Source organism: Pseudomonas sp. AF32 (assembly GCF_022342325.2).
Taxonomy (GTDB): Bacteria; Pseudomonadota; Gammaproteobacteria; order Pseudomonadales; family Pseudomonadaceae; genus Aquipseudomonas; species Aquipseudomonas uvaldensis.
Genome location: NZ_RQJK02000023.1, coordinates 56,922 through 105,209 on the forward strand (window position 1 = coordinate 56,922; position 48,288 = coordinate 105,209).

Genomic DNA, 48,288 nt, shown 5'->3' on the forward strand with positions numbered 1-48,288 from the left:
CGCATGATCTACCTGCGCAACCTGCTGGCCTCCTACGAAATCCACGTGGCCGACTACTACCTGACCCGTCAGGCCTATGTCGCTGCCGCCAACCGTGGCCGCTACGTGGTGGAAAACTTCCAGGAAACCCCATCGGTCGGCGACGGCCTGGCGGTAATGACCGAAGCCTACCAGCGCCTGCACCTGGACGACCTGGCGGCCTCCAGCCTGGAAACCCTCAAGCTGAACTACCCCGATCACCCATCCCTGGTCGATGGCCAGTTCACCCCACGGGTCGACGAAGCCGACAACCGGTCGTGGCTGAGCAAGGCAACCCTGGGCCTGATCGAATCCCGTCCACCTCTGCCGCCGGGCGAAACCCGCGCCAACCAGGACGTGCAGCGCCAGTTCCAGGACGCCAAGGAAGCCATCCCGAACGAACTCAAGCCCAAGGACGAGAATGGCGATGTGATCGAGGAGGAAGCCCCCGAGAAGGAATCCGGCGACCGTTCCTGGTTCAGCTACATGACCTTTGGCCTGTTCGACTGAAGCCAAGGCATGCATCAAAAGGGAGACCCGCCGGTCTCCCTTTTTTATGCCTGCCTTTTATTGCGCTGTGCGCCGTTCCGGTCCTTGGCTAAACTGCCGCATCATCAGCCGAAAAGCCGCCCATCATGCTTCGTTTACTGTTCTGGATCGCCTTGATTGCCGCCGCGATATGGTTCTGGCGCAAATTAAAGGCCGCCTCCTCCGCACCGAACGCCCCCCGGGAGCAAGACGCACCGCCCATGGTTCGTTGCGCCCATTGCGGCGTACACCTGCCCCGTGACCGGGCGCTGGCACTTGAGCAACAGTGGTATTGCAGCCAGGCTCACCTCGAGCAAGGCCCGGGCCCTCGTGATCGCTGAGGCTTCGAGCCCTCGCGTCAAGCAGACGCAGCGCCTGCTGCGCCTGTATCACCTGTACCGCCTGAGCATCGGCATCACCCTCGTACTGTTGATCTCCAGCAACATGGACAACCGTCTGCTGGAGTACGCCAACGACGACCTGTTACGAAGCGGTAGCTGGTTGTATCTGGTACTCAACATCCTGCTGGTGGTGTTTCTGGAAAATACCCGCCGCCCAGCACGGCGGTTCGGCCTGGCACTGACCGACGTATTACTGCTGTCGTGGCTGTTCTTCGCCGCGGGCGGTGCCCCTAGCGCCATTGGTAACCTGCTCATTGTCTCGGTGGCCATCGGCAACACCCTGCTGCGGGACCGAATCGGCCTGTTGATCGCGGCCGTCGCTACCCTCGGCATCGTCAGCTCGACCTTTTTCCTGGGTCTCAGCGACTCGAACCGTCCCAGCAGCTATTTGCAGGCCGGCACCCTTGGGGCCTTGTGCTTTGCCGCCGCCCTGTTGGTGCAGGGCCTGACCCGGCGCCTGGAGGCCAGCGAAACACTGGCCGAACAGCGCGCCAGCGAGGTGGTCGGACTCGAAGCGCTGAACGCGTTGATCCTGCAGCGCATGCGCACCGGGATCCTGGTCCTCGACCGCCAGCGACGGGTGCAGTTGGCCAACGAAAGCGCGTTGAATCTGCTGGGCATGCATGACCTGGTCGGCCAGCCGATCGACGACTACTCCAACGATCTGGTCGAGTGTCTGAAACTGTGGCTGAACAATCCCAGCCTGCGCCCGCCGAGCCTGACCATCACCGGTACGGGTCTGACCCTGCAACCGAGCTTCATCGCCCTGGGTCACAACGAACAGCACCAGATCCTGGTGTTCCTCGAAGACCTGGCCCAAGTGGCCCAGCAAGCCCAGCAATTGAAACTCGCCTCCCTCGGGCGCCTGACCGCCGGTATTGCCCACGAAATTCGCAACCCCTTGGGGGCGATCAGCCACGCGGCGCAATTGCTGCGCGAATCCGAGGAACTGAACGACGCGGATCGGCGTCTGACGCAGATTATTCAAGATCACTCCCAACGAATGAACCGCGTCATTGAAAATGTCCTGCAGCTGTCCCGCCGCCAGCAAACCACTCCCCAGCGCCTCGACCTGCGAGCCTGGCTCGGCCATTTCGTCCAGCAGGCCCGCGAAAACGCGACCGGGCACCAGCAGTTGCACCTGAGCATCGACCCGGGCGACTACGCCACGCTCATGGACCCCGATCAGTTGACCCAGGTGTTGGACAATCTGCTGCGCAACGCCTGGCGCCACAGTGCGCAGGTCCATGAGCAAGCCGAGGCCTGGCTGAAGCTCTTCATCGATCCCCATAGTCATCTGCCCACGCTGGACATCATCGACAACGGCCCCGGCGTGACACCGGACCAGCAGGCACACCTGTTCGAGCCTTTCTTCACCACCAGCAGCCAGGGCACCGGCCTTGGTCTCTATCTGTCCCGAGAGCTGTGCGAAAGCAACCAGGCCCGCCTAGACTTTAAACCACGCCAAGGCGGCGGCTGCTTTCGCATCACCTTTGCTCACGGACGGAAACAGATTTGAATACACGCTCACGGCAACGAATCCTGATCGTCGACGACGAGCCGGACATCCGCGAACTCCTGGACATCACCCTGGGACGGATGAAACTCGACACCCGCAGCGCCAAGAACCTTGCCGAAGCCCAGGCCCTGCTGGCCGACGAAGCGTTCGATCTGTGCCTGACCGACATGCGCCTGCCCGACGGCACCGGCCTGGAGCTGGTGCAACACATCCAGCAACGTTTTCCCCAACTGCCCGTGGCGATGATTACCGCCTACGGCAGCCTGGAAACCGCTATCGATGCCCTGAAGGCCGGGGCTTTTGATTTCCTGACCAAGCCGGTCGACCTGGGACGACTGCGGGAGCTGGTCAGCAGCGCCCTGCGCTTACCGTCGGTCGCCGTCCCGACCACCACCATCGAGCGTTGCCTGCTGGGCGACTCCCCACCGATGCGCAATGTGCGCAAACAGATCGAGAAACTCGCCCGTAGCCAGGCACCGGTGTATATCAGCGGGGAATCAGGCTGCGGCAAGGAACTGGTGGCGCGGCTGATCCATGAACAGGGCCCTCGTTCCAACCAGGGATTCGTGCCGGTCAACTGTGGGGCGATTCCGACGGAACTGATGGAAAGCGAGTTTTTCGGCCACCGAAAGGGCAGTTTCAGCGGCGCCATCGAGGACAAGCCCGGCCTGTTCCAGGCCGCTCACGGCGGGACGCTGTTCCTTGACGAAGTGGCCGACCTGCCCCTGGCGATGCAAGTCAAACTGTTGCGAGCGATCCAGGAAAAGGCCGTACGCGCCGTTGGCGGCCAGCAGGAGGAAGTGGTGGATGTACGAATCCTCTGCGCCACTCACAAGGACCTGAGCGCCGAAGTCGCCGCCGGACGCTTCCGCCAGGACCTTTATTACCGCCTGAACGTTATCGAACTGCGTGTCCCGCCCCTGCGCGAACGCCGCGAAGACATTGAACCATTGGCCAACCACATGCTCCAGCGCCTGGCCGCCAACACCGGCAATCCCCCCGCCAAGCTTCACCCCAATGCCGTGGCAGCCCTTAAGGACTATCGTTTCCCCGGCAATGTGCGAGAGCTGGAAAACATGCTCGAACGCGCCTATACCCTCTGCGAACACCAACAGATCGAAGCCGGCGACCTGCGCCTGTCCGAAGGCACCAGCCCCACCGAAGCCGCCAGCCCCGACCTGACACGGGTCGACAACCTGGAAGACTACCTGGAAGACGTTGAGCGCAAGCTCATCCTCCAGGCCCTGGAAGAAACCCGCTGGAACCGCACAGCGGCGGCGCAGCGGTTGAAACTGTCGTTTCGGTCGATGCGGTATCGGTTGAAGAAGCTGGGGTTGGATTGAGGAAAGTCAGAGTCAGCATGACCAATGGCTGGGCTCACACACCCCCTGTGGCGAGGGGATTTATCCCCGCTGGGCTGCGAAAGCAGCCCCAAGACAGTCAATACAATCTCCTGACACACCGAGGTGTAAGGATTCGGGGCCGCTTCGCAGCCCAGCGGGAATAAATCCCCTCGCCACATATCCTATCTGACCCGCCAACTCCGTTGACCGGTATCTAATCCGCCGTCACCGGCACCCGTTCATCCAACACCCGATTGGCCAGCAACTCGCTCAACTCGATCAACTGCTGCACACCCAGGGCAACATGCGGCGTGAACCATCAAGCTCGAAAGCCAGGTCGCAGAGCGTTGCGTTGGCGGATGCCAGGGTTTCGCTCAGGTTGGCGAGGAGACATTCGGCGTCTATACCCTCCACGACGGTGAACAATTGGTTTGAGGCTGGCTTCTTCTTGGCTTCAGGCTTAGGGGTTAAGTAAAAGTCGAGGGCGCGCTTGGCGGCTTCATCGAGCCTGGAGTCCAGGCCGGGGTGGAGAGAAGCGTTATTGGTTTCTGGAGATGATGGAGGTTTGTCACACATTGCGGCACTCCAAAAAGGAAAATGGATTACCAAGGTATAAGCGGGCCGCGACGCCCGGACGCTGAATTGGCAGCGACCGAGGAAGGTTAGCGATAGCTCTTCCCACCCGGCAACCGCCGGAGTTCGTCGGAAAAAATCTTCTTGAACTGAAATCCTGTCTGACCATTCGTACCAATCGGTGGTGGCTGTCAGACCATCATCGCGAGCAAGCTCGCTCCCACAATGGCTCTGTGTATACCTTTGAAAGCCGTGTCGAGCTATAAGCCGCGCCGCGGCTTTTGATCTTCCGCCCCTTCGGGAGGCCGTACGCTGGGGCGAGCGTTCTTTGCTTACTTTCTTTGGCGTTTGAAAGAAAGTAAGTCGCCGTCAGGGCGAAACCATCAGTAGCCGTTACCGAAGCAACGGATATATACCGGTCAACAAATCCCGGACATCGCCATCACGAGCAAGCTTTGCTCCCACTGGGGGAGGTCTGAGAGGACCATTTCATTAGTGAACTGCCCCCCAGAAAAACAGCCCAGAGGACACCCAGATCAGAGCCTACAACCGCCCGGCAAGCGCATACGGCGCAGGATTGATCACCGGTTCACGCCCCAACATCAAATCAGCAAACAAACGACACGACGCCGGCGCCAGCACCAACCCATTGCGGTAATGCCCGCAGTTGAGCCACAGCCCCGCAACCCCCGGCACTTCACCGATATAAGGGATACCCTCCGGCGAACCGGGTCGCAGCCCCGCCCAATGCCCAACCACCTCAGCATCGGCCAGGGCCGGGATCAATTGCTGCGCAGAAGCCTTCAGACTTTCCAGCGCGGTATCGGTCGGCGTCTTGTCAAAACCTTCGCGCTCCAGGGTGCTGCCCACCAGGATATGTCCGTCGCGACGCGGAATCGCATAGCGGCCCTTGGCCAGGACCATACTCGACAGGAAATCCGACGCGCACTTGTACAGGATCATCTGCCCCTTGACCGGCTCGACCGGCAACTTCAGCCCTAACGTCTTGAGCAACTCGCCGCTCCAGGCGCCTGCGGCCAGTACCACCTGATCGCCACGAATCGGCCCGGCCGAACTCTCCACCCCGACAACCCGCCCACCGTCGCGGATGAACCCGCCGACCTCACAGTGCTCATGAAGCGTGACATTGGACAGCGCCAGCAAGGCAGCCTTGAGGGACTTCACCAACCGGGGGTTGCGCACGTTGGCAACGTCGGCCATGTAAATCGCTCGGGAAAAACCCGCCCCCAGCACCGGCACCGCATCATGGACAGCAGAGATATCCACAGCCTTCAACGGACGCCCTTCCCGGCTGGCCCAGGCCAGCGCTTCGTCCTGATCGTCCAGGTCCAGCCAATAGAGGCCGGTAACATGCACTTGCGGGTCGACCCCGGTGGCCGCGAGCAGACGTTGCCCCAGCTGTGGATAAAAATCCTGCGACCAATGCGCCAGTGCCGTGACAGCCGGGCTATAGCGCCAGGGGTACAGCGGCGACACGATACCGCCACCCGCCCAGGACGACTCCTGGCCGACACTGGAACGGTCCAGCAGAACCACGCGTTGGCCTTCCGAGGCCAGATTGAACGCCGTCAGCAGGCCGATGACTCCGCCGCCGACAATCACCACTTGCTGTTGCCTGGTCATGTTCTGATTCGACTCATAAGACAGGGGCGCAAAACGGCGCCCGAATGAAAAACTCAGCGACCCCAGCAATCCTTGGCGGTCAAACCGGCAGCGGCGTTGAGCATGCTTCGCGCGCCAGTGTTGTTGATCGTGAAATCGCCGCACTTGTCCGTCGCCATGGACGAACCGCTTTTGCGTACGGCAGTCAAGGTAAAGCTCTGGTCCGCCAGCGTCTGTGTAATGGTGTAGAAATCATTGCCACTGCTCAGCCCGGTGGCATTGCTGTACACGTTGTTCTTCGAGTAGTAGCGCTCGAGAATCTGGGCCTGCTCCGATAGCAGACTGGCTATTTCGGTACGGCGGCCTTTTTTCATGTACTCGGTCAGGCTCGGGTAGCCGACGGTGATCACGATACCAATGATGGCAATCACGATCATGATTTCAATCAAGGTGAAACCCCGGTTGGATTTGCGCATACCTACCTCTTACTGTATTTGCCGCCACATGATGCGACGGCTGCCGCCTACGGCTTTCCCCAGCAGGTCGGTAATACCGCCTCCGGAATCGTTCACGACCATGTTGGTGGCACCGTTGGCACTGACGACTGCACTCAGGGTCGGGATACCACCGGTGAAAACCACCCCGGCGGAGATCGTGTCGAGGCTGCTGAGTGCGCCGTCCCCGTTGGTATCGAGCACCGCATAGTTGAGCATCTTACCGTTGAAAGCATCCACTTCGATCAGTTTGCCAGTACCGAAGCTGGCACAGGGATCGGTGGTGTCCACCGCTGCGGTGGTGAAGACCACCCGTCCGAGCACCAGGTTGGCCGGGTTGATGACCCGTTCCCCGGTCAATGCATTGTTGTACACCAGGGGCAAATACCAGCCTTTCTTCGCGGGGTAAGTCACGTCGGTCTGGCTGGTGGTCACGAACTGCCCCGTGCTGCCTGAAAACACGCCGGTGATCGACTGAGCCTGCAGGCTCGACACCGTGATCGCCCCGGCGCCACCGACGGCATCCCAGATCGAATAGAACGCTTGCAAGTCCTTGTTGAGCTTGTCGGCTGTTTCATTGAATTTGCCGGTGCCGAAGAAAACCTGGACCCCGCCCTGGGGATTGTCCGCCAACAAAGGCTGCACGGTGATCGGCTGGGTCGCACCGCCCGGCGCGGTGAACAAGGGTTGGCCGGCAAATGCCACGCCCCAGGTATTCGGGGAGGTGGCGCTGAGGTCGAACTTCCACATCCGTCCCTTCAAGTCGCCACCATAGGCTGCCTGGACCACGTTCTGGGAGTTGACCCGAAGCTTGACCGAGGACAAGCCATTATCGGTCTCGCTGCTGTTGATGACGATTTTCTTGATCAACGATCCGTCGCGGATATCCACCACGTACAACGCCGCCACGCCGGAGTTGCTGCCATAGCCATTGGAAATGAACGCAGCCCAGCGACCGTCCGCCAGACGGGCAACCTCGGGCCGCGCGTAGGCATAACCCAGGTCATTGAAGGCGTTCGTGGCATTGGCAATGGCCGGCGCGCTGATTTCCCACAACGCCCGGATCGTATTCCCTGCCGTTGCGTCGTATAGCTGAACGGCAAAGAATGATTTGCCCCCGGCCCCTGTTCCCCCCACGGCAACGGTCTTCCAGGCGCTGCCCGATTGCGTATCGAACACCCCGATCTGCCCGTCCACCAGAAACTTGTGGCTGACACCGTTGATGTAGTTGACGTCGGCAATGGACTGCAGCGAAGGCAGTACGCTCGACGGCATGTAGGCGTAGCGGCGCGTGCCATTGGCGCTGTTGATGACATTGAAGAAACCGTCGTTGGCGTTCACCACCAGGCTGCTGTTCATGCTTGCGGCCTTGGTCGTCAGGTACGTGCTGTAACTGGTGTCGTTCACCAGGTCCGAGGCAGTCTGGTCATTGGGCGAGGCCAGCACCAGGGGTGAGTTGATGATGTCCCCCAGCAATAGGCTGCGCACCTTCAGGCCGGTTTTGTTGGTGCCCTTGCTCCACTCCACCAGATCGTTGCCGGTGATCCCCGTAGGCAGGTTCTGGCTGAGACTGGCTTGCTGGGCGGGCGAAAAGTTGGCGTAGGCCAACGTTACCGGCACGTTGGTCGCGGTGTTCCATGACTGATAAATCGGCGCCGTGGCGCCGGGTACGATGGTGGTGTTGGTGGTCCACTGCACCGCCGCCGTGTTGACTGTGCCTGTCGAGTTGAAGCCGAACGCGCGGATGGTGCCGTGCCAGTCCTTGGGGTCGTAGGTGGTCTGGTAGAAACTGGATGTGCTGGAGAGCGTGGCGCTGTTGGCGGTGCCGCCGCCCCCCGACCCGGCCTTGGATGTGATGTCGCTCAGGGCCGATGACAGGGCCGAGTTCAGGCCTTCGCTGTCCGTCGCCGGATAATACCGGCCAGCACCGTAACGGGCAGCATCGGACAGCATCTGGTTGTTGACAGCGAAACCGACGGTGTAGGTGTTGAGGTACTGTCGGGGAAAGTCCGTCGAGTTCCAACTCTTGCCAGTAGCATCGGTGCCGGTGGAACGCATGTCGATGTCGAAGGCGAATTTGGCGATGTCGTCCAGGTAAAGCGTGTCTCCCTCGGCATCGCCACTGAGGTTGTCGCCATCGTTGGTGCCGATGCCATCCCAGTTCGGCAAGCGTGGACCGCCCGTCGAGGTTGCCTGCGGGTCGTTAGTGGGAAATGTCCGGTCGAAAGTGGGCAGGCCATCGGTGATCACCACACCGAAGTTCTTTTGGCACCGATACTGGATCGGGCTGGTGTAGGTGCTGGGAGTGCCGTTGTAATACGGTGCCATGCCCCTGAAGTAGCGGGTGACTTCATAGTAACTTTCGGCCAGTGGCGTGTTCGCAACGGCGCCCAAGCCATTGATGGCATTGATCAGCGCTGTGTAGTTGGAGTTGGCCTGGGTCTGGGTGACACTGCCGCTGACGGGCGAGAGGTCGCTGATGGCCCGGGCAATGTACCCACCCGGGCCGGAGTTGCTGCTGTTGGGCGGGTTGAAGGTGGCCAGGCCAATGCGCAAGGCGCGGTTGCTGGCGACCAGATCGTTGGAGACATCCCGGGCCACATTGATTCGGTAATCATTGGGGATCGTGCCTGTGGTGAAGTCCCGGCTCGAACCGTTGGCCAAGGTTACGAGATAGGCCAGGTACCTGGCGGTATAACGGGTATTACCGCCGCCCACGGGATCTGGAAGTCGAAGACAGACCCGGCCAATGCTGGAGCGATAGAAACCGTACCAGCCAGACGAACAGCCACCACGCAACAGGCTCAACAACAGGATATTCGAGTCGTCCAGGTCCAACTCATACCTGTCGTTGCAATTGTTGCTGGCGCTGCATGCATATGTGCGCGTTTGCGCTGCCGTCGGATCAAACCCCGCCGCCCAGATGATGTTATTCATACTCCCCGAGTCATCGATCAACAGCATCACGTTCGGCGTTACCGCAGCTGCACTCAGCAATGGCGAGTCCGATGGCGTGAAGGCATGGACCGGAGCTGTCAGATAAAGGCTGAGCAGTACGCCCCACAGCACCTGCCTCCAGCCACGAAGAGCCTCAATATTTCGCATAGATGCTCTCCACAACACTGCGCTGGTTATTCCCCACCACCGCCACCGCCGTGATCCGGTACAGGGTCGCCGATGTATTGCTGGGCACGTTGACCGCCGTGAGCGTGGTGCCAATGTTCTGCACCCCATAGAACCCGCCAGGAACGGCAATCCAGTTGACCCCGGAGGTGGAATTGCGCCCCGCCGCCGTCAGGGTCGCCGACTCGGCCGGCGGCGCACATTGGATCGCGGTGGTACAAACCGGCAATGAATAGGTCTCCACCTGCACGGCGCTTTCGCCCATCCTCAACGCCGCCTCGGCCAACTGGAACGACTGGTTACGCAGCATGGTGCTACTGGTCATCTTTTCCTGGAGGGTGGCGCTCTGCATCGACGACAGGCCGATGAGCGTCAGGAGCAGCAGAAAGACGAGACTCACCAGCAAGGCCATGCCACGCTGGTTGTGTCGAGTGGGCATCGGCTTCATGGTCGCCCCTCACAACAACCGGTTGCGCAGAGCGGCAACCACGTTGTAGGTCTGATCGCGCACCGCGTTCCTGGGGTCGAAGAGCGTCAGTGTCAGGCGTACGCTACGGATCAGTGCCGGGTCGGTCGGGTTGCTGCTGTAGCTGGACGCCGCAATGTCCGTGGCACTGCTGGCCACGCCGAACGTCACGGTGAAGGCCCGCACGTTATCCACCAGCACCGCCATGGTCGGGTTACCGGGCCCGGAGCCCATCAACAACTGATTATTGCTGAAGCCGTAGATCAACCGTCTTATCGGGAATGCCATCTGCCCCGCCGCTGGCGCCCGCACACCGGTATAGGCAGTGGCCGAGGTGCGGCAATCGGAGACCACGGTCCAGGCCGGCACACCGCCACTGCTGCCTACATCTGCGGTCACCAGGGTCAGCCTCAGGTTGGCGTTGTCCCAGCGAATGGGCGTGACCTGGCTGGCATTGAAATCCCCTGCCTGGGACGCATCGGTGATGCTTCCCAGGCAGCCGAACATGCCCACCATGCGAAGCTCCTGAAGCATCTTGCTCAGCGCGAAGCGAGCGTCTTCCTGCATCACCGCGGCGGCGTCTTGACTGATATAGGTGTTCTTCGCGGCGATGAAGATCCGCACCACACCCAGCACCACCACCAGGCTGAGCACCAGCGCGATCACCAATTCAATCAGACCGAAGCCCCGACAGCGTCTGTTCATGGCGTCGCCACCGGGTCGACGGCAACGCGGCTGGTCAGCACGAAGCTGCGTCGCGCCTCGGCCGCATTGCTCGTATTGGCGGCTCGCGCATCGTCCCAGGCAATGGTGATGGTGTAGACCCGCTGATTCAGTGCAACAGTGCCGGTGGCGGTGGCACCGCCGAAGGCGATGATGTTGGTTTTGAAATCGTAAAGGTCCTGGTCCCTCGCCACGTTGAGGTTCGGCGAGCTGGGTGGCGTGACGGTGTAGTCCGCACCGGAATTGGCGCGAATGCGGTCCAGTAGGTCATAGGCGATGAAACTGGCCTGGCTGGTCATGCGTGAACTGTCGGTGTACTTGAGCGCATTGAGCTGGATCATTGCCGCCCCCAGCAAGCCCACGCCGAGGATCAGCATCGCCACCAGCACCTCGATCAGCGTCATGCCCTCCTGTGTCCTTTTACTGCAATCCGTCATCCGCAACTTCCACCCAATACGATTCGTCCGTTAAGGCAAACACTCAGCGACCTGCTCTGCGCCCCTCGCACATAATTGAAGGTCACCGGCGTGGTCGATGCCGACAACCCTCCGAGGTTGTTGAAATCAATGCTGGTCACCTCTGAGGTTAGCGTCAGAGTCGCACCGCTGCTCATCGCTGGAACAACCCGCAATACATTGGCCGGCGTGCCCGTGCTGTCATATACCGTCAATTCGCCGCTCCAGGCGCTGCCCAGCACCGTAGGGCGAATGCGTATCGTGGCGCCACGATCGATCGCGGTCATGCGGGCAAAATTCAGCGCCCGACGCAGATCGCCGATCTCGGTATCGGCCTTGGTGCGCTGCATCGACCCGGTGAACGCAGGCACCGCCATCGTGATGAGGACCAGCAACACGCCGAGGGCGACCAGCACCTCGATCAGCGTGAAACCTTTTGTACGAAGATCCATCGATGCCCTCCGCCGACGTCGGCTATACCTGCCTCTACACGCTAGAACAAACCATTGCCACAACAAGCCCTGTTCCACAATTGATTGCTCTATAACGCCGTTCCACGCTCTCCAGGGAGGAGACGTCATGCACCAACAGGGCTTCAGCCTGATCGAACTGCTCATGGGACTGGCAATTGCCGCGATTGTTCTGCCATGGGCTGGATCCGGCTACAAAGCGCTCATCGAGTCCATCGAGCGCAAGGAGGCCGCCCGCTTGCTGGCCAGCGGCTTGCGGACCGCACGAAGCGAAGCCATCACACGCAACCAAACGGTGGCGCTCACAGGGATAGACAACGATTGGAGCCGAGGGTGGCAAATCATCCAGGACGGTGATGACCAGGCGTTGCTGATGCAGCACAGCAGCGGTGCTCGCATCATCGGCAACTGGGCAGTGAAGCATTCGGTGAGGTTCGCCGGTCATGGGCAGGCGCTGCTGCCCAGTGGCGCTTTTCAAGCGGGAACTCTACACATATGCGCGAAGCACCAGCCGGTCAGCCACCACCAGGTGGTGCTGTCGCGTACCGGACGCGTCAGCCTGCGCAGCAAAGAGGCCGAGCAGGCGCTATGCGAGTTAAAGGAGGGAGCGGACCCGTAGTTCCTTGGGCATGGAAAAGGTGATGTTTTCCTCGCGGCCGGCCAGTTCGTCGGCCCCGGTGGCGCCCCACGCCTGCAACTGCTGGATCACGCCACGCACCAACACCTCCGGCGCTGAAGCACCGGCGGTGATACCGATGTGCTCGACGCCCTCGAACCAGCTGCGTTGCATGTCCTCGGCACCGTCGATCAGGTACGCCGGCGTCCCCATGCGCTCGGCCAGCTCACGCAGGCGGTTGGAGTTGGAACTGTTCGGGCTACCGACCACCAGCACGACATCGCACTCGTCGGCCAATTGCTTGACCGCATCCTGACGGTTCTGGGTGGCGTAGCAGATATCATCCTTGCGCGGCCCGCCAATCGCCGGGAAGCGCGTACGCAGGGCGTCGATCACGCGGCTGGTGTCATCCATCGACAAGGTGGTCTGGGTGACGAAGGCCAGTTTTTCCGGATTACGCACCTGCAAGGCCGCCACGTCTTCCTCATCCTCGACCAGGTAGATCGCGCCACCATTGCTGGCGTCGTACTGCCCCATGGTGCCTTCGACTTCCGGGTGCCCTTCGTGGCCAATCAGGATGCATTCACGACCGTCGCGGCTGTAGCGGGCCACTTCGATATGCACCTTGGTCACCAGCGGGCAGGTCGCGTCGAACACCTTCAGGCCACGGCCAGCGGCTTCGGTCCGCACAGCCTGGGAAACCCCATGGGCACTGAAGATCACGATGACGTCATCCGGCACCTGGTCCAGCTCCTCGACGAAAATGGCCCCGCGACTGCGCAGGTCTTCGACGACGAATTTGTTGTGGACCACTTCATGGCGCACATAGATGGGCGGCCCGAAGACTTCCAGGGCGCGGTTGACGATTTCGATCGCCCGGTCCACACCGGCGCAGAAGCCACGGGGGTTGGCGAGTTTGATTTGCATGCTGTGCCTCGTGTCTGTGGGAGCGAGCCTGCTCGCGATGCGGTGGATCAGTCACGTTGACGGTGGCTGGGACTCAGCTATCGCGAGCAGGCTCGCTCCCACAGGAATGGTGGAGAGCAATAACTGCCCGTTAACGCTTAAACCGCCTTGACGTCGAGGATTTCCACTTCGAAGTTCAAGGTCTTGCCCGCCAGCGGGTGGTTGAAGTCCACGGTCACCTGGGCGTCGTCAAATGCCTTCACCACGCCCGGCAGTTCGGTGTTGGCGGCGTCGTTGAAGATCACCAGCAGGCCTTCGGACAGCTCCATGTCCTGGAACTGGGAGCGTGGCATGGTCTGCACGTTTTGCGGGTTGGGCTGACCAAAGGCGTTTTCCGGCGCAACGACTACGGTGCGCTTGTCACCGGCCTTGAAACCGAAAATCGCCGCTTCGAAGCCGGGCAGCAGGTTGCCGTCACCGACCTTGAACACGGCCGGGGCCTTGTCGAAGGTGCTGTCGACGGTGTCGCCGTTTTCCAGGTGCAGGGCGAAGTGAAGTTTCACTTCAGTGTTTTGAGCGATACGCTGCTCAGTCATGGACGGCTTCTCCGGTTTTCTTGCTCTTGAACATGTCCAGCGCGAGCATCACAGCGCCCACGGTGATGGCGCTGTCGGCAAAGTTGAACGCCGGGAAATACCAGCGGTTCTGCCAATGCACCAGGACGAAATCGATCACGTGGCCCAAGGCTATGCGGTCGTAGAGATTGCCCAGCGCGCCACCCAGCACCAGGGCAAGCGCCACGGCCAGCCAGGTTTCGTTGCGACCCAGCCGCTTGAGCCAGACCACCAGCACGCCGCTGACCGCAACCGCGATCAGAGCAAAGAGCCAGCGCTGCCAGCCCGAACTGTCGGCCAGGAAGCTGAAGGCCGCGCCAGTGTTATAGGCCAGCGTCCAGCTGAAGTAGTCGGGAATGACCACGATCTGCTGGTACAGGGTCAGCGAGCTTTCGAAGTAGAACTTGCTGGCCTGGTCGATGACCAGTACCAGCACGCTCAACCAGAGCCAGCCCAGCCGTCCAAAACGGCCCGCTGTATTAGGCATAGTGGCGAACCTCACCGCTGCCGCTGATGTTATCGACGCAACGACCGCAGATCTCCGGATGCTCCGGGTTCACGCCGACGTCTTCGCGGCAGTGCCAGCAACGGGCGCACTTGACGAAGCTGGACTTGACCACCTTGAGTTTCAGGCCGGCCACTTCAGTGACCACCGCGTCGGCCGGTGCCTGCACCAACGGGGCGACACTGGCGGTGGAGGTGATCAATACGAAGCGCAGCTCGTTACCCAACTTGGCCAGGTCGGTGCCCAGGGCCTCTTCGGCATAGAGGGTCACTTCAGCCTGCAAGCTACCACCAACGGCCTTGGCCGCACGCTGGATTTCCATCTCCTTGTTGACCGCGGCCTTGATCGCCATGATCCGGTCCCAATAGGCACGGTCCAGCTCGAAACCTTGTGGCAGCTCGGTCAGGCCTTCGTACCAGGTATTGAGCATCACCGACTCGTTGCGCTCGCCCGGCAGGTATTCCCACAGCTCATCAGCGGTGAACGCCAGGATCGGCGCGATCCAGCGCACCAGCGCCTCGCTGATATGGAACAGCGCGGTCTGGCACGAGCGGCGCGCCTTGCTGTTGGCACCGGTGGTGTACTGGCGATCCTTGATGATGTCGAGGTAGAAACCGCCCAGCTCCTGCACGCAGAAGTTGTGGATCTTGGAGTAGACGTTCCAGAAGCGGTATTCGCCGTAGTGCTCCTGCAACTCGCGTTGCAGCAGCAGGGTACGATCCACGGCCCAGCGGTCCAGGGCGAGCATGTCCTCGGCCGGCAGCAGGTCGGTGGCCGGGTTGAAACCGGTCAGGTTCGAAAGCAGGAAGCGCGCGGTATTGCGGATACGCCGGTAGGCGTCGGCACTGCGCTGCAGGATCTGCTCGGAAACCGCCATCTCGCCCGAATAGTCGGTGGACGCGACCCACAGGCGCATGATGTCGGCACCCAGGGTGTCGTTGACTTTCTGCGGCGCAATCACGTTGCCCAAGGACTTGGACATCTTGCGGCCGGCCTCGTCCACGGTGAAACCATGGGTCAGCAGTTCGCGGTACGGCGCGTGGTTGTCGATGGCGCAACCGGTCAGCAAGGACGAATGGAACCAACCGCGATGCTGGTCCGAACCTTCCAGGTACAGGTCGGCACGCGGGCCGGCCTCGTGGCCCATCGGGTGCGAGCCACGCAGCACGTGCCAATGGGTGGTGCCGGAGTCGAACCAGACGTCCAGGGTGTCACTGATCTTGTCGTACAGCGGCGCTTCATCGCCCAACAGCTCGGCGGCGTCCAGCTTGAACCAGGCCTCGATGCCCTCGGCTTCGACGCGCTTGGCCACTTCCTCCATCAGCTCGACGGTGCGCGGGTGCAGCTCGCCGCTTTCCTTGTTCAGGAAGAACGGGATCGGCACGCCCCAGTTGCGCTGGCGGGAGATGCACCAGTCCGGACGGTTGGCGATCATCGAGTGCAGGCGCGCCTGGCCCCAGGCCGGAACGAACCTGGTGTCTTCGATGGCCTTGAGCGAGCGCTGGCGCAGGGTGTCGCCGCTGGTGGGCTGCTTGTCCATGCCGATGAACCACTGCGCGGTGGCGCGGTAGATCAACGGAGTCTTGTGGCGCCAGCAGTGCATGTAGCTGTGTTCGATGACAGTGGTGTGCAGCAGCGCGCCGACTTCGGTCAGCTTGTCGACGATGGCCGGGTTGGCTTTCCAGATGAACTGACCACCGAAGAACTCCAGCGACGGCACGTATACGCCATTGCTTTGAACCGGGTTGAGGATGTCGTCGTTGACCATGCCGTACTTCTTGCAGGTCACGAAGTCGTCCACACCATAGGCCGGGGCGGAGTGAACCACACCCGTGCCCGCGCCCAGCTCTACGTAGTCGGCCAGGTACACCGGCGACAGGCGGTCGTAGAACGGGTGACGGAAATTGATCAGTTCCAGGGCCGAACCCGGCGCGGTGGCCAGCACCGAGCCTTCCAGGCCATAGCGGGTCAGGCAGGATTCGACCAGTTCCTCGGCCAGCACCAGCAGCTTGTCGCCCACGTCAACCAAGGCATAGTTGAACTCCGGATGGACGTTCAGCGCCTGGTTGGCCGGAATGGTCCACGGGGTGGTGGTCCAGATCACGATGGCGGCCGGCTTGCTCAGCTTGCCCAGGCCGAAAGCACTGGCGAGCTTGTCTTCGTCGGCGATCGGGAACGCCACGTCGATGGTCGACGACTTCTTGTTTTCGTATTCGACTTCGGCCTCGGCCAGGGCCGAACCGCAATCGAAGCACCAGTTCACCGGCTTGAGGCCCTTGAACACGAAGCCGCCCTCGACGATTTTCGCCAGGGCACGGATTTCGCCGGCTTCGTTCTTGAAACTCATGGTCTTGTACGGGTTGGCGAAGTCGCCCAGCACGCCGAGGCGGATGAATTCGGACTTCTGCCCTTCGATCTGCTCGGTGGCGTAGGCACGGCACAGCTCGCGGGTCTTGTCCGCGCCCAGGTTCTTGCCATGGGTCACTTCCACCTTGTGCTCGATCGGCAGGCCGTGGCAATCCCAGCCCGGGACATACGGCGCGTCAAAACCCGACAGGGTCTTGGAGCGGATGATCATGTCCTTGAGAATCTTGTTCAGCGCGTGACCGATGTGAATGGTGCCGTTGGCGTACGGAGGGCCGTCGTGCAGGACGAACTTCGGACGATCCTTGCCAATCTCGCGCAACTTTCCGTACAGGCCAATGCTGTCCCAACGCTGCAGAATCTGTGGTTCGCGCTGAGGCAGGCCGGCCTTCATTGGGAAGGCGGTGTCCGGAAGGTTTAGCGTGGCTTTATAGTCGGTCATTTAAGGCTCTTCATTAGCGATTGGCGCTGGTTGCGACAAGGGCACGGGCGGCGGCGATATCTGCATGGATCGCCGTCTTGAGCGCCTCCAGAGAGGCAAAACGCTGCTCTTCACGCAGCTTATGGTGGAAAACCACCGTCAAACGCCGGTCATACAGATCGCCGGCAAAATCCAGAACATGTACTTCGAGATGGGCCTTGCCATCTCCCTGGACCGTGGGGCGTACGCCGATATTGGCGACACCGGGCCAGGCCTTGCCGTCGATCTCGACACTCACCAGGTACACACCGGTCAATGGCACGCGACGGCGCTTGAGTTGCACGTTGGCGGTCGGCGTCCCCAATTGGCGCGCCAGCTTCTGCCCGTGCAGGATCCGTCCCGCAATCCGGTACGGCCGCCCGAGCAAGCGTTCGGCCAATGCGAAATCGGCGGCCGCCAGGGCGTTGCGAACCTGGGTGCTGCTGACTCGCAAGCCATCCATCTCGACGGTCTGCGCCGCTTCGACAGTGAAGCCATGGGCGATACCGGCCTGCTGCAAGTACGTGAAATCCCCTGCCCGGTCGCAACCGAAACGGAAGTCGTCACCGACCTCCAGGTGCTTGATGCCAAGGCCGTCCACCAGGATGGTCTCGACAAAGTCGGCCGCACTGAGCTGGCTCAGCCGTTGGTTGAAGGCCAGGCACAGGACCCGGTCGATGCCTTCGGCAGCCAGCAACTGCAATTTGTCCCGCAACCGGGCCAGGCGGGCCGGCGCGGTGTCCGGGGCAAAGAATTCCCGGGGCTGCGGCTCGAAGATCACCACGCAGCTGGGCAGGCCCAACTCCAGCGCACGCTCACGCAGCCGCGCCAGGATAGCCTGGTGGCCACGGTGAACACCGTCGAAGTTGCCAATGGTGGCGACACAGCCCCGATGCCGGGGACGCAGGTTGTGGAGGCCTCGAACCAGCTGCATAACGCGCTTCTTGCTCATAAAGTGGCCGATTATAACCACACCCGGCGGCCAACGACAGGCAACACCGTAACCCAAAGTGATCGAACCGACAAAACCGCTACCCGCCCGCGGCCCGTCGTCAGCTCAAGGCCTTGCGATTGAAGTCCCGCAGACGGAACCCCAGCAGCAGCAACATGCCGAAATACGCGACTACACCGGCCACGACCAGCAGGCCCAGGCGCAGGAAACGCTCCAGCATCTGCCCCCCACCCCAGGCCGGCATGAAATACATTCCCGCGAGCAGGACCGCCGACATCACCCCCACGGCCACCAGCAGCTTGAGACCGAATTTGCCCCAGCCCGGTTGCGGCTGATACATCTTCTGTCTGCGCAGCTGGTAAAACAGCAAACCGGCGTTGAGGCAGGCACCGATGCTGATTGCCAGGGCCAAGCCGGCATGAGCCAGCGGACCGATCAGCAACAGGTTGAACAGTTGGGTCATCACCAAGGTGAAAATGGCGATCTTCACCGGCGTGCGGATGTTCTGCTGGGCATAGAAGCCTGGCGCCAACACCTTGATCAGGATGATCCCGAGCAGCCCCACCGAATAAGCGATCAGGGCCCGCTGGGTCATGGCGGCATCGAACGCATTGAACTGGCCATACTGGAACAGTGACACGGTCAGGGGCTCGGCCAGGATCCCGAGCGCCAGGGCACACGGCAGCACCAGCACGAAACACAGCCGCAGCCCCCAATCGAGAATGCGCGAGTATTCCTGGCGATCCTGGCTGGCGTAGGTCTTGGCCAGGGTCGGCAGCAGGATCGTGCCGAGCGCCACGCCCAGCACCCCGGACGGCAACTCCATCAGGCGGTCGGCGTAATACATCCACGACACCGAGCCGGCCACCAGGAACGAGGCGAAAATCGTGTTGATGATCAGGGAAATCTGGCTTACCGAAACGCCGAGGATCGCCGGCAACATCTGCTTAAGCACCCGCCAGACGCCGCTGTCGCGCAGATTCAACCGTGGCAGCACCAGCATGCCGATCTTTTTCAGGTAAGGCAGTTGATACAGCAGTTGCGCCAACCCGCCCACCAGCACCGCCCACCCCAGGGCCATCACCGGCGGATTGAAATACGGCGTCAGGAACACCGCAAACACGATCATGCTGACGTTGAGCAGAGTCGGCACGAAGGCCGGCACCGAGAAACGGTTCCAGGTATTGAGGATCGCGCCGGCCAGGGATGACAGGGAGATCAGCAATATATAAGGAAAGGTCACCCGCAACAGGTCACTGGTGAGTTGGAATTTTTCCGGGGTGTCAGTGAACCCCGGCGCCGTCGCCCAGATCACCCAGGGCGCGGCGAGCATGCCGGCCGCCGTGACAAACGCCAGTACCAGGGTCAGCAAACCGCTGACGTAGGCAATGAATGTGCGAGTCGCCTCGTCGCCCTTCTGGCTTTTGTATTCCGCCAGGATCGGCACGAATGCCTGGGAAAAGGCTCCTTCGGCGAAGATCCGGCGCAGCAGGTTGGGCAACTTGAAGGCGATGAAGAAGGCGTCAGTGGCCATCCCGGCACCGAAGATCCGTGCGATCAACGTATCGCGAACGAACCCCAGGACACGGGAAAGCATCGTGATAGAGCTGACGGCGGCCAACGATTTGAGCAGATTCATGAAAAGAGTTCTTGCCTGTCGATAAACAGCAGGCGAACTACGCGCCCACTTGTGCGATACTCCGCGCCGCCAACAGCACAGCGCCAAAGCCCGCGAGTTTACAGGTCGCACGCCGGAAAGAAATCATCCGGTGCGCCGTACCTGCCATTCAGCGGAACGCGTCACCCGCCCTTGACAAGACCTCAACTCATCGGCATGATTCGCGGCCTATTTTGTTTGCTATTTCCCAAAAAGTCTTTCGAGGAGCTCGACGGTGGCCAACTCACCTTCCGCCAAAAAACGTGCAAAACAGGCTGAGAAGCGTCGCAGCCACAACGCCAGCCTGCGTTCCATGGTTCGTACCTACATCAAAAACGTAGTCAAGGCCATCGACGCAAAAGACGCTGCAAAAGCCCAAGCTGCTTACGTTCTGGCTGTGCCTGTTATCGACCGCATGGCCGATAAAGGCATCATCCACAAGAACAAGGCTGCTCGCCATAAGAGCCGCCTGAATGGCCACGTAAAGGCCCTGAACGTTGCCGCTGCTGCCTAAGCGACGCGCTCGTTAAAAAACCGACCTCAGGGTCGGTTTTTTATTGCCTGCAATTTTGCAAACACACCGCAATATAAAATGTGGGAGCGAGCCCGCTCGCGACAGCGGAGTGTCAGACGACTTGCCGCTACTGTTACACCGCTATCGCGAGTAGGCTCACTCCCACAGGGGTTGCGCGCGAACTTATTGAGGACGAGACCACGGCAGGATCGGAATCGCCGTGACCGCATTCTGCGGACTGCCTTCGATCACCCGGTCGCTGTAGACCAGATAAACCAGCGTATTGCGTTTCTTGTCGAGAAAACGCACTACCTGCATGGTCTTGAACACCAGCGATGTGCGCTCTCTGAACACTTCCTCACCATCCTTGAGCTCACCCTTGAAGCTGATTGGTCCTACCTGACGACAAGCGATGGACGCCTCGGCACGGTCTTCGGCCAGACCCAGACCACCCTTTACGCCGCCGGTCTTGGCCCGCGACAGGTAGCAAGTCACACCCTCGACCTTGGGGTCGTCGAATGCCTCGACCACGATCCGGTCGTTCGGGCCGACGAATTTAAATACTGTGGACACCTGACCGATTTCCTCGGCCGAGGCCAGCAGCGGCAACGCCAGCAGCAAGCCAATCAATCCTTTTGCCACACCCATGAGTTTTCCTTAGACGAGAATCAGGTTGTCACGATGAACCAGTTCCGGCTCAGCCATGTAGCCCAACAGGCCCACAATCGCATCTGACGACTGGCCGATGATTTTCTGCGCCTCCAGAGCACTGTAGTTGGCCAGGCCACGGGCGATCTCACGACCATCCGGCGCCACGCAAACCACCATTTCGCCACGACGGAAGCTACCCTGGACCAGTTTCACCCCCACCGGCAGCAGGCTTTTATTGCCTTGCGACAGCGCCGACACGGCACCAGCGTCCAACACCAACGTGCCACGGGTTTGCAGATGCCCCGCCAACCACTGCTTGCGAGCGGCGAGCATGCCACGCTCAGGCGACAGCAACGTACCGATGCGCTCGCCCGCTTTCAGGCGATCCAGCACCCGCTCCAGACGCCCGCCGACAATAATGGTGTGCGCCCCGGAACGTGCCGCCAGCCGCGCTGCACGCAGCTTGGTCTGCATACCGCCACGCCCCAAGGCACCACCGGTACCGCCAGCCACCGCATCCAGCGCCGGGTCGTCAGCGCGGGCTTCGTAGATCAGATTGGCGTCGGGATTGGTACGCGGATCGGCGTCGAACATGCCATCGCGATCCGTGAGGATCACCAGCAAATCCGCCTCCACCAGGTTCGCCACCAGCGCAGCCAGGGTATCGTTATCGCCGAAACGGATTTCGTCGGTGACCACGGTGTCGTTCTCGTTGATCACCGGAATGACCTTCAACTCCACCAACGCACGCAAGGTGCTGCGGGCATTGAGGTAACGCTTGCGGTCGGACAGGTCGTCATGGGTCAGAAGGATCTGCGCCGTATGGCGATCATGCTCGGCAAAGCTGGACTCCCAGGCCTGTACCAGCCCCATCTGGCCAATGGCAGCAGCAGCCTGCAATTCGTGCATCGCGCTGGGTCGCGACGTCCAGCCCAGGCGACTCATGCCAGCCGCCACCGCCCCCGAAGAGACCAACACCAGCTCGACGCCAGCCTCATGCAAGGCCACCATCTGCTCGACCCATACCGCCATTGCCTTGCGGTCCAGCCCCTTGCCATCCGCCGTCAGCAGTGCGCTGCCGATCTTCACGACCCAACGCCGCGCACCCGTCACCTTGCTCCGCATTTTCTTCAACCTTTGCCAGCGAACGGCGCGACCCAGCGCCGCCCATGGGATTATTCGTATTTGCGTTCTACAGATACCAAAACGCCGCTCGAATGAGCGGCGCCTGGGAACCGGCTGACTGCGATGATAACACCGCGCCTCGCCAGATATACCGTCATCGCAGACAAGCCTCGCCCCCACGGGAGCCAGGCACGCCTTGGATGTCAGTCGCGTACGTAAATGATTTCCGGACCGTCCTCGTCATCCACGTCTTCTTCATCCCAATCATCATCACCGATGTCATGAACCGACTTCACGCCACTGCGACGCAAGGCACGCTGGTCATCCAGCGCCTGCAACTGCGCACGCGCTTCGTCTTCGATACGCTGGTCGAGCTCAGCCAATTCTTCCTTGTAGACAGGATCATTGGCCAGCCGGTCGGCGCGATCTTCCAGATAACGCATGATGTCGTGACACAGGCGCTCGGTACCCTCTTTGGCGATAGCCGAGATCACGTAGACCGGACCTTCCCATTCCAGCCGATCGACGATTTCCTTGACCCGCTCCTCGTGCTCTTCCTCAAGGATCTGGTCACACTTGTTCAGCACCAGCCAACGGTCACGCTCGACCAGGGCCGGACTGAATTTGGCCAGCTCGCTGACGATCACTTCGGCGGCGTCGGCAGGATTGCTTTCATCCAGAGGCGCCATGTCCACGAGGTGCAGCAACAGGCGAGTGCGGGACAAATGCTTGAGGAAGCGAATCCCCAGACCCGCACCATCGGAAGCACCTTCGATCAGACCCGGAATATCCGCGATCACGAAGCTTTTCCAACGATCGACACTAACCACGCCCAGGTTTGGCACCAGGGTGGTGAACGGGTAGTCGGCGACCTTGGGCTTGGCAGCCGAAACCGAGCGAATGAACGTACTCTTGCCGGCGTTCGGCAGCCCCAACAGCCCTACGTCGGCCAGCACTTTCATTTCCAGCTTCAGGTCACGCTGCTCGCCCGGCTTGCCCGGCGTGGTCTGGCGTGGCGCACGGTTGGTACTGGACTTGAAACGGGTGTTACCCAGGCCATGCCAACCACCCTGGGCCACCAGCAAGCGCTGGCCCGGCTTGGTCAGATCACCAATGACCTCCTGGGTGGCGGAGTCGATCACCGTGGTGCCCACTGGCACGCGCAGAATCAGATCCTCGCCCTTTTTGCCGGTGCAGTCGGTGCTGCCGCCGTTGGAACCACGCTCGGCATCGAAGTGCCGGGTGTAACGGTAATCCACCAGGGTATTGAGGTTTTCGTCGGCGACCATGAAGATCGAGCCGCCGTCGCCGCCATCACCGCCGTTCGGACCACCGTTTTCAATGAATTTTTCCCGACGGAAACTCATGCAGCCATTGCCGCCGTCGCCCGCCTTTACTCGAATCGATACTTCATCAACAAATTTCATGACACACGCCTCTCGTCATATGGACGAGCCGAAAAAACAAGACATAAGACTCTTGCAAAAATGAGCGCAGCGGCCTGATTCACGCCCCAATTGCAGCGCCGACAGCCCATACAAACAGCTTTGCAAGAGACTCACCCCACAAACGAAAAAGCCCCGTCGCAAGACAGGGCTTTTCCAGCGAGCTCGCAATTAAGCTGCGATAACGCTTACGTAACGACGACCGAAGGCGCCTTTTACTTCGAACTTGATCACGCCTTCGATTTTAGCGAAGAGGGTGTGATCCTTGCCCATGCCCACGCCGTAGCCAGCGTGGAATTGGGTGCCGCGCTGACGCACGATGATGTTGCCTGCTTTGATAGCCTGGCCGCCATACATCTTCACGCCAAGGCGTTTGGCTTCTGAGTCGCGACCGTTACGGGTACTACCACCAGCTTTTTTGTGTGCCATGAGTTCAATTCTCCTAGTGAGGAATTAGGCTGAAATTAAGCCTGAATACCGGTGATTTTGATCTCGGTGTACCACTGGCGGTGGCCCATACGCTTCATGTGGTGCTTACGACGACGGAACTTGATGATGCGGACTTTATCGTGACGACCTTGGGAGATCACTTCAGCCACAACGGTAGCGCCAGCAACGACTGGAGCGCCGATATTCACGTCGTCACCATTGGCGACCAACAGAACACGATCAAAAGTCACGGATTCGCCGGTGGCGACTTCCAGTTTTTCGATCTTCAGGTATTCACCTGGGGCGACCTTGTATTGCTTGCCACCAGTAACGATTACTGCGTACGACATGGTATTTCTCCGATAATCCTGCTCACCCAGCGCTTTATAGAAAAAGGTATTGGCTGGCATGGCTGCATGGGCTGGAAGGCCCGGGATGCAATTGCGTAAGGCAGGTGCTGCCCAGGAAGTTCAGGGTGCGCGATTGTACGCAAGCCAACGGAGCCTTGCAAGTAGCCGTCCATCGCGCCTTGACAGCCCCGGACATGGGTCCTAGCATGCCGCGCAACCCTTCTGGAGCGCCTGTCGCTGATGCAACCCCAAGCTTTCTACCGCGCAGTGGCGGACGATTTTAGTGCCGTTGACGGCATCATCAAGAAGCAGCTGACTTCCCGAGTGCCGCTGGTCTCGAAGATTGGCGACTATATCACCTCGGCTGGCGGCAAGCGCCTGCGTCCTTTATTGGTGCTTTTGTGCGGCAAGGCCCTGGGCCGTGAAGGCGACGACCTGCGCCTGCTGGCCGCCACCATCGAGTTCCTGCACACCGCGACTCTACTGCACGATGACGTGGTCGACATGTCCGGCATGCGCCGTGGCCGCTCGACCGCCAATGCCATGTGGGGCAACGCACCGAGCGTCCTGGTGGGCGACTTCCTGTACTCGCGCTCGTTCGAAATGATGGTCGAACTGGGCTCGATGCCGGTCATGAAGATTCTGTCCCAGGCGACCCGCATCATTGCCGAAGGCGAAGTCCTTCAGCTGTCCAAGGTGCGCGACGCCAGCACCACGGAAGAAACCTACATGGAGGTCATCCGCGGCAAGACCGCGATGCTCTTCGAAGCCTCGACCCACAGCGCGGCCGCCCTGGCCGGCGCCACAGCCGAACAGAGCGAAGCGCTGCGCACCTTTGGCGATCACCTGGGCGTGGCCTTCCAACTGGTGGACGACCTGCTGGATTACAAGGGTGATGCCGAAACCCTGGGCAAGAACGTCGGCGACGACCTGGCCGAAGGCAAGCCGACCCTGCCGCTGATCTACACCATGCGCGAAGGCACGCCTGAACAGGCGGCGCTGGTGCGCCAGGCCATCCAGAAAGGCGGGATCGAAGACCTGGAAAGCATTCGTGTAGCGGTCGAAGCGTCCGGCTCGCTGGAATACACCGCGAAACTCGCTCGGGACTATGTTGCCCGCGCCATCAAATGCCTCGACGCCCTGCCGGCCAGCGAATACCGTGATGCACTGGTTGAGCTGAGCGAGTTTGCGGTGGCTCGTACCCACTGATCGACCAACTGCATGAAAGACCTGCTCGCGATAACGGTGTAACCGTCAACTCAGATGTTGAATGCAAGTACGCCATCGCGAGCAGGCTCGCTCCCACATTAGGATCAAACCTGCCCTTCCTGCTGTAAAACCTTATATAATGTGCGCCCTTTTGCCCTCCTGACACCCAAGGAACCTTAGTGAGCACGCTGCCTCCCTGCCCGAAATGCAATTCCGAATACACCTACGAAGACGGCACCCAGCTGGTCTGCCCGGAGTGTGCCCACGAATGGTCCGCCAGTGACGAAGCTGAAACGGCGTCCGAGGACACCGTGAAAAAGGATTCGGTCGGCAACGTCCTGCAGGACGGTGACACCATCACCGTGATCAAGGACCTCAAGGTCAAGGGCACGTCGCTGGTGGTCAAGGTGGGCACCAAGGTCAAGAACATCCGCCTGTGCGATGGCGACCATGACATCGACTGCAAGATCGATGGCATCGGTCCGATGAAGCTCAAATCCGAGTTCGTCAGAAAAGTCTGATTCATCTGTGATTCCATCCCGCGCCCGACGTGGGATGGCGCCACCCCCTCCTCGTTTCAGCCCGTGTTTCCGCGCCCTCGACCAATGTCTGCGATTTGAGCAGCCACAACCCATCGTCCGAAAAAAATTCGGAATACAAATAGAGCCTTGCTATTTAGCGAATAAGAATTATTCTCATCGAACCCATCAAGGAGATGAGCACCATGACTTATTTGATCGATGCCTGGCTGGACCGCCCACATCCCTATCTCAGGATTCTGCATCGGGAAACCGGGGAAGTCTGCGCGGTGATAGAAGAAGACGCCCTGAACGAACTACAGGACCAGGGAGATCTGGACCTCACCAGCCTCAATTCCAGCGAGCCGACGGTGCTCAAGGAATTGGTGCGCAACCTGTTCCTGTTCTGCTATGCCCGGGCGTTGCGCCCGACGAGTGATTTCAGCGGCAGGTTCCACGGATGAACGCAGAGGTCATGTGGGAGCAAGACTGCTCCCACATATTTGCCCGGCGTTAAGACAGAATCTTACAGAACGTCCAGCAGCTCGACGTCGAACACCAGAACGCTGTGCGGCGGAATGCTGCCAACGCCTTGAGCGCCGTAAGCCAGCTCGCTCGGCACGTACAGGCGCCATTTGCTGCCGGTGTTCATCAATTGCAGCGCTTCGGTCCAGCCCGGGATCACGCCGCCAACCGGGAATTCAGCTGGCTGGCCACGATCGTAGGAGCTGTCGAACACGGTGCCGTCGATCAGCGTGCCGTGGTAGTGGGTACGCACCTGGTCTTCACGGGTCGGCTTGGCGCCTTCACCCTGGGTCAGCACTTCGAATTGCAGACCCGAAGCCAAGGTGGTGATGCCTTCGCGCTTGGCGTTTTCAGCCAGGAAAGCACGACCGGCGCCAGCAGCGGCTTCAGCCTTGGCGGCGGCTTCGGCCTGCATGATTTCGCGGATGACCTTGAAACTGGCGGACATTTCTTCCTGGCCCACACGGCTCGGCTTGCCGGCGAAAGCGTCGGTCAGGCCAGCCAGAATCGCGTCCAGGCTGACGCCCGGTGGCGGGTTGTCGCGCAGTTGGTCGCCCAACTGACGGCCAATGCCGTAGCTGACGCGGGTTTCGTCGGTGGACAGGTTAACTTCGGACATGGTACTGCTCCGCTGTGGGGACGGCTCGGGATAAGGCTGTGCGTGACACACCGCCTCCCGGAGCGCCCGGAACCAAAAGGGCGAGCAGACTAGCACAGATGCCGCGACGGATGAGCGCTCGTTCATCAAAGCGCTCCGCCGGAAACGACAACGCCCGCCTGCGGCCAGGCAGGCGGGCGTCGTATGGACCTCAGTGCTTGGTCAGCTTGTCCAGGTAACCCATGGCGAAGGCCGACACCACGAAGGTCATGTGGATGATCACATACCACATCAGGTGCTCCGGATCGACATTCTTGGCATCCATGAAGATACGCAACAGATGGATGGACGAGATCGCCACAATGGAGGCCGCGACCTTCATTTTCAGCGAAGAAGAGTCCATGGTGCCCAGCCAATTGAGCTTTTCCTTGTCGGAAGCGATGTCCAGTTGCGAGACGAAGTTTTCGTAGCCGGAAATCATCACCATCACCAGCAGGCCGCCCACCAGCGCCATGTCGATCAGCGACAACAGCACCAGGATCATCTCGGACTCGGCCATGGAAAACACGTTGGGAATGACGTGAAAGACTTCCTGGAAAAATTTCAGCGCCAACGCCAGCAAACCCAGGGACAGCCCGAAATAGATCGGCGCCAGCAGCCAGCGGGAGGCATACATTGCATTTTCGATAAAGCGTTCCATTGAATCTCACACCAGGGCTTAAATGGCGGCGAGTATATCAGCCGCCCTGGCCCTCACAAACGCCCGCACCCTCCCTGGTCCACGCTTTCATATCAATGCTCTGCCCTCCCGTTGGGGGTCATCAATGGGGCGGCCGAAACTCGAAGCTTCCGCCGCTGCGGCTGCGCCCACCATTGATTTCACGCAACTGGGCTTGCATGTGCAGGCACCAGATTTGCGGGTCATCGGCCAGCTCATAGCCGTGCAACGTCAGGCTTTGAACGATGGTGTCGAGGATGGATTCAGCGGCGTTCGGACCGGGAAAAGGGCCTTGGGCCTTGAGGGCGGAAGGTTGTTCGCCGGCCATACCGGCGGCGAAGAGCAAGGTCCACATACCGTTATCGCCCGCCAGCGGGCGCACAGCGCATTCGATACGGGTGACCAGGCCCAGGCATTGACGGGTGAGGCAAAGGTTGCGCGACATGGCGGCGCCCCTCAGTGATACCGTATTCAGCCTGCAAAGGCTGTTTCGATCCGATGATGGCTCTCGTTATCCTTGAACTGAGAATAGAAGAAAAGTTCCGCTCGCAAGCGCACCGAGACCAGAATGCGCCGAATGGTCATAGTGTGGATATTGACGCCAAAGTGGCGTCACTTCCAGCCACGATCGCTGCACAATTTCAAAAATGAAAAACCACTGTGGGAGCGAGCCTGCTCGCGACAGCGGTGTAGCGGTCGACACCTTTATCGACTGTTTGACCGTCATCGCGAGCAGGGCTCGCTCCCACAGGGGATTGCATGGCCTGGAAAAAGATCAGGCAGGCTTGGCCTCCGCCAGCGCTTGTTGCGCCAGTTCCTTTTCCGCCTCCTTGATGTCCTCCTCGCTGACCATTTCGGCAATCACTCGCAGCCGCTCCACGACACGGGCATTGACACTGCCTTCAGGAAATTCACCGTTTTCATCCGGCTCACCGGCGGGCTCACCCACCAGCAGGCTCAGGGCCTCGTCCGCCTGGCGCACCGCGTAAACGTGGAACTGCCCTGCCCGCACGGCGGCCAGTACTTTTTCATCGAGCATCAGGGTGGCGACGTTGGCCTGGGGAATGATCGCACCTTGCTCGCCGGTCAGCCCGCGGGCCTCGCAGAGGCGGAAGAAGCCCTCGATCTTCTCGTTGACCCCACCCACGGCCTGCACCTCACCAAACTGGTTGATCGAACCAGTGATGGCGAAGCACTGTTTCAGCGGCGTCTTCGACAAGGCGGAGATCAGGGTGCAAGCCTCGCCCAGGGAAGCGCTGTCGCCATCGACATAGCCGTAGGACTGTTCCAAAGCGATGCTGGCCGAAATCGCCAGCGGGAATTCCTGGGCGTAGCGGCTGCCCAGGTAGCCCGTGAGGATCATCACGCCTTTGGAGTGGATCGGCTGGCCGAGGTTGACCTCGCGCTCGATGTCGACGATACCGCTGCCGCCCGGATACACCGTCGCGGAAATCCGTGCCGGCACGCCAAACGCCGAATCCCCCACTTCCAGTACCGTCAGCCCGTTGCATTTGCCCACGGCGGCGCCATCGGTGTCGATCAGGATGATCCCCGCCAGCATGTCGTCGAGGATTCGCGCCGAGACACGCCCGGTGCGGGTGGCCTTGGCCTTGAGGGCACGCTCGATATGGCCGGCGTCGGTCATCTCGTCGCCGGCCAACTGGCGGATGAAGTCCGCCTCGCTGACCAGTTGGAACAGATCGCCAATGCGCGCCGACAGGCGTCCCTGGTGTTCGGCCAGGCGCGCACTGTAGGTCGCCAGGCGTGCCACAGCATCAGCGGTCAGCGGCGCCATACCCTCTTCCGAGGTACGGGTCTTGAGCAACTGGGCGAACTGCTCCAGGCTCTCGTCGCCCATGGGAATGTCTTCGTCGAAGTCCACCAGCACGCGAAACATTTCCTGGAAATCCGAATCCAGGTCCTGCAGGGCGTAATAGAGCTGGCGAGCGCCGATGATCACCACCTTGACCTGCAGTGGAATGTGCTGCGGCGTCAGGGTCACCGTCGCCAGTCGTCCCAGCTCACCCAGGGGCGACTCCATTTTCAACTTGCGCGATTGCAGGGCGCGCTTGAGCGCGTCCCACACAAACGGCTCGCCCAGCATCTTTTCCGCTTCCAGGATCAGGAAGCCGCCGTTGGCCCGGTGCAAGGCGCCGGGACGCAACTGCCGGTAGGTGGTGTAGAGCGCGCCCTGGTCCGTGCTGTATTCGATGCGCCCGAACAGATTGTCATAGGTGGGGTGCGGCTCGAACACCACCGGAGCCCCGCCACTGGCCGGATGCCCGACCACCAGGCTTGGCGCGTATTGCTCCTCCAGCAACTTGCGGGCGACGGCGTCGCTCTTGCTGTCGTCCACCAGTTGCTCGACCACCGTCCTGAGCAGATTGACCTGCATCGCCTGCAGATAACCGCAGACCGCCGCGTTCTCCGCATATTTTTCAGACAGTGGCGCCAGCAACGGCTGCAGGGCCAGGGTAATGGTTTCTTCGTTGAGCTGGCGCAGTTGGTTGTTGGACTCGCGTTTCCACTGCGGCAGGCTGGCGAGCTCTTCGTTCAAGCGCTCTTCCAGACCGGAGATGTCATCATGAAAACGTTCGCGATCAGCCTCCGGCAGTTGGGCGAACTCTGCCTCATCCAGGGCCTTTCCTTCGCTCATCGGGGTAAAGGCGATGTTGCTGCTGTCGCGATACAACGCGACATCCTTCTCCAATGCCAGGCGCTCGATCACGTCGAGGGCGCGGTCGTAGCGCTGGTTGAAGGCACGGTCGATTGCACTTTTTTTCTGCTGGTAGGACGGATGCTCGAACACCGCAGGAAAAGTCGCCAGCAGGTTGTCGATCAGGCCGTTGATGTCGGCGATGAAAGCGCCGGCGGTGCCGGAAGGCAGCTCCAGGGCCCGAGGCTCGCGAGGTTCGTCGAAATTATTGACATAGACCCAATCGGCCGGGGTCTGCATGCGCTTGCCTTCGGCCTTGAGGTAGCGCTTGACGAACGAAAACCGGCCGGTGCCAGGTTCGCCCATGACAAATACGTTGTAACCGGGGCGCGGCATGGCCACGCCGAACTGCAATGCTTCGACCGCACGTTCCTGGCCAAGCACACCGCGGAAGGGCTCCAGATCATTGGTGGTAGAGAAGCTGAACTGTTCAGCGGAAAACGGACGGGTCAGCGCTTCGGGCGCTAGACGCAAGCTGGCAGCAACAGGATCAGGCATCGGGCTTCCTTACATCAGGCGGGGCAGATAACGGCATTCTGGCGCTGCGCGTACCGCACTGGCAAGGAGCGCCTCAGGCCAAAGCATAGTCAAGAGGCTCCCCCTGGGCCGGCGCCGGTAAATTCATGACGGGAAAGATAGTTTTTGCAAAATGTCACGGAACCCGTGGATCGTGCCTAAACTCCAAACTGCGCGGCTGGAACAATAACCGGCCCACTGGCACCTGGCTCAACCGCCACGGGCCAGACCTGTCCATTGGTATGCACATAAAGAGAACATAGCTATGAAACGGATTCTTCTCGGTACTCTCTTCACCGCTGTATCCCTCAACGCCATGGCTCAGGCGCCGGGCGGCCCGGATTGCGGCTGGGGCAACATGCTGTTCGAAGGTCAGCGTGGCACTCCGGCTCACTTCCTGGCATCCACCACCAACGGCACCTCCGGCAACGCCACCTTCGGCATGACCTCCGGCACCAACGGCTGCTCCACCAACGCCGCGCTGACCTACGGCGGCAAGTCCTGGCTGGCCATGAATGGCATGATGAACGAGCTGTCCGAAGACATGGCCAAGGGGCAAGGCGAAGCGCTGACCACCTACGCCGTGGTACTGGGCGTGGCACCGGAAGACCGCGCGCATTTCTCCGCCGTCACCCACGAGCACTTCCAGCAAATCTTCAACAAAGCTGACGTGACCGCGGAAGACGTGCATACCAACACCCTGGCCGTGCTGAAAAACGACCCTCGCCTGGCCAAGTACGCAACTCAAGCTTAAGCTCGACCCCACTCGCTCCTTTCGGGGAGCGGGTTTTCTTTTTTGGGCCCTTTTGGTCTTTATTTTCGACTTTCCAAGTAGCCGACTATGCTCAAACGCCTTGCCTGGCTGGCGCTCTGTGTGTGCGCCCCGCTGTCCGCCGCGCCTCATTTCGACACTCAACGTTTGCAGCAACTGGCCAATGACCGCTTCTGGATATCCCTGGGGCATTACGAAACCGCGAAGCTGGGTGGCTGGCGCAGCTATATCAGCGACAGGAAATTTTTCCTCGCGCCCGATGGCAACGAACATCCCGACCATGAATTGAGTGCCACGCTGCAGGCCCTTTACGGTCCGACCAACACCGGCCAGCGACATGCCCAGTGCGTGTATCCGGCGCGCACACGCTGGCTGAAAGCGCAGCTCAACCTGACGGACCTGCCGACAGTCGATTGCAGTGAATTCAGCCAATGGTTCAAGGACGTTTCACCCCACAGTGCGGTGATGATCTTCCCGGCCGCCTACCTCAACAGCCCGTCTTCGATGTTCGGCCACACCTTGCTGCGCATCGACCAGGCCGACGTGCAAAGCGACAAGACCGCCCTGCTCAGCTATGCGATCAATTTCGGCGCCTACATCGAGGGCTCGGACAACAGCCTACTCTACGCCTGGAAAGGCCTGATGGGCGGCTATCCCGGCCTGTTCGCCTTGGTGCCCTATCAGGAAAAACTTTCCGAGTACCGTAGCCTGGAGAACCGCGACCTGTGGGAATACCGTCTTAACCTGAGCCAGGCGGAAACAGAGCGCATGGTCGAGCATGTGTGGGAACTCAAGCAGATCCAGTTCGACTATTTCTTCTTCGATGAAAACTGCTCCTATCGTCTGCTGGAACTGCTGCAAGTGGCTCGTCCCAGCCTGCGCCTGACCGAACAATTCCCGCTGACGGCGATCCCCACCGACACCGTGAAGGCCGTCAAGGAAGCCGGGTTGGTGGAAAGCATCCAGTACCGACCCTCCCGTGAACGAGAACTGCTCAGCCGCGCCGAGCCGCTGAGCGATGACGAGCAGCAATGGGTCCTGAAAGTCAGCGCTGACCAGCAAAACCTGCAAGCGCCCGAGTTCAAGGCTCTACCCCGGGATCGCCAGGCGCTGGTCATCGACGCGGCCTACCGCCTTGAGCGCTATCGGGCCAACGGCCAGGAGCGCGATCCGCAGCGTGCCCAGCGCAGTTTCGAGCTGCTGCGGGCGATTAACCAGAACCCCGCGCCGGAACTCGACATTCCGCAACCGGGCCTGCCCGAAGACGGCCACGAGTCGCGCACCTGGCAAGCCGGCCTGGGCACGCGAGGCGACCGGGCCTTCGGCGAATATGGCCTGCGCATGGCCTATCACGACCTCAACGACAACACCGAGAGTTTCCCGTTGGGGGCTCAGATCGAAATCCTGCAATTGAAACTGCGTCAGTACGAAGGCAACGACTGGCAGGTGCAACAACTGGACTTGGCGACCATTCGCTCCCTGACCCCGCGCAACGAGCTGCTGCAACCGCTGTCGTGGCAAGTCACGGGTGGCCTGGAGCGGGTGCCGGGCAAGCACGACGATGAAACCCTGGTCAGCCATGTCAACGGCGGTGCCGGCGGTACCTGGTCATTGGGGGACGATACATTGGGGTTCGCCCTCGGCACGGTGCGGGTCGAACACAACAATGACTTCGCCCAGTTCATCGCCCCGGCCGCCGGCTTCAACACGGGCCTGTTGTGGAAAAACCCACTGGGCAACCTCAGCCTGGAAGCCAAGGGCGATTATTTCGTCAACGGTGAAGTGCGCCGTAGCCTGAGCCTGAACCAGCAATGGGAACTGTCCCGCAACCTCGGCCTGCGCCTGAGTGCCCAGCGGGAATTCAGTCATCTGGCTACGCCGGAAAACGAGGTGATGCTTGAGGTGAAGTGGTATCACTATTGATCAAGCAAAGCCCAACAACGGATTAATCACAGCGCTTTCACACGCACCTGACAAATCCGCTTCTAGACTTGTTCTATAAGCGGTGATGGCAGGAATGCGGAAAATGAGGCGCGTGGCGGTAGTGCTGGGTGTGCTGATGTTGCTCGGTGGCTGTGAAACCACCCACGAAGACCTGATCGCCAGGGGTTATCCCCCCGCCTTCGCCGATGGCTACGACGACGGTTGCAGCAGTGGCCGGCAAGCGGCCGGCGCGATCACCGGCCAATTCAGGAAAGACGTGCCCCGTTACCTCAAGGACCCGCGCTACGCCGAAGGTTGGAGCGATGGTTTCCGCCAATGCCAGGCCATGCGTGAGAGCGAGGAGCGTGACGCCTACCGGGAGCGTCATTGGGACGAGCGCGAGCGGGCCTGGCAGCAGGAGAAAGACCGGGATGCCGCCCGGGCTTATCGTTCGCAGTGAGTCGCGTACAGACATCCGTCGAAACCAAAAGCCTGCGACCATGGCCCAAACTCCAATAGAGGAGAACACCATGAGTCGCGCCTTCGTCAACGAAGACAGCGCCGCCGCCCAGGCCGATCAGCCGGTCGAACGCCAGGTCAGCGCGCAAATCAACTACGTTACACCCGCCGGACTCGCTCAGTTGCAGGCCCGGGTCGCCCAATTGCAGGCGCAGCACAGCCAGCAGGCCGCCAGGAAAGACCAGACGGACAAACAACGCATCGCGGACATCGAACGGGATCTGCGGTACTTCAACCAGCGCTTGAAAAGCGCGCAGGTCGTAACGGCCACTTCAGTCGATCAAGTGCGGATCGGGCACTGGGTGACGTTTGTCGATGAGCATGACCATGAGCAGCGAGTGCAATTGGTGGGCGAGGACCAGGCCGAGGCGGCCAGTGGGCTGATCAATTGGGGATCGCCGCTGGGGCGGGCGTTGTTGGGTGCCAGGGTCGGGGATGAGGTGGTCTGGAAGCGGCCGGTGGGGGACCTGGCGATTGAGGTGGTGGCGATAGAGCTGGGGTGATCCGGGCGGCCTCATCGCGAGCAGGCTCGCTCCCACAGGGGGATTGAGGCGACCAGCGATTTTCGGCTGGCCCGGAACCCATTGTGGGAGCGAGCAGGGCTCGCTCCCACAATAATCAGGCCAGTTTCTTGTGCCGTACGCGATGAGGCTGGGCAGCCGCTTCGCCGAGGCGTTTCTTGCGGTCGGCTTCGTACTCGGTGTAGTTGCCTTCGAAGAACACCGCCTGGGAGTCGTCTTCGTACGCCAGGATGTGAGTCGCCACGCGGTCGAGGAACCACCGGTCGTGGGAGATCACAATGGCGGCGCCAGGGAAGTCCAGCAAGGCTTCTTCCAGCGAGCGCAAGGTTTCAACGTCGAGGTCGTTGGACGGTTCGTCGAGCAGCAGGACGTTGCCACCCTCCTTCAACGTCAACGCCAGGTGCAGGCGGCCGCGTTCACCGCCGGACAGGTCCTTGACGAACTTCTGCTGGTCGCCGCCCTTGAAGTTGAAACGGCCCACGTAGGTGCGCGACGGGATTTCATAGTTGCCGATGCGGATCTGGTCGGAACCGTCGGAGATCTGCTGGAACACGGTCTTGCTGCCGTCCAGGTCCTCGCGGCTCTGGTCGACGCAGGCCAGTTGCACGGTTTCGCCGATTTCGATGGTGCCAGAATCCGGGGTTTCCTTGCCCATCAGCATACGGAACAGCGTGGATTTACCCGCACCGTTACCGCCGATGACACCAACGATGGCGCCCTTGGGCATGGAGAACGACAGGTTGTCGATCAGCACGCGGTCGCCGTAGCCCTTGGTGACGTTCTTGAATTCGATGACCTTGTCACCCAGGCGCGGACCGGCCGGGATGTAGATCTCGTTGGTTTCGCTGCGCTTCTGGAATTCCTGGGACTGCATTTCCTCGAAGCGTTGCAGACGAGCCTTGGATTTGGACTGACGGGCCTTGGCGCCTTTGCGCACCCACTCCAGTTCTTCCTTCATGGCTTTTTCATGGGCCGACTGCTGCTTGGATTCCTGGGCCAGACGCTCGGACTTGGCTTCCAGCCAGCCCGAATAGTTGCCCTCGTACGGAATGCCCGCGCCGCGGTCGAGCTCCAGGATCCAGCCAGCGACGTTGTCCAGGAAGTAACGGTCGTGCGTGATCGCGACCACGGTGCCCGGGAAGTCGTGCAGGAAGTGTTCGAGCCAGGCGACGGAATCGGCATCCAGGTGGTTGGTCGGTTCGTCGAGCAGCAGCATGTCCGGGGCGGACAGCAGCAAGCGGCACAGGGCCACACGGCGTTTTTCACCACCGGAAAGGTGTTCGACCTTCGCTTCCCAGGCCGGCAGGCGCAGCGCATCGGCGGCGACTTCCAGCTGGCGCTCCAGGTTGTGACCGTCGCTGGCTTGCAGGATCGCCTCGAGCTTGGCCTGCTCGGCGGCCAATTTGTCGAAATCGGCATCCGGATCGGCGTAGGCAGCGTAAACCTCGTCCAGGCGGGCCTGGGCGTCCTTGATCACGCTGACCGCTTCCTCGACCACCTCACGCACGGTCTTGGTGGGATCCAGCTGAGGCTCCTGGGGCAGGTAGCCGATGTTCAGGTCCGGCATCGGACGGGCTTCGCCGTCGAATTCCTTATCGACGCCGGCCATGATTTTCAGCAACGTGGATTTACCCGAACCGTTGAGGCCCAGCACGCCGATCTTGGCGCCGGGAAAGAACGACAGCGAAATGTTTTTCAGGATTTCCCGCTTCGGCGGAACAACTTTGCTCAGCCGATGCATGGTGAAGACGTATTGAGCCATGGTGAACCTAGCGTCTGTGACAGGTGAAAAGAACGAGCCGGGCCATGCGCGGCGCCGGCAGTTGACGGTCATCAATGCCTGCGGGCGGATAAAGCCTGGGAATCTGGAGCTGGAACGCTCTTGTTTGACCGGCAAAGCTACCTCAACCGTCCGTCAAGGTCCAGCCGCCAGGGACTGGCACTTTGCCACAACTCAAGGCATGCTAGCCGCCCTTCGGGCGTCCAGCTTATAGTGCACGTCGCGCCAGTCCAGCAAACTGCAGGATTACAGCTTGTCCAATGTCACGCCGACCCTGTCCCCACGCGCACCGGATGCTGTGCCTGGCTCGCCCCTGCGCGGGACATTGAAGGGCGCGCTGGCCACATTGGTATTGTTGCTGCTCGGATTGCTTTTCTGGCAACTGCTCGACCAACTGCGCGTCACTCAGCAGCAACAGCGCCAATACACCATCGATTACACCGCCGATCTGGCCGCGCAAGTCAGCCTGAACATGGCCTTGAATGCGCAAATCGCCCTCAATCTCCTACCGATCGTCGAAGAACCGCAGACGGCCGACGAACAGCAGGCCCTGTTGCGAAAACTCCGGCAATCACTGCCCGAACTGCGCAGCCTGGTGCTGCTGAGCCCCTCCGGCCGGGTGCTCAGCGACACCGATGCCAGCAGTCACGATGCCGAGTACCTGGCCGAGCTGGTACGCCGCAGCCGGGCCCAGGCGCACTATTTCAGTAATGCCGACGATGGTTCCGTGGTGCATCTGCTGTTGCACCAGGCCTCCGGCAGCACCCGCGGCTACTGGGCCCTGCGCCTCACGCCAAGCTTTTTTTCGACGTTGACCAAGCAGGCCGATACGGGCCTGCGCCCGCAGTGGCTGGTAGAGAACCGCCTCAACCAGCAAATCGTCAGCCGTGACGAGAGCCCACCCGCAACCAGTCCCGTCCGGGTATCGCCCGATGACTTGGACAACACGGTGTTGACCGTACCGCTGAGCAGCAGCGACTGGCAATTGCGCGGACTCTTCAACCGGCGCCAGGTGCTCGAACAACTGCTGCCGGCCTTCATTGGCAAATGCCTGTTGGGGCTGGCATTTTCGATGCTGCCGGTGATTGCGCTGCTGAACATGCGTCGTCGTCAACGGCAGCTGCACGAAGGTCGTCGTCGCTATCAGGACATTTTCGAAGGCACCGGCGTGGCCCTGTGCGTCCTCGACCTGTCGGGACTCAAGTCATTCTTTACCAGGGCCGGCCTGCACAATGGCGATCAATTGCGGGCCTGGATGAAAAACCCGCACCAGCTCGAGCAGTTGCAACAGGAAGTGCGCATCACTGAAGTCAATCAGATGGCGTTGCAATTGCTCAACGTCGACTCCTGTGAACAAGCCTGGCGGCTGCTGGTGGGCAATGGGCCGCAGGACAGTAGCCCCGTCGGCTCGAAACTGCTCGAAGCATTGCTCGACCCACACAAACAACTGGAGCTGGAAATCAAGCTCCAGGACGCCCATGGGCGCGATCAACACCTGTGGCTGGTACTGCGCCTGCCGGAAAGGCAGCAGGACTATAACGCCGTCATCCTGAGCATCAACGACATCACCAGTCGCAAGCTGATCGAGTTGTCGCTGCTCGAACGCGAAGGTTTCTGGTCCGATGTAGTGCGCACCGTGCCGGATCACCTCTATGTGCAGGACGTCATCAGCCAGCGGATGATCTTCAGCAACCATCACCTGGGGCAGACGTTGGGGTACGACCGCACCGAACTGCACCAGATGGGTGAGTACTTCTGGGAAATCCTGTTGCACAGCGACGATGCCGACCATTATCACAACCTGCGCCAGGAACAGCGACGCGGCGGCTACACGCAACTGTTGCAATGCCAACTGCGCTTTCGCCATCGCAACGGCAAATGGCGTCGCTTCGACATCCGCGAACAGGCCCTGGCCCGTGACCGGCACAACCAGGTGACCCGGATCATCGGCGTGGCCAAGGACGTCACCGAACAGATCGAGGCCAGTGAATCACTGCGCGATAGCGAACAACGCTACCGGATGCTCGCCGAAAGCATCAGCGACGTGATCTTTTCCACCGATAACAAACTTTCGCTCAACTACGTCAGCCCGTCGGTCCAGGCAGTACTGGGCTACAGCGCCGACTGGATTTTCCAGAACGGCTGGCAATCGACCATTGCCAATCCGCAACAGCTGACCGGCATCTATACGTTGATGGACCGGGTCAGCAAGGCCCTCGACAAGCCCGAGCAACTGGCCGAGCTGCGCAACCAGATGCAGACCCAGTTGTTCCTGTTCGACTGCTTGCGGGCCGACGGGCGCAAGATTCCAATCGAACTGCGCCTGGTGCTGGTCTGGGACGATCTCGGCGCATTCGAGGGGGTACTCGGCGTCGGCCGCGATATCAGCCAGCAGCGGCGCGCTGAAAAAGACCTGCGCATGGCCGCCACCGTATTCGAGCATTCGACCTCGGCGATCCTGATCACCGACCCGGCCGGCTACATCGTCCAGGCCAATGACGCCTTCAGCCGGGTTAGCGGTTATGCGGTGTCCCAGGTGCTGGACCAGTTGCCCAACATGCTGACCGTGGACGATCAGCAGGAAGCCCACTTGCGTTATGTGCTCAAGCAGTTGGAGCAGCACAGCACCTGGGAAGGCGAAGTCTGGCTCAAGCGCCGCAACGGCGAACATTACCCGGCCTGGGTCGGCATCACGGCGGTGCTGGACGACGAAGGCGACCTGGCCAGCTACGTCTGTTTCTTCAGCGACATCAGCGAACGCAAGGCCAGCGAACAGCGCATCCATCGCCTGGCCTACTACGACGCCCTCACCCATCTGCCCAACCGCACGTTGTTCCAGGATCGCCTTCACACCGCGCTGCAATCGGCCGAGCGGCAGAAGACCTGGGTGGTGCTGATGTTCCTCGACCTGGACCGTTTCAAGCCGATCAACGACTCCCTGGGCCATGCCGCCGGCGATCGGATGCTCAAGGAAATGGCCACCCGGCTGCTCGGCTGCGTCGCCGACGACGACACCGTGGCGCGCATGGGGGGCGACGAGTTCACGTTGCTGTTGCAACCACGCGCCAGCCGGGAAATGGCGCTGAACCGGGCGATCAACGTCGCCGAGCAGATTCTCGCCAGCCTGGTCCGCCCCTTCGTGCTCGAAGGTCGGGAATTCTTCGTCACCGCCAGTATCGGTATTGCCTTGAGCCCCCAGGACGGCAACGAACTGAGCCAACTGATGAAAAACGCCGACACAGCCATGTACCACGCCAAGGAGCGCGGCAAGAACAACTTCCAGTTCTACCAGGCGGACATGAACGCCAGCGCCCTGGAGCGCCTGGAACTGGAAAGCGACTTGCGCCACGCCCTGGAACAGAACGAATTCGTGCTGTATTACCAACCGCAGTTCAGCGGCGATGGCAAACGTTTGACCGGCGCCGAAGCCCTGCTGCGCTGGCGCCATCCACGGCGTGGATTGGTGCCGCCGGGGGACTTCATCCCGGTGCTCGAAGAGCTCGGGCTGGTGGTGGATGTCGGCGATTGGGTGATCAGCGAGGCCTGCCGCCAGCTCAAGACCTGGCACCAGGCCAGGGTCCGGGTGCCGAAGGTTTCGGTCAATATTTCGGCCCGGCAGTTCTCCGACGGCCAGCTCGGCACACGCATCGCCAACATCCTGCGCAGCACCGGCCTGCCGCCGGCCTGCCTGGAGCTGGAACTGACGGAGAGTATCCTGATGCGCGAAGTCAGCGAGGCGATGCAGATCCTGGCCGGGCTGAAGAACCTGGGCCTGAGCATCGCCGTGGATGACTTCGGCACCGGCTATTCGTCCCTCAACTACCTCAAGCAATTCCCCATCGATGTGTTGAAAATCGACCGCACCTTCGTCGATGGCCTGCCTTCCGGCGAACAGGACGCCCAGATCGCCCGGGCGATCATCGCCATGGCCCACAGCCTCAACCTGGCGGTGATCGCCGAAGGCGTCGAGACCCACGAACAACTCGACTTCCTGCGCGAGCATGGCTGCGACGAAGTCCAGGGTTACCTGTTCGGCCGCCCGATGCCGGCCACCCGGTTCGAAGCGCAGTTCAGCAATGATGCGTTGTTCATGCTCGATTAAAGCAGCGGCAAGCTTCAAGCTTGAAGCGGCAAGCTGGAGCAAAGCCAGCCCGCATTTAGCTTGCAGCTTGTCGCTTGCATCTTGAAGCTGAATTCCTTTCATATGCCTTCCAAAAGCGGTTGGGTTAGAATGCCCCCCTTTTCTGCCCCCGATCCTTGAGGACCGCCATGTTCAGCCGTGATTTGACTATTGCCAAGTACGACGCCGATCTCTTTGCCGCCATGGAGCAAGAAGCTCAGCGCCAGGAAGAGCACATTGAGCTGATCGCTTCGGAAAACTACACCAGCCCCGCGGTGATGGAAGCTCAAGGCTCGGTTCTGACCAACAAGTACGCCGAAGGCTATCCGGGCAAGCGCTACTACGGTGGTTGCGAATACGTCGACGTGGTCGAGCAACTGGCCATCGACCGCGCCAAGCAACTGTTCGGCGCCGACTACGCCAACGTCCAGCCCCACGCCGGTTCCCAGGCCAACGCAGCCGTCTATCTGGCGCTGCTCTCGGCCGGCGACACCATCCTGGGCATGAGCCTGGCCCACGGCGGTCACCTGACCCACGGTGCCAGCGTTTCGTCCTCCGGCAAGCTGTACAACGCCATCCAGTACGGCATCGACGGCAATGGTCTGATCGACTACGACGAAGTCGAGCGCCTGGCCCTGGAACACAAGCCGAAGATGATCGTGGCCGGTTTCTCCGCCTACTCCCAAGTGCTGGATTTCGCCCGTTTCCGCGAAATCGCCGACAAGGTCGGTGCCTACCTGTTCGTGGACATGGCCCACGTAGCCGGCCTGGTCGCCGCTGGCGTCTACCCGAACCCGGTGCCATTCGCCGACGTGGTCACCACCACCACTCACAAGACCCTGCGTGGTCCACGTGGCGGCCTGATCCTGGCTCGCGCCAATGCCGACATCGAGAAAAAGCTCAACTCCGCCGTATTCCCGGGCGCCCAGGGCGGCCCGCTGGAGCATGTCATCGCCGCCAAGGCGATCTGCTTCAAGGAAGCACTGCAGCCTGAGTTCAAGGCTTACCAGCAGCAGGTCGTGAAGAACGCCAAGGCCATGGCTGGCGTGTTCATCGAGCGCGGCTTCGACGTGGTGTCCGGCGGTACCGAGAACCACCTGTTCCTGCTGTCGCTGATCAAGCAGGACATCTCCGGCAAAGACGCCGACGCCGCGCTGGGCAAGGCATTCATCACCGTGAACAAGAACTCGGTGCCAAACGATCCACGCTCGCCGTTCGTCACCTCGGGCCTGCGCTTCGGCACCCCGGCCGTGACCACTCGCGGTTTCAAGGAAGCCGAGTGCAAGGAACTGGCCGGCTGGATCTGCGACATCCTGGCCGACCTGAACAACGAAGCGGTCATCGATGCCGTTCGTGAGAAGGTCAAGGCCATCTGCAAGAAACTGCCGGTGTACGGCGCTTAATCAGGCCGGCCAACCGCAATGAAAAAAGGCCCGCATCGGAAGATGCGGGCCTTTTTTCATGTCTTCAACAAGAGCCGCGCCAGCCCATTCGAAGTCCACTCTTAACTTCAACGCCGTGCCACTTAACGCCTTGCAATACACACGCGGCATCACCTGTTGAGAATTCCATTACCATCGGTTCCGTTTAACAGCGCAACTTATGAAACTCAGTAAAGGATTCGAATACTACATGGACCGTACACATTCTTTCGAGGCAACACTCAGCCTGCCCGACACACACGTCAACCTGCTGGAAATGCTGCACGGCAAACCCGCATTGGCCACGGTCAGTTCATTCAGTGGTGGTTTCTTTACCGGCAGGCCGCAGACCCTGGACCACTCGCATCTGCTGGGGATGCGCGCCCATGGCCAGGGGGCCGCCGCGCAGCCGCTGAGGCTCGATTTTCATGCCACGCAAACAGGCTACAGGTTATTCATCAAAAACCCGGGCGAGTATTACAACAAGTTGATCGGCAAACGTTGGCTGGAAGTATTGGGCGTCACCGATTCACACATCGACAATCCCATTGTAGTCACTTTGATCAATCATCAGGACAATGTAATTACCCGGGCCGATATCAAGGCACGACATACGCCTGTTTCGCTCATGACTGCCAATAATAAATATATCGGTGGATTAAAAGTTCGAGGTTCACCTTATCTTTATCTCGCCGAGACGGAACACAAGTCTCGGATAACTTTCATCCTTAGCATTCTTGAGGCAAGGCACGGCTGATCCGTGTTCGGGCCGGGTTGCGGATGTTTCCGGCTCAAGGGTGGTGAATTTTCCTCGCCACCTCCAACGGCTCAAGCACGAGGGTTTCGCGCCAACTGGTAAGACCGGTCATGCCAAATTCGGAAAATCAGCTTGCGGAAGACGGAAAATGGGGCCTAGACTGACCCCGCACTGGACAAACCGGTAAGACCACAACAATGAAGTCCTGACGCCCACCGCCTCGCGCTGGAGATAAGGACACCGACCCAGGAATTCCTCCCATGCTCAAATGGTGCTCGCGTTCGATCTTCCTTCAAGTCGTCCTCGGACTGATGCTCGGCATCGTCTGCGGGCTTACCCTCCCTGAATATTCCGCACAGCTCAAACCCCTCGGCGATGGCTTCATCAAGCTGATCAAGATGCTCATCGGCCTGATCGTGTTCTGCGTCGTGGTCAGTGGCATCTCCGGCGCTGGCGACCTCAAGAAGGTCGGGCGCATCGGCCTCAAGTCGGTCATCTACTTCGAAGTACTCACCACCATCGCCTTGGTCATTGGCCTGGTCCTGGCCTTCAGCACCGGCATCGGCAGCGGGGCCAACATTCACTTGGAGCAGTTTTCCACCGCGGACGTGGGTGACATCGCCCAGCGCGGCCAGCACATGGTGACCACGACACAATTCCTGATGAACCTCATCCCGACCTCGGTACTGGGTGCTTTCGCCGACAATAATATTCTGCAGGTGCTGTTGTTTTCCGTCCTGTTCGGCAGTGCCCTGAACCTGGTGGGCGACGCCGCTTCCGGTATATCGCGGCTGATCAACGAACTCAGCCATGTGATTTTCCGCATCATGGGCATGATCGTGCGCCTGGCCCCCATCGGTGTCTTCGGTGCCATCGCCTTCACCACCAGCAAATATGGCCTGGATTCACTGCAACACCTGGGCAGCCTCGTCGGCCTGTTCTATCTGACCTGCGCGGCCTTCGTTGCGTTGATCCTGGGCCTGGTGATGCGCGCATCGGGCCTGCCAATGCTGCCGTTTCTCAAATACCTGCGTGAAGAGTTGCTTATCGTGCTTGGCACAGCCTCTTCCGACGCCGTGCTGCCGCAAGTCATGCGCAAACTCGAACACCTTGGGGTCGGCAGCTCCACGGTGGGATTGGTCATTCCGACCGGTTACTCGTTCAACCTGGACGGCTTCTCGATCTACCTGACCCTGGCCATCGTCTTCATCGCCAATGCCACCGGTACGCCCCTGGCCCTGACCGATTTGCTGACCATCCTGCTGGTGTCGCTGATCACATCCAAAGGGGCCCATGGTATTCCCGGCTCGGCCCTGGTGATTCTGGCCGCCACGCTGACAGCGATCCCGGCAATTCCGGTGGTCGGCCTGGTGCTGGTACTGGCAGTCGATTGGTTCATGGGTATCGGCCGTGCCTTGACCAACCTGATCGGCAACTGCGTCGCCACCGTGGCCATCGCCCGCTGGGAAAAGGACATCGATGTATCTCGGGCGCGCAAGGTGTTGTCCGGCCAACAAGGTTATACCTTCCAACCTCGCAAGCCGGTGGGCACCGCCCATCAGCAGCAGTTCTGAAAGACCGCGGTGCCGGTCCGCTGGCCGACACCGCCTATTGATTTCCAAGGAGTCACCTGTGATCAGTTCATCAACCGTCGTCAATTCCGTGGTGGAGAAACTACGCGCGGCCCTGGCCCGGGGCCAATGGCGCTCGGGCGAGATGCTGCCCGGCCAACGGGAGCTGGCCGAGCAACTGGGCATCAGCCGGCCAAGCCTGCGGGAAGCGGTGATCGTGCTGGAAACCCTGGGGCTGGTACGCTCGATGCCCGGCAAGGGCGTCATCGTGCTGGAGACCAACCTCGACGATCTCCATGAAGGCGCTGCCGTGGCCGGCGCCAGCCTGGAAGATGTGCTGCAACTGCGTTATACCCTGGAACCCTTCATCGTTGGCCTGGTGGCCCAGTCCATCAGCAGCCAGGAAGTCGGGCAATTGCGCCTGACCCTCATGGACATGCGCGAAGCCCTGGAAGCCAACGACAACGATGCCTGTGCCAGCGCCTACATCGCATTTCATGAGGCGTTGTTCGCCCTGACGTCCAACCCGATTTTCCACAGTGTGGTCCAGCAGACCAGCAATGCCCTCAAGCAAAGCGCCAGCGTGCTGCGCAATTCGCCCGAGCACCTGGCCGAACGCCTGGAAGAGAACGAAGCCGTGGTCCGCGCCATACGCGCCAAAAACAGCGCCCAGGCCAGCGCCGAAATGCGTCGACACATCCTCCGGGAAGGCCAGCGCATGGGCATCGAACTGAATATCCCGGACGACAACCTCGGCACTTGAATCACGCCCTGCGGAGCCCGCCATGAATAACCTTGTGTCTCATCAGCATCAGCGCAACGTGCTCGCAGCCCTCCCGCTGCCCGGCCAGGTCGGCAAGCCATCGGTGGACGATATCTACCCGCGTATCTTCGACGCCATCCTCGAACAACGCATCGCCCCGGCCAGCCGGTTCACCGAGCAAAGCCTGGGGGATGTGTTCGGCGTCAGTCGCAGCATCATCCGCCGCGTTCTGGCGCGCCTGTCCCACCAGCAAGTCGTGATCTTGCGGCCCAACCATCGGCCACAGGTCGCGGCGCCGGACCTGGAGCAGACCCGGCAGATCCTCCACGCCCGTCGCCTGGCCGAACAAACGCTGGTGCGGCTGGCCTGCAGGTCTCCGCAGCCCAGGGATCTACGGCACCTCAGAGAACTGGTGGCACGGGAACAACAATGCCTGGAGCGCGGCGAGCGTGGGGCGGCGATACGCCTGTCCGGTGAGTTTCACCTGCACCTGGCGGCGATGGCCGGCAATGCACCATTGGCGCAATTTCTCGGCAGCCTGGTGCCTTTGACTTCCCTGGCGTTGGCACGCCACGAGAGCAGGTACCGCAGGCATTGCGCCTGGCAGGAACACCTGGCAATCGTGGACGCCGTGGAAAGCGGCAAGGTGGATGAAGCGGTGCGACTGATGGATGAGCACCTGGACCATCTCGAACAGCAACTCCTGATGGCCGCAGGCGCGGGTGAATCACAGTAGCGCGGCCTCGAAACCGGCACGGATCTTGTCCTCCGGCAGTTCGTCGGCGATGAATACGATCACGCTTTCCCGGGCTTCGTCGGGAGCCCATTCAGTGTCCCAATCGAAACCGTACAACTTGAGCACGCCCTGGAACACCAATCGCCGGGGCTCGCCGGCAATGTTCAGCACCCCCTTGTAGCGCAGCAACTGCTTGCCATGTTCTTCCAACAATTGGTTCATGAAGTCGCTGAGTCGGTCGATGTCCAGGGGTTTGTCGGTGCGCAGCACCAGGCTGCTGATGCGATCGCCAGGGGTCGACTTGATGACCGGTCGCAGGCTGAATCCAGCGCCCAGGTCCGCATTCAGGTTGAAGCCTCGGATATCGAGCAGTTCGGCCAAGTCGATCTTGCCGTGCTCCACGACCCGGACGGGCGCTCGTCGGTTGATGCGACTCAGGCGCTCGCCCAGCGCCTCGACATGGGCCGCGTCCACCAGGTCGGTCTTGCTCAGGAGCAGGCGGTCGGCAAAGCCGACCTGCGCCTGGGCGATGGCCTGGGTCAGGTGAAGCTCCGCATGGGCCGCGTCCACCAGGGTCAGGATACCGTCGAGGATGTAGCGCTCGCGCAGTTCTTCATCGATGAAAAACGTCTGGGCTACCGGGGCCGGGTCGGCCAGGCCGGTGCATTCGATCACCAGACGGTCAAAAGCGATCTCACCGCTGTCCAGCCGCTCGAGCAACAGGTACAGGGCCTTGGTCAGGTCGGTGTGGATGGTGCAGCATACGCAGCCGTTGGCCAGGGTCATGACTTGCACCGGCTCGGCGCCCAACAATTGGGTGTCGATGCCTGCATCGCTGAATTCGTTTTCGATCACCGCGATTTTCAGGCCATGCTCGGCCTTGAGCAGATGACGCAACAGCGTGGTCTTGCCGGCGCCCAGGAAGCCGCTGAGGATGGTGACCGGGATGGGAGAGGACAACGGGATTCTCCTGCTGCGAAATGGGAAAAAAACACACGATACAACTGTGGAGCGGTGGCTAATGCAAATTTTGAGGCCACCCAAAACAACTGTGGGAGCGAGCCTGCTCGCGATGGCGGACGGTCAGCAGCCTCATCGCCAACTGATCCACCGCATCGCGAGCAGGCTCGCTCCCACAAGGGTGACCTCACACCGGTAAGTGCCTCAACAGCACTTCGGCCCGCCCTTGCCGCCGTAACGGGCCTCCTGGCGTTCGCGGAAGAACGTTTCGTAGTCCATCAGCGGCTTGTCGGGGTGCTTGGTTTGCATGTGCTCGACGTAGTTGTCGTAGTCAGGCATGCCGACCATCAGGCGGGCGGCCTGACCGAGGTATTTACCCAGGCGACTCAAGTCATTGAACATCGTTGCAATCCTCTGGTTACGCGTCCGGCAGGGCCTGGAATGGCGCTTCCTTGTCCGTGCGTTCTTTCGTGCTCCAGGCGGCGACGCCGACCTTGAGCGCGTAGAACAGGATGCTCAGCACCACGAACAGGAACAACACCGTCAGCGTCGCGTTGGTGTAGGCGTTGAACACCACGTGCTGCATCTGCTCGACGCTCTTGGCCGGGGCCAGGATCTGGCCGGCGGCCAGGGCGTCGTTGTATTTGCGCGCCAGGGCCAGGAAGCCGATCGCCGGGTTGGCGTCGAACAGCTTGATCAGGCCCGCCGTGGTGGTGCAGATCAGCAACCAGGACGCCGGTAGCAGCGTGACCCAGACGTAGCGCTGGCGCTTCATCTTGATCAGCACCACGGTGCCGAGCATCAGGGCGATACCGGCCAGCATCTGGTTGGAGATGCCGAACAGCGGCCACAAGGTGTTGATGCCGCCCAGCGGATCGATCACGCCCTGGTACAGCAGATAACCCCACAGCGCCACGCAACCGGCGGTGGCGATCAGGTTGGCGGTCCAGGATTCGGTGCGCTTGAGGGCCGGCACGAACGAGCCCAGCAAATCCTGCAGCATGAACCGCCCGGCACGGGTGCCGGCGTCCACCGCGGTGAGGATGAACAGCGCTTCGAACAGGATCGCGAAGTGGTACCAGAACGCCATGGTGTTCTCGCCCGGCAACACCGAATGCAGGATCTGCGCGATCCCGACCGCCAGGGTCGGCGCACCGCCGGCACGGGCCAGGATAGTGGTCTCGCCGATGTCCCGGGCCACCGCTTGCAGCGCGTCAGGCGTGATGGCAAAGCCCCAGCTGCTGATGGTCTGGGCCACGGCCACGGCATCGCTGCCGACCACCGCCGCCGGGCTGTTCATGGCGAAGTACACGCCCGGCTC

The 48,288-nt window shown here is 60.9% G+C and carries 45 protein-coding genes and 1 pseudogene (1 of these 46 cut by a window edge); 19 read left to right on the plus strand and 27 right to left on the minus strand.

The features are described 5' to 3' along the window. The 4 genes from EGM97_RS20635 to EGM97_RS20650 all read left to right on the plus strand — a co-directional run. Nucleotides 1-528, plus strand: partial view of an outer membrane protein assembly factor BamD gene (locus tag EGM97_RS20635; protein ID WP_238963958.1) — the 3' portion only. It extends 489 nt beyond the left edge of the window; the window shows 528 of its 1,017 coding nt (coding positions 490-1,017); its start codon lies beyond the left edge, outside the window; its stop codon occupies nt 526-528. A gap of 125 nt (nt 529-653) precedes the next feature. Beyond that, nucleotides 654-887, plus strand: coding sequence for a PP0621 family protein (locus EGM97_RS20640; RefSeq protein WP_232778057.1), 234 nt, complete (start codon nt 654-656; stop codon nt 885-887). Next, nucleotides 877-2,466 carry a two-component system sensor histidine kinase NtrB gene (locus tag EGM97_RS20645; RefSeq protein ID WP_238963956.1) on the plus strand — a complete coding sequence of 530 codons (1,590 nt, stop codon included), beginning with the start codon at nt 877-879 and terminating at the stop codon, nt 2,464-2,466. The genes EGM97_RS20640 and EGM97_RS20645 overlap by 11 nt, the downstream gene beginning before the upstream one ends. Further along, nucleotides 2,463-3,809, plus strand: a complete 1,347-nt coding sequence (locus EGM97_RS20650; protein WP_238963955.1) for a sigma-54-dependent transcriptional regulator — start codon at nt 2,463-2,465, stop codon at nt 3,807-3,809. The genes EGM97_RS20645 and EGM97_RS20650 overlap by 4 nt, the downstream gene beginning before the upstream one ends. 214 nt (nt 3,810-4,023) lie before the next feature. On the opposite strand, the pseudogene EGM97_RS20655 reads toward EGM97_RS20650, so the two are convergent. The 8 genes and pseudogenes from EGM97_RS20655 to EGM97_RS20690 form a co-directional block, all read right to left on the minus strand. Further along, a pseudogene (locus tag EGM97_RS20655) lies at nt 4,024-4,385 on the minus strand (DUF6124 family protein). A 540-nt stretch (nt 4,386-4,925) separates the two neighbouring features. After that, nucleotides 4,926-6,026, minus strand: coding sequence for a glycine oxidase ThiO (gene thiO, locus EGM97_RS20660; protein ID WP_238963953.1), 1,101 nt, complete (start codon nt 6,024-6,026; stop codon nt 4,926-4,928). A 53-nt stretch (nt 6,027-6,079) separates the two neighbouring features. Continuing rightward, complete coding sequence (locus EGM97_RS20665; RefSeq protein ID WP_238963951.1) at nt 6,080-6,481, minus strand: type IV pilin protein; 402 nt, start codon at nt 6,479-6,481, stop codon at nt 6,080-6,082. 9 nt (nt 6,482-6,490) lie between these two features. After that, nucleotides 6,491-9,604, minus strand: coding sequence for a pilus assembly protein (locus tag EGM97_RS20670; protein WP_238963944.1), 3,114 nt, complete (start codon nt 9,602-9,604; stop codon nt 6,491-6,493). Then, a complete protein-coding gene (locus tag EGM97_RS20675) occupies nt 9,591-10,061 on the minus strand; it encodes a pilus assembly PilX family protein (protein ID WP_238964059.1) in 471 nt (156 codons plus the stop codon). Before EGM97_RS20675 ends, EGM97_RS20670 begins: the two co-directional genes overlap by 14 nt. A gap of 18 nt (nt 10,062-10,079) precedes the next feature. Further along, nucleotides 10,080-10,793 (minus strand): PilW family protein, encoded by a 714-nt coding sequence (locus tag EGM97_RS20680; RefSeq protein ID WP_238963942.1) that lies wholly within the window; start codon nt 10,791-10,793, stop codon nt 10,080-10,082. Next, complete coding sequence (pilV, locus tag EGM97_RS20685) at nt 10,790-11,248, minus strand: type IV pilus modification protein PilV (protein WP_238963939.1); 459 nt, start codon at nt 11,246-11,248, stop codon at nt 10,790-10,792. Before pilV ends, EGM97_RS20680 begins: the two co-directional genes overlap by 4 nt. Beyond that, a complete protein-coding gene (locus tag EGM97_RS20690) occupies nt 11,245-11,718 on the minus strand; it encodes a GspH/FimT family pseudopilin (protein ID WP_238963937.1) in 474 nt (157 codons plus the stop codon). The genes pilV and EGM97_RS20690 overlap by 4 nt, the downstream gene beginning before the upstream one ends. A 127-nt stretch (nt 11,719-11,845) precedes the next feature. Between EGM97_RS20690 and EGM97_RS20695 the strand changes: the two genes are divergently transcribed. Continuing rightward, the gene (locus tag EGM97_RS20695; RefSeq protein ID WP_238963935.1) at nt 11,846-12,355 is read left to right on the plus strand and encodes a GspH/FimT family pseudopilin; all 510 of its coding nucleotides are present in this window, start codon (nt 11,846-11,848) and stop codon (nt 12,353-12,355) included. Here the strand turns inward: EGM97_RS20695 and ispH are convergent. The 6 genes from ispH to murJ all read right to left on the minus strand — a co-directional run bounded on the left by ispH (nt 12,332) and on the right by murJ (nt 19,792). Further along, nucleotides 12,332-13,279: a 4-hydroxy-3-methylbut-2-enyl diphosphate reductase gene (ispH, locus tag EGM97_RS20700; protein ID WP_053153606.1), complete on the minus strand. Its 948-nt coding sequence runs from the start codon at nt 13,277-13,279 to the stop codon at nt 12,332-12,334. The genes EGM97_RS20695 and ispH overlap by 24 nt on opposite strands. Nucleotides 13,280-13,416: 137 nt before the next feature. Next, nucleotides 13,417-13,854 (minus strand): FKBP-type peptidyl-prolyl cis-trans isomerase, encoded by a 438-nt coding sequence (fkpB, locus tag EGM97_RS20705; protein ID WP_053153609.1) that lies wholly within the window; start codon nt 13,852-13,854, stop codon nt 13,417-13,419. Further along, nucleotides 13,847-14,359, minus strand: coding sequence for a signal peptidase II (gene lspA / locus EGM97_RS20710; RefSeq protein ID WP_238963928.1), 513 nt, complete (start codon nt 14,357-14,359; stop codon nt 13,847-13,849). Before lspA ends, fkpB begins: the two co-directional genes overlap by 8 nt. Beyond that, entirely contained in the window at nt 14,352-17,183 is a 2,832-nt protein-coding gene (gene ileS, locus EGM97_RS20715) for an isoleucine--tRNA ligase (RefSeq protein ID WP_238963926.1), read from the minus strand. Before ileS ends, lspA begins: the two co-directional genes overlap by 8 nt. 13 nt (nt 17,184-17,196) lie before the next feature. Continuing rightward, on the minus strand, nt 17,197-18,135 hold the full coding sequence (ribF, locus tag EGM97_RS20720) for a bifunctional riboflavin kinase/FAD synthetase (protein WP_238963924.1): 939 nt from the start codon (nt 18,133-18,135) through the stop codon (nt 17,197-17,199). Nucleotides 18,136-18,253: 118 nt separating this feature from the next. Further along, nucleotides 18,254-19,792, minus strand: coding sequence for a murein biosynthesis integral membrane protein MurJ (gene murJ, locus EGM97_RS20725; RefSeq protein WP_238963922.1), 1,539 nt, complete (start codon nt 19,790-19,792; stop codon nt 18,254-18,256). Nucleotides 19,793-20,045: 253 nt separating this feature from the next. Here murJ and rpsT point away from each other — a divergent pair, with 253 nt between their 5' ends. After that, a complete protein-coding gene (gene rpsT, locus EGM97_RS20730; RefSeq protein ID WP_007970922.1) occupies nt 20,046-20,324 on the plus strand; it encodes a 30S ribosomal protein S20 in 279 nt (92 codons plus the stop codon). Nucleotides 20,325-20,507: 183 nt separating this feature from the next. On the opposite strand, the gene EGM97_RS20735 is transcribed toward rpsT, so the two are convergent. The 5 genes from EGM97_RS20735 to rplU all read right to left on the minus strand — a co-directional run bounded on the left by EGM97_RS20735 (nt 20,508) and on the right by rplU (nt 24,324). Next, nucleotides 20,508-20,972 (minus strand): CreA family protein, encoded by a 465-nt coding sequence (locus tag EGM97_RS20735; protein WP_238963920.1) that lies wholly within the window; start codon nt 20,970-20,972, stop codon nt 20,508-20,510. 9 nt (nt 20,973-20,981) lie between these two features. Next, complete coding sequence (gene proB / locus EGM97_RS20740) at nt 20,982-22,100, minus strand: glutamate 5-kinase (RefSeq protein ID WP_238963913.1); 1,119 nt, start codon at nt 22,098-22,100, stop codon at nt 20,982-20,984. A 203-nt stretch (nt 22,101-22,303) separates the two neighbouring features. After that, the gene (cgtA, locus tag EGM97_RS20745) at nt 22,304-23,527 is read right to left on the minus strand and encodes an Obg family GTPase CgtA (protein WP_238963910.1); all 1,224 of its coding nucleotides are present in this window, start codon (nt 23,525-23,527) and stop codon (nt 22,304-22,306) included. A 189-nt stretch (nt 23,528-23,716) separates the two neighbouring features. Beyond that, the gene (gene rpmA / locus EGM97_RS20750) at nt 23,717-23,974 is read right to left on the minus strand and encodes a 50S ribosomal protein L27 (protein ID WP_053153633.1); all 258 of its coding nucleotides are present in this window, start codon (nt 23,972-23,974) and stop codon (nt 23,717-23,719) included. A 35-nt stretch (nt 23,975-24,009) separates the two neighbouring features. Beyond that, a complete protein-coding gene (rplU, locus tag EGM97_RS20755) occupies nt 24,010-24,324 on the minus strand; it encodes a 50S ribosomal protein L21 (protein WP_007950961.1) in 315 nt (104 codons plus the stop codon). A 240-nt stretch (nt 24,325-24,564) separates the two neighbouring features. Here rplU and EGM97_RS20760 point away from each other — a divergent pair, with 240 nt between their 5' ends. The 3 genes from EGM97_RS20760 to EGM97_RS20770 all read left to right on the plus strand — a co-directional run bounded on the left by EGM97_RS20760 (nt 24,565) and on the right by EGM97_RS20770 (nt 26,515). After that, the gene (locus EGM97_RS20760; protein WP_053153636.1) at nt 24,565-25,533 is read left to right on the plus strand and encodes a polyprenyl synthetase family protein; all 969 of its coding nucleotides are present in this window, start codon (nt 24,565-24,567) and stop codon (nt 25,531-25,533) included. Nucleotides 25,534-25,712: 179 nt separating this feature from the next. Continuing rightward, nucleotides 25,713-26,054, plus strand: coding sequence for a zinc ribbon domain-containing protein YjdM (locus EGM97_RS20765; RefSeq protein WP_238963908.1), 342 nt, complete (start codon nt 25,713-25,715; stop codon nt 26,052-26,054). Between the two features lie 203 nt (nt 26,055-26,257). Further along, nucleotides 26,258-26,515, plus strand: coding sequence for a PA4570 family protein (locus EGM97_RS20770; RefSeq protein WP_053153642.1), 258 nt, complete (start codon nt 26,258-26,260; stop codon nt 26,513-26,515). A 62-nt stretch (nt 26,516-26,577) separates the two neighbouring features. Here the strand turns inward: EGM97_RS20770 and EGM97_RS20775 are convergent, their stop codons facing one another. The 4 genes from EGM97_RS20775 to EGM97_RS20790 all read right to left on the minus strand — a co-directional run bounded on the left by EGM97_RS20775 (nt 26,578) and on the right by EGM97_RS20790 (nt 31,106). Beyond that, entirely contained in the window at nt 26,578-27,195 is a 618-nt protein-coding gene (locus EGM97_RS20775) for an FKBP-type peptidyl-prolyl cis-trans isomerase (RefSeq protein ID WP_053153644.1), read from the minus strand. 190 nt (nt 27,196-27,385) lie between these two features. Next, entirely contained in the window at nt 27,386-27,874 is a 489-nt protein-coding gene (locus EGM97_RS20780) for a TIGR00645 family protein (protein WP_238963906.1), read from the minus strand. A 121-nt stretch (nt 27,875-27,995) separates the two neighbouring features. Then, nucleotides 27,996-28,337, minus strand: a complete 342-nt coding sequence (locus EGM97_RS20785; protein ID WP_238963904.1) for a PA4575 family protein — start codon at nt 28,335-28,337, stop codon at nt 27,996-27,998. Nucleotides 28,338-28,667: 330 nt separating this feature from the next. Further along, entirely contained in the window at nt 28,668-31,106 is a 2,439-nt protein-coding gene (locus EGM97_RS20790) for a Lon protease family protein (protein WP_053153653.1), read from the minus strand. A 283-nt stretch (nt 31,107-31,389) separates the two neighbouring features. Here EGM97_RS20790 and EGM97_RS20795 point away from each other — a divergent pair, with 283 nt between their 5' ends. The 4 genes from EGM97_RS20795 (at nt 31,390) to EGM97_RS20810 (ending at nt 34,841) form a co-directional block, all read left to right on the plus strand. Next, nucleotides 31,390-31,878 (plus strand): DUF3015 domain-containing protein, encoded by a 489-nt coding sequence (locus tag EGM97_RS20795; protein ID WP_053153656.1) that lies wholly within the window; start codon nt 31,390-31,392, stop codon nt 31,876-31,878. Between the two features lie 87 nt (nt 31,879-31,965). After that, complete coding sequence (locus tag EGM97_RS20800) at nt 31,966-33,819, plus strand: Lnb N-terminal periplasmic domain-containing protein (protein WP_238963902.1); 1,854 nt, start codon at nt 31,966-31,968, stop codon at nt 33,817-33,819. Nucleotides 33,820-33,922: 103 nt separating this feature from the next. Then, nucleotides 33,923-34,279, plus strand: coding sequence for a hypothetical protein (locus tag EGM97_RS20805; RefSeq protein ID WP_238963900.1), 357 nt, complete (start codon nt 33,923-33,925; stop codon nt 34,277-34,279). Nucleotides 34,280-34,349: 70 nt separating this feature from the next. Further along, nucleotides 34,350-34,841, plus strand: a complete 492-nt coding sequence (locus EGM97_RS20810) for a GreA/GreB family elongation factor (protein ID WP_238963897.1) — start codon at nt 34,350-34,352, stop codon at nt 34,839-34,841. Nucleotides 34,842-34,956: 115 nt separating this feature from the next. On the opposite strand, the gene ettA is transcribed toward EGM97_RS20810, so the two are convergent. Then, nucleotides 34,957-36,621: an energy-dependent translational throttle protein EttA gene (ettA, locus tag EGM97_RS20815; protein WP_238963895.1), complete on the minus strand. Its 1,665-nt coding sequence runs from the start codon at nt 36,619-36,621 to the stop codon at nt 34,957-34,959. 271 nt (nt 36,622-36,892) lie between these two features. Between ettA and EGM97_RS20820 the strand changes: the two genes are divergently transcribed. The 6 genes from EGM97_RS20820 to EGM97_RS20845 all read left to right on the plus strand — a co-directional run bounded on the left by EGM97_RS20820 (nt 36,893) and on the right by EGM97_RS20845 (nt 46,007). Next, nucleotides 36,893-40,741 carry a sensor domain-containing protein gene (locus EGM97_RS20820; protein WP_238963888.1) on the plus strand — a complete coding sequence of 1,283 codons (3,849 nt, stop codon included), beginning with the start codon at nt 36,893-36,895 and terminating at the stop codon, nt 40,739-40,741. Nucleotides 40,742-40,908: 167 nt separating this feature from the next. Next, a complete protein-coding gene (glyA, locus tag EGM97_RS20825) occupies nt 40,909-42,162 on the plus strand; it encodes a serine hydroxymethyltransferase (protein ID WP_053153674.1) in 1,254 nt (417 codons plus the stop codon). A gap of 229 nt (nt 42,163-42,391) precedes the next feature. Next, nucleotides 42,392-42,937: a hypothetical protein gene (locus EGM97_RS20830; protein WP_238963886.1), complete on the plus strand. Its 546-nt coding sequence runs from the start codon at nt 42,392-42,394 to the stop codon at nt 42,935-42,937. 260 nt (nt 42,938-43,197) lie between these two features. Beyond that, nucleotides 43,198-44,511 (plus strand): C4-dicarboxylate transporter DctA, encoded by a 1,314-nt coding sequence (locus EGM97_RS20835; RefSeq protein WP_238963885.1) that lies wholly within the window; start codon nt 43,198-43,200, stop codon nt 44,509-44,511. 58 nt (nt 44,512-44,569) lie between these two features. Then, nucleotides 44,570-45,271, plus strand: a complete 702-nt coding sequence (locus tag EGM97_RS20840) for a FadR/GntR family transcriptional regulator (protein WP_238963883.1) — start codon at nt 44,570-44,572, stop codon at nt 45,269-45,271. A gap of 22 nt (nt 45,272-45,293) precedes the next feature. Next, entirely contained in the window at nt 45,294-46,007 is a 714-nt protein-coding gene (locus EGM97_RS20845) for a GntR family transcriptional regulator (RefSeq protein ID WP_238963882.1), read from the plus strand. Here the strand turns inward: EGM97_RS20845 and yjiA are convergent. From yjiA to EGM97_RS20860, 3 genes are all read right to left on the minus strand, one after another. Next, complete coding sequence (gene yjiA, locus EGM97_RS20850; RefSeq protein ID WP_238963880.1) at nt 45,999-46,967, minus strand: GTPase; 969 nt, start codon at nt 46,965-46,967, stop codon at nt 45,999-46,001. The two genes, EGM97_RS20845 and yjiA, sit on opposite strands and share 9 nt — an antisense overlap. Nucleotides 46,968-47,171: 204 nt before the next feature. Continuing rightward, nucleotides 47,172-47,369, minus strand: a complete 198-nt coding sequence (locus EGM97_RS20855) for a YbdD/YjiX family protein (protein WP_144921505.1) — start codon at nt 47,367-47,369, stop codon at nt 47,172-47,174. 16 nt (nt 47,370-47,385) lie between these two features. Next, nucleotides 47,386-48,288 (minus strand): carbon starvation CstA family protein (locus EGM97_RS20860; protein ID WP_477788843.1); only part of this gene is annotated, 903 nt, incomplete at its 5' end.

Coding starts and splice junctions, on each gene's coding strand:
- lspA (WP_238963928.1), bottom strand. CDS start 14,359: ATGCCTAATACAGCGGGCCGTTTTGGACGGCTGGGCTGGCTCTGGTTG.
- EGM97_RS20810 (WP_238963897.1), top strand. CDS start 34,350: ATGAGTCGCGCCTTCGTCAACGAAGACAGCGCCGCCGCCCAGGCCGAT.
- EGM97_RS20800 (WP_238963902.1), top strand. CDS start 31,966: ATGCTCAAACGCCTTGCCTGGCTGGCGCTCTGTGTGTGCGCCCCGCTG.
- EGM97_RS20695 (WP_238963935.1), top strand. CDS start 11,846: ATGCACCAACAGGGCTTCAGCCTGATCGAACTGCTCATGGGACTGGCA.
- ribF (WP_238963924.1), bottom strand. CDS start 18,135: ATGCAGCTGGTTCGAGGCCTCCACAACCTGCGTCCCCGGCATCGGGGC.
- EGM97_RS20830 (WP_238963886.1), top strand. CDS start 42,392: ATGGACCGTACACATTCTTTCGAGGCAACACTCAGCCTGCCCGACACA.
- ispH (WP_053153606.1), bottom strand. CDS start 13,279: ATGCAAATCAAACTCGCCAACCCCCGTGGCTTCTGCGCCGGTGTGGAC.
- proB (WP_238963913.1), bottom strand. CDS start 22,100: ATGCGGAGCAAGGTGACGGGTGCGCGGCGTTGGGTCGTGAAGATCGGC.
- ettA (WP_238963895.1), bottom strand. CDS start 36,621: ATGGCTCAATACGTCTTCACCATGCATCGGCTGAGCAAAGTTGTTCCG.
- fkpB (WP_053153609.1), bottom strand. CDS start 13,854: ATGACTGAGCAGCGTATCGCTCAAAACACTGAAGTGAAACTTCACTTC.
- EGM97_RS20790 (WP_053153653.1), bottom strand. CDS start 31,106: ATGCCTGATCCTGTTGCTGCCAGCTTGCGTCTAGCGCCCGAAGCGCTG.
- EGM97_RS20690 (WP_238963937.1), bottom strand. CDS start 11,718: ATGGATCTTCGTACAAAAGGTTTCACGCTGATCGAGGTGCTGGTCGCC.
- EGM97_RS20855 (WP_144921505.1), bottom strand. CDS start 47,369: ATGTTCAATGACTTGAGTCGCCTGGGTAAATACCTCGGTCAGGCCGCC.
- thiO (WP_238963953.1), bottom strand. CDS start 6,026: ATGACCAGGCAACAGCAAGTGGTGATTGTCGGCGGCGGAGTCATCGGC.
- EGM97_RS20795 (WP_053153656.1), top strand. CDS start 31,390: ATGAAACGGATTCTTCTCGGTACTCTCTTCACCGCTGTATCCCTCAAC.
- pilV (WP_238963939.1), bottom strand. CDS start 11,248: ATGACGGATTGCAGTAAAAGGACACAGGAGGGCATGACGCTGATCGAG.
- EGM97_RS20675 (WP_238964059.1), bottom strand. CDS start 10,061: ATGCCCACTCGACACAACCAGCGTGGCATGGCCTTGCTGGTGAGTCTC.
- EGM97_RS20665 (WP_238963951.1), bottom strand. CDS start 6,481: ATGCGCAAATCCAACCGGGGTTTCACCTTGATTGAAATCATGATCGTG.
- EGM97_RS20775 (WP_053153644.1), bottom strand. CDS start 27,195: ATGTCCGAAGTTAACCTGTCCACCGACGAAACCCGCGTCAGCTACGGC.
- EGM97_RS20845 (WP_238963882.1), top strand. CDS start 45,294: ATGAATAACCTTGTGTCTCATCAGCATCAGCGCAACGTGCTCGCAGCC.
- EGM97_RS20670 (WP_238963944.1), bottom strand. CDS start 9,604: ATGCGAAATATTGAGGCTCTTCGTGGCTGGAGGCAGGTGCTGTGGGGC.
- EGM97_RS20780 (WP_238963906.1), bottom strand. CDS start 27,874: ATGGAACGCTTTATCGAAAATGCAATGTATGCCTCCCGCTGGCTGCTG.
- EGM97_RS20770 (WP_053153642.1), top strand. CDS start 26,258: ATGACTTATTTGATCGATGCCTGGCTGGACCGCCCACATCCCTATCTC.
- rpmA (WP_053153633.1), bottom strand. CDS start 23,974: ATGGCACACAAAAAAGCTGGTGGTAGTACCCGTAACGGTCGCGACTCA.
- EGM97_RS20760 (WP_053153636.1), top strand. CDS start 24,565: ATGCAACCCCAAGCTTTCTACCGCGCAGTGGCGGACGATTTTAGTGCC.
- ileS (WP_238963926.1), bottom strand. CDS start 17,183: ATGACCGACTATAAAGCCACGCTAAACCTTCCGGACACCGCCTTCCCA.
- cgtA (WP_238963910.1), bottom strand. CDS start 23,527: ATGAAATTTGTTGATGAAGTATCGATTCGAGTAAAGGCGGGCGACGGC.
- EGM97_RS20680 (WP_238963942.1), bottom strand. CDS start 10,793: ATGAACAGACGCTGTCGGGGCTTCGGTCTGATTGAATTGGTGATCGCG.
- EGM97_RS20835 (WP_238963885.1), top strand. CDS start 43,198: ATGCTCAAATGGTGCTCGCGTTCGATCTTCCTTCAAGTCGTCCTCGGA.
- glyA (WP_053153674.1), top strand. CDS start 40,909: ATGTTCAGCCGTGATTTGACTATTGCCAAGTACGACGCCGATCTCTTT.
- EGM97_RS20735 (WP_238963920.1), bottom strand. CDS start 20,972: ATGGGTGTGGCAAAAGGATTGATTGGCTTGCTGCTGGCGTTGCCGCTG.
- EGM97_RS20785 (WP_238963904.1), bottom strand. CDS start 28,337: ATGTCGCGCAACCTTTGCCTCACCCGTCAATGCCTGGGCCTGGTCACC.
- EGM97_RS20805 (WP_238963900.1), top strand. CDS start 33,923: ATGAGGCGCGTGGCGGTAGTGCTGGGTGTGCTGATGTTGCTCGGTGGC.
- rplU (WP_007950961.1), bottom strand. CDS start 24,324: ATGTCGTACGCAGTAATCGTTACTGGTGGCAAGCAATACAAGGTCGCC.
- murJ (WP_238963922.1), bottom strand. CDS start 19,792: ATGAATCTGCTCAAATCGTTGGCCGCCGTCAGCTCTATCACGATGCTT.
- EGM97_RS20640 (WP_232778057.1), top strand. CDS start 654: ATGCTTCGTTTACTGTTCTGGATCGCCTTGATTGCCGCCGCGATATGG.